Origin of the sequence: Umezawaea tangerina (genome assembly GCF_003002815.1) — a bacterium.
GTDB classification, from domain to species: Bacteria; Actinomycetota; Actinomycetes; order Mycobacteriales; family Pseudonocardiaceae; genus Umezawaea; species Umezawaea tangerina.
The window spans coordinates 56,729-97,880 of record NZ_PVTF01000026.1 but is presented as its reverse complement, the minus strand read 5'-3'; the positions used below and the strand labels follow the sequence as shown (position 1 = coordinate 97,880).

At 67.3% G+C, this 41,152-nt stretch carries 47 protein-coding genes and 1 pseudogene (1 of these 48 only partly in view); 8 read left to right on the top strand and 40 right to left on the bottom strand.

Annotated elements, in window-relative coordinates:
• Positions 1–91: 91 nt before the first annotated feature.
• The 3 genes from CLV43_RS46575 to CLV43_RS46565 form a co-directional block, all read right to left on the bottom strand.
• On the bottom strand, positions 92–775 hold the full coding sequence (locus CLV43_RS46575) for a toll/interleukin-1 receptor domain-containing protein (RefSeq protein ID WP_106196982.1): 684 nt from the start codon (positions 773–775) through the stop codon (positions 92–94).
• Between the two features lie 10 nt (positions 776–785).
• Positions 786–1,394 carry a hypothetical protein gene (locus CLV43_RS46570; protein WP_146175172.1) on the bottom strand — a complete coding sequence of 203 codons (609 nt, stop codon included), beginning with the start codon at positions 1,392–1,394 and terminating at the stop codon, positions 786–788.
• A gap of 164 nt (positions 1,395–1,558) precedes the next feature.
• Complete coding sequence (locus CLV43_RS46565) at positions 1,559–2,695, bottom strand: hypothetical protein (RefSeq protein ID WP_245887546.1); 1,137 nt, start codon at positions 2,693–2,695, stop codon at positions 1,559–1,561.
• A 427-nt stretch (positions 2,696–3,122) separates the two neighbouring features.
• Between CLV43_RS46565 and CLV43_RS46560 the strand changes: the two genes are divergently transcribed.
• A complete protein-coding gene (locus CLV43_RS46560) occupies positions 3,123–3,701 on the top strand; it encodes a MarR family transcriptional regulator (protein WP_106196979.1) in 579 nt (192 codons plus the stop codon).
• Between the two features lie 1,037 nt (positions 3,702–4,738).
• Here the strand turns inward: CLV43_RS46560 and CLV43_RS46550 are convergent.
• The 20 genes from CLV43_RS46550 to CLV43_RS46455 all read right to left on the bottom strand — a co-directional run bounded on the left by CLV43_RS46550 (position 4,739) and on the right by CLV43_RS46455 (position 23,023).
• Positions 4,739–5,131: a hypothetical protein gene (locus tag CLV43_RS46550; RefSeq protein ID WP_211304892.1), complete on the bottom strand. Its 393-nt coding sequence runs from the start codon at positions 5,129–5,131 to the stop codon at positions 4,739–4,741.
• The gene (locus CLV43_RS49920) at positions 5,128–5,448 is read right to left on the bottom strand and encodes a hypothetical protein (RefSeq protein WP_245887545.1); all 321 of its coding nucleotides are present in this window, start codon (positions 5,446–5,448) and stop codon (positions 5,128–5,130) included. The genes CLV43_RS46550 and CLV43_RS49920 overlap by 4 nt, the downstream gene beginning before the upstream one ends.
• Complete coding sequence (locus CLV43_RS49915) at positions 5,445–5,711, bottom strand: hypothetical protein (RefSeq protein WP_245887544.1); 267 nt, start codon at positions 5,709–5,711, stop codon at positions 5,445–5,447. The genes CLV43_RS49920 and CLV43_RS49915 overlap by 4 nt, the downstream gene beginning before the upstream one ends.
• A gap of 328 nt (positions 5,712–6,039) precedes the next feature.
• Positions 6,040–6,297, bottom strand: a complete 258-nt coding sequence (locus tag CLV43_RS46540) for a hypothetical protein (protein ID WP_106196978.1) — start codon at positions 6,295–6,297, stop codon at positions 6,040–6,042.
• A 368-nt stretch (positions 6,298–6,665) separates the two neighbouring features.
• A complete protein-coding gene (locus tag CLV43_RS46535) occupies positions 6,666–8,444 on the bottom strand; it encodes a vWA domain-containing protein (protein WP_106196977.1) in 1,779 nt (592 codons plus the stop codon).
• A 46-nt stretch (positions 8,445–8,490) separates the two neighbouring features.
• A complete protein-coding gene (locus CLV43_RS46530; protein WP_106196976.1) occupies positions 8,491–9,723 on the bottom strand; it encodes an AAA family ATPase in 1,233 nt (410 codons plus the stop codon).
• Between the two features lie 1,094 nt (positions 9,724–10,817).
• A complete protein-coding gene (locus CLV43_RS46520) occupies positions 10,818–13,703 on the bottom strand; it encodes an AfsR/SARP family transcriptional regulator (RefSeq protein WP_106196974.1) in 2,886 nt (961 codons plus the stop codon).
• 175 nt (positions 13,704–13,878) lie between these two features.
• Positions 13,879–14,289: a hypothetical protein gene (locus CLV43_RS46515; RefSeq protein WP_146175170.1), complete on the bottom strand. Its 411-nt coding sequence runs from the start codon at positions 14,287–14,289 to the stop codon at positions 13,879–13,881.
• Between the two features lie 38 nt (positions 14,290–14,327).
• Positions 14,328–14,747 carry a hypothetical protein gene (locus tag CLV43_RS46510; RefSeq protein WP_106197000.1) on the bottom strand — a complete coding sequence of 140 codons (420 nt, stop codon included), beginning with the start codon at positions 14,745–14,747 and terminating at the stop codon, positions 14,328–14,330.
• A 56-nt stretch (positions 14,748–14,803) separates the two neighbouring features.
• Positions 14,804–15,322, bottom strand: a complete 519-nt coding sequence (locus CLV43_RS46505; RefSeq protein ID WP_245887542.1) for a TadE/TadG family type IV pilus assembly protein — start codon at positions 15,320–15,322, stop codon at positions 14,804–14,806.
• Between the two features lie 5 nt (positions 15,323–15,327).
• On the bottom strand, positions 15,328–15,711 hold the full coding sequence (locus CLV43_RS46500) for a TadE/TadG family type IV pilus assembly protein (RefSeq protein WP_106196998.1): 384 nt from the start codon (positions 15,709–15,711) through the stop codon (positions 15,328–15,330).
• Between the two features lie 71 nt (positions 15,712–15,782).
• Positions 15,783–15,971 (bottom strand): hypothetical protein, encoded by a 189-nt coding sequence (locus CLV43_RS46495; RefSeq protein ID WP_106196972.1) that lies wholly within the window; start codon positions 15,969–15,971, stop codon positions 15,783–15,785.
• 50 nt (positions 15,972–16,021) lie between these two features.
• Entirely contained in the window at positions 16,022–16,915 is an 894-nt protein-coding gene (locus CLV43_RS46490; protein WP_106196997.1) for a type II secretion system F family protein, read from the bottom strand.
• A 5-nt stretch (positions 16,916–16,920) separates the two neighbouring features.
• On the bottom strand, positions 16,921–17,847 hold the full coding sequence (locus tag CLV43_RS46485) for a type II secretion system F family protein (RefSeq protein ID WP_106196971.1): 927 nt from the start codon (positions 17,845–17,847) through the stop codon (positions 16,921–16,923).
• On the bottom strand, positions 17,835–19,196 hold the full coding sequence (locus tag CLV43_RS46480) for a TadA family conjugal transfer-associated ATPase (protein ID WP_106196970.1): 1,362 nt from the start codon (positions 19,194–19,196) through the stop codon (positions 17,835–17,837). Before CLV43_RS46480 ends, CLV43_RS46485 begins: the two co-directional genes overlap by 13 nt.
• Complete coding sequence (locus CLV43_RS46475; RefSeq protein WP_106196969.1) at positions 19,193–20,101, bottom strand: CpaE/TadZ family protein; 909 nt, start codon at positions 20,099–20,101, stop codon at positions 19,193–19,195. Before CLV43_RS46475 ends, CLV43_RS46480 begins: the two co-directional genes overlap by 4 nt.
• On the bottom strand, positions 20,101–20,637 hold the full coding sequence (locus CLV43_RS46470) for a hypothetical protein (protein ID WP_245887541.1): 537 nt from the start codon (positions 20,635–20,637) through the stop codon (positions 20,101–20,103). Before CLV43_RS46470 ends, CLV43_RS46475 begins: the two co-directional genes overlap by 1 nt.
• A 288-nt stretch (positions 20,638–20,925) precedes the next feature.
• On the bottom strand, positions 20,926–21,762 hold the full coding sequence (locus CLV43_RS46465; RefSeq protein ID WP_106196967.1) for a hypothetical protein: 837 nt from the start codon (positions 21,760–21,762) through the stop codon (positions 20,926–20,928).
• Positions 21,756–22,325: a hypothetical protein gene (locus tag CLV43_RS46460; protein WP_245887540.1), complete on the bottom strand. Its 570-nt coding sequence runs from the start codon at positions 22,323–22,325 to the stop codon at positions 21,756–21,758. Before CLV43_RS46460 ends, CLV43_RS46465 begins: the two co-directional genes overlap by 7 nt.
• A 68-nt stretch (positions 22,326–22,393) precedes the next feature.
• Entirely contained in the window at positions 22,394–23,023 is a 630-nt protein-coding gene (locus CLV43_RS46455; RefSeq protein WP_146175169.1) for an A24 family peptidase, read from the bottom strand.
• A 240-nt stretch (positions 23,024–23,263) separates the two neighbouring features.
• Here CLV43_RS46455 and CLV43_RS50570 point away from each other — a divergent pair.
• The 4 genes and pseudogenes from CLV43_RS50570 to CLV43_RS46440 all read left to right on the top strand — a co-directional run.
• A pseudogene (locus CLV43_RS50570) lies at positions 23,264–23,470 on the top strand (helix-turn-helix domain-containing protein); the annotation flags it as partial.
• 18 nt (positions 23,471–23,488) lie between these two features.
• Positions 23,489–25,582, top strand: coding sequence for an ATP-binding protein (locus CLV43_RS46450; RefSeq protein WP_245887539.1), 2,094 nt, complete (start codon positions 23,489–23,491; stop codon positions 25,580–25,582).
• Positions 25,583–25,598: 16 nt separating this feature from the next.
• Positions 25,599–26,894 carry an FAD-binding protein gene (locus CLV43_RS46445; RefSeq protein WP_106196964.1) on the top strand — a complete coding sequence of 432 codons (1,296 nt, stop codon included), beginning with the start codon at positions 25,599–25,601 and terminating at the stop codon, positions 26,892–26,894.
• A 260-nt stretch (positions 26,895–27,154) separates the two neighbouring features.
• Positions 27,155–27,460 (top strand): DUF6355 family natural product biosynthesis protein, encoded by a 306-nt coding sequence (locus CLV43_RS46440; RefSeq protein WP_106196963.1) that lies wholly within the window; start codon positions 27,155–27,157, stop codon positions 27,458–27,460.
• Between the two features lie 121 nt (positions 27,461–27,581).
• Here the strand turns inward: CLV43_RS46440 and CLV43_RS46435 are convergent, their stop codons facing one another.
• The 4 genes from CLV43_RS46435 to CLV43_RS47515 form a co-directional block, all read right to left on the bottom strand.
• On the bottom strand, positions 27,582–28,439 hold the full coding sequence (locus CLV43_RS46435; RefSeq protein WP_106196962.1) for a DUF5753 domain-containing protein: 858 nt from the start codon (positions 28,437–28,439) through the stop codon (positions 27,582–27,584).
• A 138-nt stretch (positions 28,440–28,577) separates the two neighbouring features.
• The gene (locus tag CLV43_RS46430) at positions 28,578–28,919 is read right to left on the bottom strand and encodes a hypothetical protein (protein WP_106196961.1); all 342 of its coding nucleotides are present in this window, start codon (positions 28,917–28,919) and stop codon (positions 28,578–28,580) included.
• Positions 28,916–29,188: an HC3 family zinc finger protein gene (locus tag CLV43_RS46425; RefSeq protein WP_106196995.1), complete on the bottom strand. Its 273-nt coding sequence runs from the start codon at positions 29,186–29,188 to the stop codon at positions 28,916–28,918. Before CLV43_RS46425 ends, CLV43_RS46430 begins: the two co-directional genes overlap by 4 nt.
• A gap of 124 nt (positions 29,189–29,312) precedes the next feature.
• Positions 29,313–29,792, bottom strand: a complete 480-nt coding sequence (locus CLV43_RS47515; RefSeq protein WP_146175167.1) for a hypothetical protein — start codon at positions 29,790–29,792, stop codon at positions 29,313–29,315.
• A gap of 457 nt (positions 29,793–30,249) precedes the next feature.
• Here CLV43_RS47515 and CLV43_RS46420 point away from each other — a divergent pair, with 457 nt between their 5' ends.
• Complete coding sequence (locus tag CLV43_RS46420) at positions 30,250–31,113, top strand: helix-turn-helix domain-containing protein (RefSeq protein WP_245887538.1); 864 nt, start codon at positions 30,250–30,252, stop codon at positions 31,111–31,113.
• A 39-nt stretch (positions 31,114–31,152) separates the two neighbouring features.
• Entirely contained in the window at positions 31,153–31,383 is a 231-nt protein-coding gene (locus tag CLV43_RS46415; RefSeq protein ID WP_106196959.1) for a DUF397 domain-containing protein, read from the top strand.
• 312 nt (positions 31,384–31,695) lie between these two features.
• Here CLV43_RS46415 and CLV43_RS46410 read toward each other — a convergent pair whose 3' ends face one another.
• From CLV43_RS46410 to CLV43_RS48345, 12 genes are all read right to left on the bottom strand, one after another.
• Complete coding sequence (locus CLV43_RS46410; protein WP_106196958.1) at positions 31,696–31,950, bottom strand: transposase; 255 nt, start codon at positions 31,948–31,950, stop codon at positions 31,696–31,698.
• Between the two features lie 66 nt (positions 31,951–32,016).
• Positions 32,017–33,309, bottom strand: coding sequence for a methyltransferase, FxLD system (gene fxlM / locus CLV43_RS46405; protein WP_245887537.1), 1,293 nt, complete (start codon positions 33,307–33,309; stop codon positions 32,017–32,019).
• 42 nt (positions 33,310–33,351) lie between these two features.
• On the bottom strand, positions 33,352–33,705 hold the full coding sequence (locus CLV43_RS47510; protein WP_146175166.1) for a hypothetical protein: 354 nt from the start codon (positions 33,703–33,705) through the stop codon (positions 33,352–33,354).
• Positions 33,705–34,355 (bottom strand): dTMP kinase, encoded by a 651-nt coding sequence (tmk, locus tag CLV43_RS46400; RefSeq protein ID WP_245887536.1) that lies wholly within the window; start codon positions 34,353–34,355, stop codon positions 33,705–33,707. Before tmk ends, CLV43_RS47510 begins: the two co-directional genes overlap by 1 nt.
• Complete coding sequence (locus tag CLV43_RS46395) at positions 34,330–34,908, bottom strand: 3'-5' exonuclease (RefSeq protein WP_106196956.1); 579 nt, start codon at positions 34,906–34,908, stop codon at positions 34,330–34,332. Before CLV43_RS46395 ends, tmk begins: the two co-directional genes overlap by 26 nt.
• Positions 34,901–36,058: a radical SAM family protein gene (locus tag CLV43_RS46390; protein WP_245887535.1), complete on the bottom strand. Its 1,158-nt coding sequence runs from the start codon at positions 36,056–36,058 to the stop codon at positions 34,901–34,903. Before CLV43_RS46390 ends, CLV43_RS46395 begins: the two co-directional genes overlap by 8 nt.
• 121 nt (positions 36,059–36,179) lie before the next feature.
• Positions 36,180–37,028, bottom strand: a complete 849-nt coding sequence (locus CLV43_RS46385) for a helix-turn-helix domain-containing protein (protein ID WP_245887534.1) — start codon at positions 37,026–37,028, stop codon at positions 36,180–36,182.
• Between the two features lie 19 nt (positions 37,029–37,047).
• Complete coding sequence (locus CLV43_RS46380; protein ID WP_342749858.1) at positions 37,048–37,554, bottom strand: DUF6879 family protein; 507 nt, start codon at positions 37,552–37,554, stop codon at positions 37,048–37,050.
• A gap of 8 nt (positions 37,555–37,562) precedes the next feature.
• Positions 37,563–37,799 carry a hypothetical protein gene (locus CLV43_RS46375; RefSeq protein WP_106196954.1) on the bottom strand — a complete coding sequence of 79 codons (237 nt, stop codon included), beginning with the start codon at positions 37,797–37,799 and terminating at the stop codon, positions 37,563–37,565.
• 142 nt (positions 37,800–37,941) lie between these two features.
• Complete coding sequence (locus CLV43_RS46370; RefSeq protein WP_245887532.1) at positions 37,942–38,616, bottom strand: YdcF family protein; 675 nt, start codon at positions 38,614–38,616, stop codon at positions 37,942–37,944.
• A gap of 165 nt (positions 38,617–38,781) precedes the next feature.
• Positions 38,782–39,207: an NUDIX hydrolase gene (locus CLV43_RS46365; RefSeq protein WP_106196953.1), complete on the bottom strand. Its 426-nt coding sequence runs from the start codon at positions 39,205–39,207 to the stop codon at positions 38,782–38,784.
• Entirely contained in the window at positions 39,204–39,374 is a 171-nt protein-coding gene (locus CLV43_RS48345; RefSeq protein ID WP_170156315.1) for a hypothetical protein, read from the bottom strand. The genes CLV43_RS46365 and CLV43_RS48345 overlap by 4 nt, the downstream gene beginning before the upstream one ends.
• Before the next feature lie 150 nt (positions 39,375–39,524).
• Between CLV43_RS48345 and tcmP the strand changes: the two genes are divergently transcribed.
• The gene (gene tcmP / locus CLV43_RS46360; RefSeq protein WP_106196952.1) at positions 39,525–40,853 is read left to right on the top strand and encodes a three-Cys-motif partner protein TcmP; all 1,329 of its coding nucleotides are present in this window, start codon (positions 39,525–39,527) and stop codon (positions 40,851–40,853) included.
• Positions 40,854–40,891: 38 nt separating this feature from the next.
• On the opposite strand, the gene CLV43_RS46355 is transcribed toward tcmP, so the two are convergent.
• Positions 40,892–41,152 carry the 3' end of a DUF5131 family protein gene (locus CLV43_RS46355; RefSeq protein WP_106196951.1) on the bottom strand. 492 nt of this gene lie beyond the right edge of the window, so only the last 261 of its 753 coding nucleotides appear in the window; the start codon falls outside the window, past its right edge; it ends in the stop codon at positions 40,892–40,894.

Here is a 41,152-nt window from a genome sequence, read left to right as displayed (position 1 = left end):
ACCGGGCGAACCAACGCCATCTCCTCCGGCCTCACCACCACAGAAGATCACATCACCGACACACCCCAGCACTCGACCTAACGAAGCCCTACTAGACGGCGACAAGTTCGGCGATCTTCTTGGCGACGACTTCCAGCGAGTCGTCCTCAGTGCTGAAGCCGTTGCGGGAGCCGAGGAGCGGGCTGACCGCCCGGATTTCGTCGTAGGTCACCCCGTGCGCGACGGGGATCAGCTGGTCGCGAGCCAGCAGCTCGGAGAGCTCCTTCTCGGACACGCCACCGCCTTCGATGCGCTTGAGGAAGGCGGGCGTGATGAGGGCGAGGCCGATGCGCGTCTTGGCCAGACCCTTGTCGATCTCCCGCATGAACGGCGTGCCGAGGACGATGTCCTTCTCGCTGAACCAGACCGACACGTCCTGCGCTTCGAGCAGGCCGTGCAGCTCGGTCGCGGTCTCCCGCCGGTCGTCCCAGGCGTGGCAGAGGAACAGGTCGTAGGACTTGGCGCGCGGACCGACCGCTTCGACCTGCCGACGGTAGCGATCCAGCGCCGCGACCTCGTCAGCGCTGTAGGTGACGGAGGAATTGGTCGGCGACCACCGCGGACGAGTCGATCGGCCGCCGCCACCTCCACCGCTGGACCCGCCACCGCTCGAAGCGCGCGGGGTCGACGAGGTGTAGGAGGACCGGGAATAGGACGACCGAGATCGGCCTCCATGAACAGGGCAGTTTGCGCCACCGCCACCGGTGTGGCCCCGTACGGGCGCTGTGCATCGCATGGGTTTGAGTCTAGCCGACAGTTTCCCTCTCCGTATCCAAAACCGCAGTTCGGCGGCTTGTATGGATCACCCGATCGCGGCTTGTGGAACACACCATGCCGATCAGGCAACTCCGCCGCGAGGTCGAGCACGCGCCGCGAACCCTGGGCGTGCGGATGAGCAGCATCGGCGTGGACGAGATCCCAGTACTACATCTCGGCTGAGCGTCTCGGCGGCGTCGATGTAGAGGCGCACCGCTGCGGCGATTGTGGGCGCGAGGGTCCACGGCCACCGTTCGTCCACACCGGCCCAGAGGCCGAGGGGCATCCACCGGCCCCGGTAGGCCCAACAGCATCTCCACGTCGGCGAGGTGCTCGTGGCCCGGCACGGCGGGGTCCCGCTCGGGTGAGAGGGGGCGGACGACGAGGTCGCCGTCGTGAAGATCGGCGGGTGGCTGGTCTGCCAGCCAGGTACCGGCGAGCAAGGCCACCTGTCCGGCGGTGTCGGGATCGATGTCGTCCAGGATGTCTACGGCGAGCACGAGCATCGCCCAGGCGTTGTCCGGCACGCGCATCGGCGTCGGCCCCAACGACGGCACGAGCAGCGTCACGTCGGCGGGCAACCACTCCCGCAGCAACAACACCGTCTCCTCGTCGGGGCGTGGCGGCTCGGGATGCGGTGCGGTGTCGTCGGGTAGCAGGTCGGTGTTGGGCGCGGCAGCAGCGGGCTGGTGGGGGTGGGACGGCGTCGAATTCGGCGGTCATGGCAATGTCGGGTCGGCGGGCGACGGCGACGGGCGGGGTGTCATCGGCGCAGGACGTTCACGCGCTCGCCGCCGAGCAACGGCTTGTCCTCCGGACCGGCGAAGTGCGGGTCGATCCAGATCGGGCGGTGGTCGCTGCGGCTGGGGTAGTCCTGGTTGCGCCAGTGCCAGCGCACGATCCACCGGTGCCGGTACTCGCGCATGCCCTTCTCGACGTCGTCGTCGGGGCGGTCGGAGGGCTCGGTCCGGGCACGCCGCAGGTCGATGTAGCGCACGGTGGGGTCGAGAACCGGGTCGAGGCGTTCGATCCGACGCCGGGCGGCACGGGGCGCGGTCATCGGTTCCGACCGCACCAGGGTCTGGCCCATCAACAACCATGTCGCGAGGATGGTGCGCTGCAAGGCGATCCTGGCGTCGGTGTCGCCAGAGGACTTGCCTTCCGACACCCCGCCCGGCCAGCCCTCCATCTCGGCGAACTCCATCGGTGTGAGGGCGCACCACTCATAGCCGTGCGGTGGGGTGAACGACGGCGGCACCTGGGCGCGTTCAAGGTTCGACAGGAATGTCGCGAGAACGTGGTCGGCGGTTTGGTCGGCGATCTCTTCGCTGTCGGAAGGTTTGTTGTCCGGCGTCGGTTCGGGAAGATTCCGGGCGGCGGCCGACCTTGCCCGCGCCAACATCTCGTCATGGGGTAGCTGCGCGAGTGCGCGTCCGATGCGGACGAGTCCCTGCTGTGATGCGGATGTGGTCGCCCAGGTGTGTACCCACAGACCGCCTCGCCCCGGTCCCCACGAGACGACGGTGACGTCGTTGTGGCGTCCGGCGGCTGTTCCCTCGACAGGCGGGTGCTCGTAGACCATGACCCCGATCTGCGCGGGCAGGTCTTCGGGGTGCAGCCGGCAGTCGGTCAGCGGGTCGGCGGCGTGGCGGGCGAGGTCGGTCATGTCGGCGGAGACGTAGAACAACTTCGCCGCCGGAAGCTGGATCGCGAGCGTTCCGGCGATGGTGGCTCCCACGTCGTCGACACGGTCGAACACCCGTGATTCGGTGACACCGTCAGGGCTGGGTCCGAGGAAGAAGCGGAACCAGTTACCCGCGCCGTCCAGCTCGGGGTCACGCGCCCAGTCGGTCATGCGTGCGCGGATCTCGGGCACGTCCCGCGCTGTTGCGGCGATCACGACGCGCCTCGGCGTTCCGCGGCATCGCTGATGCGCGCGAGGTGCCGGTCCGAGCTGCGGGCACCGCGGGCTCGGCCCGGCCTGCGAGTGGGCCGGCCGCGCTCCTTTCGGTTGCGCATTCGTCAACCCCCTTTGTTCCAATGGTTTGTGGTCGGGTCGACGTGTATGGACGCTTCGTGTGTGTGGAGGTGTCAATGCCCGTGCACGGTATGGCCACGAACTGGACCGGTTTGCACTAACGACGCCACGCGAACCGGCGAACGTCCACACGAGACAAGTGGTTTTTGATGTACCGCTTGACTTCATGCGCCGAAGGAAGCGTCCATAGTTGTGCGGCCCGAACCACCCACCGGATGCGCACCGGGGGCCGCACCCGCTCCGGCCGGGGCATGACCCCACAAACCCACGCCAGCACTGCGAGGTAGTCATGTCCACCAACCGCACCCTGCAAGCCGTTCCCACCCCGGCGACCGACCCGGCGAAGCCGCGCACGGAGACCGAGGAGAAGCTGTGGCAGGCACTCCGAAACCACCCTGGCAGCACCGCCACCGCTCTGTCCGCCACCGCCGGGATCGGTAAGTCCACGGCACCCAAGATCCTCACCCGGTGGGAGAAGGACGGCCTCGTCGCACGCACCGCTGGGATCGCCGACGGCGGTTCCCGTCCCGCTGACCGCTGGTCCATCGTCACGGACGACCAGCCCACGGACGACCAGCCGATCGACCAGCCCGAGCCCGACGACCAGCCCACGGACGACCAGCCGACCGACCAGCCCGAGAAGTCTCAGCGGTTGGCACCGGGGGCGTTGCGCGGCATGGTCGAGGACTACTTGCGGGACAACTCAGGCGACTTCAGCCCGAACGCGATCGGCAAGGCACTGAACCGATCCTCTGGCGCGGTACACAACGCGCTGGAGAAGTTGGTGGAGAGCGGCTATGCCGTGCGCAAGAGTGACAAGCCGAAAAAGTACTCCCTCGCCGCGACGGCTGTTTCGTCAACGGAGTAGCCCGTCCCGGTTCCGAACGGTCGTATCGCCTTCGTGCCTCCAACGTTCATCGTTGGAGGCACGAAGGCGCCCAGGGTTCATTCAATCCTGCTGATGATTTCGCAGAAGTTATGTGTTCCCCAACAGCGGAAGGGCTGCAATTTCCCTTCAGGCGGTGACTTCTCCGGTCCTGTGGCGACCGTCGTGAGGTGGGGCGGGGGTTGGCGCGCTTCATAGTCAGCGACGGCCGACGTAGCAGACGGCACGTCAAGCGCGGGGCGATTGTTCGGCAACACCCCGGCAGGATCACGGGGTTGGCCCAGGTTCCAACCATCGCACAGTCCCCACGGTCGTGCCGCACTGGAGTATGGAGCCCCTCGGGGGGGCACCGTGTGAGTGTTCGATCCAGAGCACGAGTGTTCATCCCTGAATGCCTTCGGCTTCACTGCGTGGTTAACGGGACTTTCTTGCAGGCGTGGAAGGGCTCAAAGAGGGGAAAGCGAAGGCTCGGCCGGCGAGCCCCCGGAAGGAGAGAAAGCCCCAAAGTTGAACGGGGCTTCGGGCCTGCACCCAGGAAGGGCTACGACCCGTAGGTCGTGGGTGGGTCGAAGTCGGTGCGGCGGTGTTGTTCTGCCTTGAGCGTGAAGGCCGGCCAGCGACCCGTCGGGGTCGCTGGTGGGTGGGGCTTGGTCGCGCCTAGCCCGTTGCCGGGCTGGTGGTTCGGGGTAGTTAGGAGTGGTCGTCCCACTGTTGGTTGGTGGGGTTCCAGATGGCCTCGGTGATGAGCCGGTTGAGGTCGGGTAGGCCGGGGCCGATCATCCAGCCGAGGCGTTCACAGTCGGGTCTCGCCGGGCCAGCGGCCGAACCAGGTGTCCTTGCCGCAGTTGTGGTTGCGCTCGCAGCTCAGCCGTTGCAGCCCAGTGCGGCAGGCACCTGGCCACGTCGCAGCCTTCGATGTGCGGTTGGCTGATGGCGACCTCGCAGTCTGGGCAGCGTGGCCGAGGTGCGGTGAGGTCTGTTGGGTCGGGCATGTGTTGTCGCGCCTTTCGATTCCGGTCCTAGTCGGGTTTGGTTTCGGTGTGCACGGTCGCAGCGGATTGTTGTCGTGGCGGGTGGTCAACGAGCGGCATCGCGTAGCTCCAGATACGGCCGGTGATCACCCACGCTCGACCACGGTCGAAGATGTAGCCCCAGTCCGTGGTGCAGCTGTGCGGCCACGACCACGGCCAGCCGTCGCGGGGGTGATGGCTTCGTCCCAAGCCCCGTTCGGTGAACACGGCGAGCAGGTCGAGTACGGCGTCGGCGAACGTCGCCGGGTCCGTGGCTTCCAGCAGGAGTCGGCCGGAGGCGAGGGCGCGCAGGGTTTCGGGGTCGGCGTTGCCGTGGAGGGCTCCGAGCCAGCGAGCCCGGCGTCCGGTTTCGTCGTAGAGGTCGGCGGTCGTCGGGATCATCGGCCGGGTGTGCGTTCGACGTTGGCGGGGTGCGGGAAGTAACAGTCCTGTGCGCCTCGGCTGGTGATGAACGGGCAGTCCTCGCGGTGGGCTTTGGTGAAGGTGAGGCTGTCGTCGGGGTGCTCGATGATGTGCAGTGCCCCGCCCCAGGTGCAGGCCCGGTCGATGTCGTCGGGATCGATGCGTGCCTCGGCGTTGAAGCCGGCGCTGGTGGCGAGCAGTGCGCTGATCGCTCCGTGCACGTGCGGCAAGATGGTGCGCGTGGTCGGCGGGGCGGCAAGGATCTTGGCGGCGCGGCGCAGGAGGGTGTCGGTCAAAGGTCCGAGAACGGTGGTCGCGTGGACTGTGAGGCTGGGGCCTGGGGTGTCGTGCCACCAGTTGGCGGGTGCGTTGACGGCGAGGCTCGTCCAGGCATCTGGTCGTTGAGTACTTCGGCGACCGCGCAGCTCTGGTTGACGTAGTAGTCGCGTTCAACGCGGGCTCGGACGGTGCGTCCGGCGAGTTCGACGACGCGGGTGTAGTGGTAGCGGTTCGAGCTGGCTCCGGCGGCCTCGTCTCGTTCGGTCATGGCGATGGTCATCACGGTTCTCCTTGTGGCGGTGAGGGTTCAGCGGGTCGCGAGTTCGGTGCGCAGGTCGGCCAGGAGGCGGTTGTCGCGAGCGCGTCGCCACAGGTGCCAGCCGTTGACGGTGCAGCCGGACAGGTGGGTGGCGAGCGCGTTGACGGCGAGGTCGTGCGGTACGTGGTGCAGGCTCCGCCCGCGCCGACGGTGTGCCCGTCGAACACGACCTGCTCACCCGACTCGACCAGTTCCGGCGTTGAGCAGCTCGGCGAGACCTGTCGGCGGCGACCTCACGCCGCGGCCTCGCCGACCGAGGGCAACTCGGCGGGCACGGTCGAGGTCGTGGTCATGCCGACCACCCGAGGACGTCGGCGGCGATCGCAGGCAGGTGGCCGACCTGTTCGCCGGTGCCGAGCCACACCACGGGCGGGTCGGTGGGTGGTGTGCCGTCGCCTTCGGCGTCGTCGGGCGTGCACACCACTCGCGCGAGAGGGTGTTCCATCGGGTAGCCGGGTTGGGCGGCGATCCGTAGGGGTGTGGTCGGGTCGTAGCCGGACAGGGCGGCGATCACATCGCCCACGGTCGCGAGTGGGGTGTCGGTCATCGTGTGCTCCTGGACATGGATCGGTTGCGGACGGGGCGGTTGGGTCACCAGTCCCAGGTGTCCTTGACGCTGCCGGGCAGGTAGCCGGTTTCGTCGCCTTCGCACAGCCACACGATTTCCCTGGGGGGGTCTCGTCGTCACGTGTGACGTGTGCGGTCGCGACTCGCACCTCGTCGACTGTGTAGGTCGTGTATTCGAGGGTGGTGGAGATCCAGCGGACCGGGCTGTCGGGGTTGCAGTTCTGCAAGGCGGCGATCAGGTCGCTTACGGTCGCGAGTCGGGTGTCGGTCATCGTGATCACCTCAGGTGTTGCGGTCGGTTGGTGGCGGCGGGGTCCGGGGCGGGTGCACCGCCCCGGACCGGGCGGGCTAGCGGGTGGCGCGCAGGGCGGCGGTGGCGGCGTGTCCGATGGCGCGGGCGGTGGTGGCGGGGTCGGTCAGCACATGCACGGTGGCCCCGGCGAGGGGGCTGTCGTGTGTGCTGGTGGTCAGCCACAGCACGGCGCACCCGGACGCGCGCAACCGGTCGAGTGTGCGTTGCCCGTCGGTGCGGGGCTGGTAGCGGAAGTCGCCGTCGGACACGATGACCACCAGCCGTGCCGCGCCGGGGCGGGAGAGCCCGAGGGCGCCGTCGAGGGCGTCCAGCGCGACTGGGATGTCCTCCCAGTTGTCGTTGGAGCAGAACTCGGTGACCTCGGCCGGTGGCTTGCCGGGGCGGGTCAGTGGGCGCACGTGGTGGCCGAAGATCACGCTCGCGGTCTGCGCGGGCACCGTGGTGTGGCGGGCGGCGTTGGCCAGGATCCACGCCGCCGAGGCCACGTGTGCGCGTGCCCATCCCATTGAGCCGGACACGTCGCAGGCCACCCCGACCCGCAACGGCGGGACGGTGACCGGGGTGCGGGTGGTGCGGGTGAACGGTTCGGCGGTGACCACCGCCCCGGCGGCGCGTTGGGCTTCGGCGGCACGCACCCCGCGCATCCGCAACCGTCCCGGTGGAACTTCCGAGGTGGACTTGACCGCGACCCGTTCCCGGATTCCGGCGGTGTCCAACGCCCGCGCCAACACCCGCGCGGCAATGCGCTCCTCCGATGTGGGCGGGCGAGTGCCCGCTATCCGGGTGCGGACGGGGCGGGGACCACCGGCGGCGAACACCCGCCGCGCCGTCTTCTGCGCCTTCTGGTCGGCGGCGTCCTCGTCCGCCTTCTCGGCGGCGGCGACGGCGGCGGGGTCTTCGGGTGCCTTCTCGCGCGCCACCGTCGCCGCGACCCCGTTGAGCACGGAGGCGATCGCGTCGGCCAACGGCGACGGGTCAGGGGCGTTGGGGGTGCCGGTGCCGGGGGTGCCGGACGGGTCGGGGGTGCCGGACGGGTCAGGTGCGGCGCCGGGGTCGGCGGGGGTTTTCGGGTCGGTGCCGAGGATCTCGCACCACTGCCGGCCGAGGTCGAGCATGGTCTCGCCGTCGTCGTCGGCCGTGCGCAACGCCGTACGCCACACCGCCCGCAACCTGCCCAACACCTCGGCCCCGAGCACGTCCTCGACGACACGGGCGACCGGGGCGACCTCGGCGGGAGTGAGCACTCCCCCGTCGGCCCGTCCCAACAGCAGGGCGGCGGTGTGTGCGGCGTGCGCGGGGGTCATTCGTGGTGCGGTGGCGGGGTCGGCGAACAGGTGCAGGTCGGCGGCGACGATGCCCTTCACGCACGCCCGCAACCAGTGCCGGTCATCCGGGCGGCGGCGGACCTGCGCGGCTTCCATGCGCGGCTCTTCCAGCAGCATGGCGGCGGCGACCACGCCGGGCGGGGCGCCGTCCGGCGGTTCCCACACGGTGTGTTTGGCGTGCCCGCACTCGTGGGTCAGGGCACCCCACGCCGGGGCGTAACGGGTCCGGTCGGACAGGTTCGCGGGGTCCACGGTGGCGGGGTCCACGCCGAGGCGGTCGCCGTCGACCTCGATCAGCGCGCGGGCGGGGTAGAAACACGCCGGGGCACCCCCGCCCGCGCCGGGGGCGACGGTGACCAGGAGGTCGTCGCGGTCGGCGATGATCGGGACCTCGTCGGCGAAGGCGGCGGACAGGGTCAGCCATTCCGGGCGGGCGGGGAACACGGCGGCACCGGTGGCGGTCGGGTCGGTGGCGAAGTGGGTGCTCACGGTTGCGGTCCTTTCACGACGGTCGCGGGCGGGTCGGTGCGGGGTGTCAGGGTGTCGTGGTGATGCGGGCCCCGAGGGCGAGCGGGGCGACGGTGCGCCCGAAGGCGTCGCGCACCACCGCGGCGACGGTGGCGCGGTCCTCCTCCGGGGCGATGCCCACGAGGTTCCCGGCGGCGGCCTCGGTACCCAACACGGCGGCGATCTTCTTGAACGCCAACAACTCCCGCAGTTGCGGTGCCCACCCAACCTCGCCCTTCTCCTGCCGGGTCGCCAGGTTGCGCGCCACCCGCACCGCCTTCTTGTCCACACCCAACTGGTCGGCAAGTTCGTAGTCGCTGGACACCTGGACCTGCACCGAGAACCGGGACGACAAGGCATCGGACAACACCGCGCCGTGTACGCCGGGGTTGTGTCCGGCGATCACGTAGAACCCCGGCGCGGCGTCGACGACCTCGCCGCCGTTGGCCTTGATCACGATCTGCCGGCGGCCGTCCATCGCGGGGTAGACCACGGCGAGCACGGTGGGCGGGATCAGGGTGGCGTCGTCGATGAACAGCGGCACACCCTCGCGCATGGCGCGGACCAGCGGACCGTGCACGAACACGAACTCGCCGTCCGGGGTTTTGGTGTAGTCGCCCACGAAGTCGACGACCACGGTGTCCCCGTCGCCCTGGACCGTGAGGCAGTCCGGGAACGCAGCCTCGATCACGCTGGTCTTGCCCGTGCCGGGTGGCCCGTACATCAGCGCGGCGACCCCGGCCTCGCGCAACCGCCGAAGTGCGGTCACGTCCGGCATCCCGGACAACAACCGGGGGTGGTACTCCGTCCCGTTGGGACGCATCACCGGACCCGTCACCGCCGCCTCCAGGCCGGTGGTGGTCCCGGCCGTCCCGGATGGGGCCGGGGCGGCCGCCGGGGCCGGCGCGGGAGTCCTAGGGCGTAGCGGGCGCAACCTGGGTGCCAACACCGGCACGGCAACTGTGGCGGGTGCGGCGGCGGATGCCGTGGTCGCGGTCGCCCTGTAGGTCAACGGCGTGGTCGCCCCGGCCTGGGCCTGTCCCCTATCGGCCAACACCTTGCAGGCGTTGCCCACCGCTCCGGAGGAACGGTTCAGGGTGTGGGCGATGGTGCGCGGGGTGAGGTCGGTGCCCGCGTTGTCGACGAGGACTTTGGCGACCATCGCGCGCAGTTCGCCATTGCGCAGTCGGGACGGCGACGCACCCGGCGGGGCGATCGGTGGGGCGGCAGGTGCTGAGGCGGGCGTGGCGGGCGTGATCATCGCGGGCGTTCCTTTCGGGTGCGGGGCGGTGTGGTCAGGCGGACGCGAACGGGGACTCGGCGGGGTCGGTGGCGGTTCCGTCGTCATTCGTCGCGGTGTCGACATAACACATGACGGGCTCCCCGTTTTCGACATGGCTCGCGCCGGGTGTGGCATTCGGTTTGATTTGCAGCCCCTGACTACAATTCAATTATGACTCTGCACCGCACGTCATGCAATAGATTTGGCAGCTCATTTCAAGACTCTTTTCGAATGTTCACCCCACTATCGCTTCCGTAATCACCAACCGGCACGCCGTGCATTGCAATTGCCACAGGTCAACATTTCCGCAGGTCAGGAGACATGAAAGGCCAAGCAAATCGCGACCGCAGCCGAAAGCAAGCGATATATGAATAGGCCGATAAAAGGAGCTTGAAATACAAAAGAACAACAGAGAGGGTCAGGACAAGCAAGAACAATGCAGAACACGACAGCAGCCCCGACAGGGCAAGCAGCCAGCCACCAGCCCGCCCCGATGTGTTCACCGGCTTGTGGACAAGCGAGTCTGGGATACCAGCGGATCCCCTTGCAGCCCTCCGACCGGCATCTTCACTGCCCAGAGGGGGTGGCGTTCTAATAGGATCCCCAACCTGATCCCCAAGGTGATCCCCCACATGAACCCCCAACGGATGCGGCCTCGTGCGTAGTCGATCTTCAGGCCAACCACTGGAACCGATACCCACCGGAGACGAACCGCGCAGGCATGGTCACGTCAGTGTCGGCCACGGGGAAGGCTCTGCCGAAGGTGGCGACGAGTGAGTGAGCCGTAACCCGAAGAGCCTTTCCGAGGGCCAGCGGGCACCCACCATCCTGGTGATACTCCGAGACGCCCACCGCGTCGGATAAAGACTCTTTCCACGGTCAACTCGCACTCTCAACGAGAATTTGGCGGCAAACACACTATGCTGCACGGTAGCATTCTGATACGGACGTCTGAAATCGCACATTAACAAGGTTTCACCTCGCTTCGGAGTTGCGGCAAGTCTTTCCGCCGGAAGTCCTGCACTCGCCGACTCCAACGGTTGTCGAGGTATCGACGCTGGCGGAGCTTCTGCTCAAGCGGACTCCTGTCCCGACTCGCCGGGCGCGTCGTGACGACGGCGTAGCCGGTCAGCCAGGGCGACGGCCTGCTGTGTGGGTCGGTCGTCGACTTCGGCCAGTCGGGTGGTCAGCAGGGTCAGGGTGCGCGTGATGGCGTCGAACTGCCCGAGACGTTCCTGTAGTCGCATGATGTCGCGGTAGATCAGCTCGTTGTGCGGGTCGAACGCCCGCGCGATCTCCAGCAAGTCCAGGGTTTGCTGCGGGTCGTGCCCGATCAGAGCGCGGGCGAGGGCTGCGACGGCGTCGATGGCGTCGATGGCGTCGCGGCGGATGGCTTCGCGGGCGGTCTCGATCCAGTCGGTGCTCATCCCGTCGGCCAAGGGTCCGGTGTAGCTGTCGACGACGCGCCGGTACGCCTCAGTCCGGTCGGCGTCGGTGGTGGCGACACGGCGGGCGACCACGGCGGCGGCAAAACGGTGGTAGTCGACCTCCACCAGGCCGGGGTTCAAGCGGTAGCGGCCCTCACCGACCAGCACGACATCCGACAACGCGTTCTCTGTGGCCTGCGCCACCGCGCGGCGTACGCGGCTGAGGCTGGTGTTCATCGCGTTGGTCGTGCGCTCTGGCGGGTTCGTGGCCCACAAGGCGGCGATGAGCGCCTCGCGGCTGGCGCCGTCGGGGTGCAAGGCCAGAAACACCAGCAGTTCTCGCAGGCGCGGCTGGAACGCCGAGGTGATCTCGCGCTCGGTGGCCTCGCCGCCAGGGAAAGCTGTCGCGCGACGCCACCACACCCTTGGTGGCCCCAGCACGCTGATGCGCAATGGCATCGACTGGTCATGGCTGTGGCTTTCGCCGTCGGATTGGACGGACAGTTCTGCTTGCGGGCGAACAGGATGGAGAGGACGCAGCCGAAATGCCGGTGACCTCACAAGCGCGGACCCAAGGATCTCCAACTCGCCATCGCTTTGCCGGTTGTCGTTGCCTTCGGCTGCCGGAAGTTCCAAGTCCGTGTCAGCAACCGATCCGTTGATTGCGGCCTCGGCGAACGTGTACTCGTGATCGTCCGCTGTCGTGCTACGACCTGTGACCATGCCTGCGGGGTCGGCATGGCGCAGCAGGGTCAACAGGTCGGCGGCGTGGTCGTCGCCAAGCCGGAAAACGCGCGTGCCGCGCAACGGCTCGCCGAGGCCGGGGCTGGTGGTGGAGATGGTGCCGTCACCGCGGACGTAGGCGGTCACACCCGCGTTCCACTGGCCCAGCAGCAGCCCGGTCACGCCCACGGCCGAACCGTTGTCCAGCACCGCTTGCACCCTCCTGACCTGGCGACCAGGAGCACGGGCAAGCAGCACGACAGGCCCCCACACTCGATCGGCGGGCGGAGCTTGACCGACACGCACCAGGGTCTCGGACTCGAGCATGTCCAAAGCGGCGTCGAGGTCAGTCGTCACGTGCAACCCCGCTGGGAGCGGCGCATGGGCGGCGCGCCTGCCGAGCATCGCCACGAGGTCTTCGGCCGGCACGATCACCGCGGCCGTTTTGTCCGTAGTGGTGGGTGCCGTGCTCAGGATGGTGATAACCAGCGCACGGACCGCATCGGGAGCACCTGCGCCGAGCAGACCCAAGCCCCGCACAGCGGCCAGGTCCGCGGCGACCTCGCGACCGTCCCGCACGCCGACCGGCACCTGGTCCTCAATGCCGTTGCCATGGGCGCCGAGCACGATCGGCGGCCCCCAGGCGCGTGGCGTTCGCGCACCCGGCCGGTCGACGTCAACCTCGTTGTTGTCGTCGTGGTCGGCGCGCAGGTGTGCCAGCCGCAGTTGGTAGACCACCGGGGCGACGGGCAGGTCGCTGCGGTCGCCGCTGCCAGGCCGGTAGCGGCGGCGCTGGTGACGGCGGGCTACGGCGAAGGCGGCGCTGACCGCCGCGGCAACGCCGAGACCGACGAACAGCTCCTCGCCCCACCTGAACCCCGGCTCGCCGGATGCATCCGTGCTCGGCGACGTCCGGGTTGCCGGTGACGCCTGCGTGGTAGTAGCTGGAGGCTGCGTCGTAGAGGGCGCAGGGCTCGTCGTGGTGGGTGCTGCTGGGGTCTCGGTAGGAGTGGGCGATGAACCGGGTGGCGCGGGGCCGATGGCTGCGTCTTCGGGCAGAGCCATCTCCTCGCCGGGAAAGATCACGCCAGGGCGGGTGAAGTTGCCGCCGTCAGGTTGGGGTTTGCCTTGGTTGAGCGCGTAGATTTCCGGCCAGCGGTGGCCGTCGCCGAGGGTGCGTTCGGACATCCGCCACAGCGAGTCGTGCACCCCGGTCTCCGGGGTGTACGGGAGCACCACGGCGGACTTCGCGCGGCTGGTCCGCTCGACTGAAGGCGTGGACGCCTCTTGGCGGTGCTGCACGCCGTGGGTGGTCTGCTGCGCTCCGGCCAATGCTGTCCAGTCGGACGGTGTGCCCCGTGGAGGAGCTGTGGCCACCACCTCGTTCATGGCAGCTCCAGTGGCGGACGAGGTCGCGGACAGGCCGGCTCGTTGACCGAGGATCGAGATCAGGACCGCTCCGACGAGCACGGCCGCGACCCGGCGCGTCGGCCCGGTCGCCAACAGCTCCGGCATCCGCGCGTCGCGGATGATCCCGACCGCGTAGCGGGCGACGTCGAGGGTGAAGAAGGCCCAGACGAGCCAGGTCAGGCAGGCCAGGAAGTCCAGCAGGAACACGGTGGTCATCGGGCCGAGCAGCACGCCCTGGATCTCCGCCCAGGTGGGCAGGTGATCCGGCAGGGGCCAGCCAAGGAAGTGCGTCAACGCCCACGGCAGTCCGGCCAGCAGCGCGACCAGGACCGCGGCAGCAAAGAGTCCGCGCACCAGTCTCGCGAACCATCCGAGCGCCTGCCCGGTGCCCTGCCACATTCGACCTCGGGCTCGTAGTCTCCGGCGGGAGGTGCTCGGTGATGCGGCCATGAGGTGCTCGTTTCCTCAGCAGAACTGGACTTGTTCGCTCACCGCCGCCGTCACGTGACGGCGGCGGGTCAGCGGCGTTGGCGAATCCCGCATGGGAGGCGCGCGTGCGGTTAACTCGCCTTGGCTACAAGCCGCTCCGAGACGCCTGCACAGGCGGCGGCCAGACCCCCAGGCGAGTCGGGCATCCGCTCAGAGGTCTGAGTCCTCGGTCCCGAGGAACCGCGCGTGTCCCCTCGGTCATGGACGCTGTCGTGGTCTTCTTTCGCCTGCCGCGGGTGGCTTTGCGGCCTTCAAGCCATCCGGTGAGGTCGGATGGCTTGAGGTCGGTGAACGCCGCCAACTCGTCAACGTCGATGACGTCCTGGGCATCGGCCACCACCTCGCCGAGCTCGCGCTCCACCACGGCGAGCTGGGCGACGATCGAGGCCCGGTGCCCCGCGAGTTCTCCGACCTGCTGCGCGGCAGCTGCCCTGCGGGCGCTGCGGGCAATGTCGATCTCCTGAACGCGTTGGCGGATCTCCTCGGGCGTTGCCATGCTGCTTTCCCTTCTGCGAGCGGTGAACTGCTGTGTTGTCATGGGTCGATCGCGGTCACCCCGCGCTGCGGGTGTGCGCTGCCTTGGCCGTGCACTTGGAGCGAGCCGATGCCGATCAGTCCGAGCAGTTGAGTGGTTTGCGAGGCGGTCACGGTGACCGTGACGGTGTCGCCGGAGATGGTCACCGTGCCGGTGGCGCCCTCGGCGGCCAAGTGCGCCTGGGCGTTGGCGGCCGCTTGGGCGGGTACGAGCCGGAGAGTGCCGTCGCCTCGGTAGGTGGTGAGGTCGATGGCCTGGGCTCCGGCGCGGGCAGCGGCCTCGGCCTGGCCGTTGGCCCGCACTTTTGCGGCTAGCGTGAGGCCGCCGTCGAGGGTGAGCCCGGCCAAAGCCAGGATGCCGACGGTGAGCACGACGACGAACGCCGTAGCCCGGCCGTCGTCGGCGCGCCACCAGAGCAGGCGCGTGCGCCACCATGTCGACCACCGGCTGCGCCGGGTGTGGCGGGCTCGCCTGTTCACGGCCGGCTCCAGGTGTTCGGGGTCGAACGCCAGAGATCCACAGGCTCGATCGAGGTGGCCGACAGGGTCTTGCTTCCGGGCACGCCGAGGACCAGGGCGTCGCCGGAGTCGACAGTGCAGGCCACGGTCACGCTGACCGTGCCACCGGGGCGCAGGTCACCGGTCGCGGTGCTCACGGACAGGGACGTGCACATCACTCCCGCCGAGGACAACGCGTCCGCCGCGGTGGACTGGGCAGCGGTGGACGCGGTGGCGGGGGCGCGTTCGACGCTGGCGGCGCGGGCGGCCTGGTGGGCGGCGTCGTCGATGCGGATCCGCGCGTCCACCCCTCGGTGGACGACCACCCCGATGAACACCAGGAACATGACCAGGAACGGGGCGGCGATGGTGATTTCGGCGGCTACCGAGCCGTCGTCGGCGCGCCACCACGCTGCCCAGCCCCGCCGGTCGGGGCGTGTATGGCCATGCCGCCGTTCCGGCGGTGCGCCCGGTGTGCGGGTCGTCTGCGCGGTCATCGTGGTCACCCACCTTCCAGGTCGGGAACGAAGCGTTCGACGGGACCGGCGGCCTCGGCGTGTACAGGCAGGCTCAGGAACGGCAGCACCGACGTCGCGGTCCCGCTGACCCGTACCGACGCCGAGTCCGCTGTCCGTTCCGAGGCGACAACGGAGCCGGTGAGCGGACCGCTCGCGAGCTGATCCAGTAGCTGCTGTGCGGTGGACGTACCGGCCGCGGTAGTCCCGTTCTGGGCTCGTGCGGTGGCGAGTCCTTGTGAGGCGGCGGCTTGGGCGATGTGGGTGGCGTGGCTCCATAATGCGAATTGCACGAGGGCCAGCACCATCAGCAGGAGCAGTGGTGTCGCGATGACCAGTTCCGCGCTGACCGAGCCACGATCACCGTGCAGCGCTCGGCGGACTCGTCGCCAGCCGCGGCCAGGCTTTGCCGGGCTCGTGCTTTGCTTGTGCCCCGACGGGGTTACATGGTGATGCCGTTGGCCTTCTCGGTGACCTTGGCGATGACGATCGCGATCACCGCGAGCGCCGCGACGACGAGCAGCGCGGTCACCAGGACGGTTTCGGTCGAGTACCCGGCCTCCGGCTCGCGGCGCAGTTCCTCCCAGCGTGCTCGTACCACCGTCCACAATGCCTCCACTTGTGTGCGCATGATTTCGTCCTCTCTTGTCGTTCACGTACGGTCGATGGCCGCGTGGGGTGTCAAAGTCCATTGAGGACCTGTGTCAGCGCGGGGTAGGCGATGAAGGCAAGGAATCCGATGAATAGAGCCATCACCGGCAGTGACATGCGTTCGGTCGCGGCCTGGGCATCGCCTTCGGCACCGGTGATCTGGTGGGTGCGCAACGCTCCGGCCTTGGCAGCCAGGGAAGCGCGGACTTTGGCGCCTTCGGTGCCGGCCAGGCTGACTGAGGCGGCGAGCTCGGCCAACTCGGTGACGTCCAGTTCTTCGCCGAGCTGGCGCAGAGTGGCCCACGGGGTTGTGCGGGTCAGCCGTGCCGTGTCCAGGGCTCGGCGGATCTGCTCGAACGCCCACCCGCGGCCGATGTTCACCGAGTCGCCCAGGGCGCTGTCGACCCCGGCTCCCCCGGCCAGGGTGATCCACACCAGGTCCAGGTAGGCCGAGAGGGCGTGGCGGAACCCGGCACGCAACTTCGCGGCTTCGGCACGAGCTTGCAGGTCCGGCAGCATGAACCCGGCGGCGGCCAGGATGAGCCCGGCGATGATCGGGAACTCCCAGCCTGGCCCGAGTCCAGCCACGGCGAGGACCATGGTCAGGAGGATGGGCAGCAACAGCCCGGCAACGGCGAGGGCGGCTTTCTCGGCCAGGTGGGTCGAGGTCGAGCGGCCGATGACTGCCAGGTCCTTGGTCAGGCGCGGGCCGGGGAGCCCGAGCGCCCGTAGTGGGGCGACGGCGGGGCGGCCCAGCCGTGCGGCCCAGCCGGTGTCGTCGGTGGTGAGAATCGGTGTCGGAGCGGGCGAGGCGGTGGCGTGGGCCAGGACGGCGCCGAGTGCTGGTCGTGGCGGGAACAGGTAGACCGCCAAGGCCCACAGGCCGATGCCGGACCCGACTCCCAGGCCGATGCAAGTGATCATGGTGTTCACTCCTGTCTCGCGGCCATGACGACCTGGGCCGGGCTGGTCGTCGGGTCGTGGTCGGCGGTGGTGGAGAGGAACCGGTCGGGTCGGGTCACGCGGGCGATGCGGCTCAGCCACGCGAACCCGGCCGCGAACAGCGCCCCGATGCCCAGCAGCACGATCTGCCCGGTGGCGCTGTCGTAGGTGGCCATGTAGGCGCGGTTGAGCAGCACCACCGCTCCGGCGAAGGTCAGGGTGGTGCCGACGATGACGCGTACCGAGGTGCGGGTGCGGGTGCGTCCGGCTTCCACGCGCATCCGCATCGAGGCCTGTCCGCGGGCGGCGTCGGCCAGCGAGCCGAGCAGCTCGGCGAGCTGGCGGGTCTGCTGTTCGGCGGCCAGGAGCAGGGCGGCGATGACCAGGTCGCCGACCGGGTCGTCTAGGCGTTCACCGAGGCGGCGCAGGGCGGGTGCCAGGCGGTCGCCGTTCTCGATCCCGGTGGCAAGTTCGCCGACCTCGCCGCGGATCGCCGTGGGCGCCAGCGGCGCGGTGGCGAGGATGGCCTGTTCGAGTCCGGCGGCGGCCGAGAGGGTGTCGCGCAGCATCTCCGTCCAAGTGGCGACGGCCTCGATCCTCGCGACCCGGCGGGTGTGCTCGGGGTCGCGGCCCAACACTCGGGGCAGAGCCCAAGCCGCGAGCCCGGCGAGGACGGCGCCGACGACCCAGCCGGTGAGCAGGCCGATCAGTACCGCGGCGGCCACGGCGAGCGCGATGCGCAGGCTGAGGTGCTGGTCGGCCGTCCCAGGGGTGCGGGTTGTGGTGCGGCTAGGACGACGCGGGTCGGTACCTCGCCAGCCGAGCACCACCAGCAGCAGACCAAGCCCGGTGCCGAGGCCGAGCAGCGCGGCCGCGGCTGTGGTGGGGCCGGGGGTGATGGTCATGGCGTCCACCAGCCCTCGGGGTTCTCCAGCACGCCGGGGTCGAGGCCGACATCGACTAGGTCGTCGAGGGTGTCGCCGCGCAGTGCTCCGGCCACGGGGCGGGCGCGGCGGTCAGGGCCGGGACGGTAGACCTCGTTGGAGATCACCTGCGGGCCGTCGGCGCCCACGACCTCGCGGATCGAGGACACGACACGGGTACGGCGGTCCTGGGCTCGGGCCAGGTGCACCACGAAGTGCACAGCGGAGGCGACCAACAGGTTCGTCGCCTCCAACGGCAACCGCTCGGCCCCCTGGGCGGCGTAGGACGCGAGCCGGGTGAACGCGATGCGTGAACTGCTGGCGTGCAGGGTGGCCATCGAGCCGTCGTTGCCCTGCGACATCGCGTTGCACATCGGGATGACCTCGGGGCCGCGGATCTCCCCGACGATCACCCGGTCCGGGCTCATCCGCAGGCCCCACCGCACGAGTTCGGCCTGGCTGATCGCGCCGGCGCCTTCGACGTTGGCTTCGCGGGCCTGGAAGGCCGTCACGTCGGCGTGGATGTCCGGGTCGTGGTCCAGTCCGAGTTCGAAGGCGTCCTCGATGGTGACGATGCGCTCCAGCGGGTCCATCTCGCTGGCCAACGCCCGCAGCATCGTGGTCTTGCCCGCGCCGGTGCCGCCGGTGATCAGCACGTTCTTGCGGGCTTTGACCAGGGCGCGCACGAACTGCTCCAGGCCAGGGTCCAGGGTGCCGCGGCGGCGCAGTTCCGGGAGGGTGACGGTGAGGTAGCCGTGGCGGCGGACCGACAGCGCCGTCACGCCCTCGGCGGTCAACCCCATCACGGCGAACAAGCGTTCCCCGCCGGGGAGCTGGAGGTTGACCGCCGGGGAGCCCTGGTCGAACCGGCGCTCCTGGCTGCTGGCGCGGGCGGCGAGCAGCCTGACCAGATCGGTCAGCTCCTCGTTGGAGCCCGCGATCGGCGCGACCTGGGCACGGCGGCCATCGTCGTACTGGACGAACACCCGGTCGAACCGGTTGGCGTTGACCGTCTCCACGGTCGGGTCGTCCAGCAGCGGCTGGAGCCCGGCCATCCCGAACATCTCGTTGACGACCTCGCCCACGACCCGCTGCTCGACCTCGCGGGGCAGCAGTTGCCGGCCCGCGGCCAGTTCGTTCTCGGTGTGCGCCCGCAGCGCCTCGTCGAGGATTTCGCGGACCAGCTCATGACGTGCCTCGCGGCCGGCGGCCGTTCCGGTGCGGGCCTGCTGGTCGGCCGCGCGTTGCGGTAGTTCGGCGTTCATCCGGTCACGCAGGTACCGGTGCAGCCGGGTAGTCGCGGTGTCCGTGACCTCGAAGGTGTCTGTCGGGTAGGTCATGACGCTTGTCCACCTTCCCCGCGGTCGTTAGGTCGCGAACCGGGACGCGACATCACGTGAGAGCCAGAAGGCATGACCGCAATGGGCTGGCTGGCAGAAGGCAGTCGAGGTACAGACGCATGTGGTGCTGTCGGGCCGCCGACCGGTGGGTCGGAGAGGGGCTGAGTTGGTGGTTGGCGCAGGGCGAGTGCGGTGGCGATCGTGTGGGCGTACTTGCCCAGCGCCGAGTGGGTCGGGTCGTAGCGCCGGCGGCGCGGTGTGATCGGTCGCCCGGCCAGGACGGCGGCGCCGTAGGGGTCATCGGGCACCCGGCCCAGTGGTGGCACGCCGAGTTCGCGGGTGACGTCGGCCGCGGCGTAGCCATCGCCAACCAGCAGCAGCACCGGATACGCACTCCAGGCGCCGATCGCGGGCATCCGGCGCGGCAGGTGTGCGAGGTCGTCGGCGTGAGCACGGGTGAGCAGGACGAGGGCGTCCGAGGCACACACGATCGGTAGCGCTGGCGAGTCTGGATCGACGCGACCGCAGTCGGCGATCACCACCACACCGGGCTGGTACGCCGCCGCCCGCAGAATCCCGACGCCGCCGTCATTGTCGGATGCGAGAGCGGACAGGGCGGCGCAGGCTTGGTTGGCGTCGGGCGGAGCGGTGATAACCGCGAGACCGTCGGGCAACTGCTGGGTATGCAGCCAGATCACCTCCGGGTCACCACCTCGGCGAGCTGCGGCGGCCAGGCTCACCAGGTTGGGAGTGGTGGAGAGGCCGAACCGCAGAGCGAGGTCGCCGCCTGACGGATCGGCTTCGACCAGTAGCGGTCGAGCGGGTGCGGGCCAGCGGGCCGTCAACGCCACCGCGAAGGTGGTCACGCCGGGCGAGCCCTTCACCGACAGCAACGAGATGAGCATCAGCGTCCTCCTGCCGTGGGGAGCAGCACGATCGAGAGCCGACCGGCAGGAATCGCAGCGACCTGGCGGGCCTCGGGTTCGGTCAGCTGCACCGACACCACGGTGATCTGTTCGCTGGCCGGTGCGGTCACGCTGGTGACCACCGCGGGCCACACCGCTCCCCCGCCGTCGGCGGGTGCGCTGGTCGCGGTGCTTGTCGGGCCGGCCACAGCCACCACGAAGACGCGTGCACCGGCGCCGATCTCGGGCGGGAACTGGCCGGTCTTGAGCGCGAGAGCGGCGATCGCCTGCCCGCCTGGCGGGATCGCCGCGCTGCCAACCGCATCCGGCGTGAGCAGCGTGCCGGCCGACAAGCTCGTCGCCATCGGCCTGCCGACCACAGTGGACGTCTGCTCGGCGTCCACCACGGCCACGCCCTGATCCACTGCGACGGCGACCTGGCGGAGGTCTTGCAGGGTCACCACGTGACCGACCTGGACGGCACGGGCCAGGGCAAGGACCGGCACGCGGTCGCCGGAGTGCAGCGAGATCACCACGAACCCGCCGACGCAGGCGAGGACCAACAGGATGCCCAGCAACAGGTACGGAAGGCTGCGCCGTCGCCCTGTCGCCCGCCACCGCGGCGGTCGCTGTTTCTTCCCGCCCGCGTTCCACGGACCGTCGACGGCGCCGGAAAGCCGTCCAGTGGGCGGTCGTGTCGTGAGGTGCGTGGTCACGTCGATACCTCCTGAAGGCATGGGAGTAGTACGCCGCATCACCGACGGTGGGCGGCGACCATGAAATGGATGCTTGGGCGGATACGGTTGGTGAGCGCTTCGGGCGGGTCAGCCGCCGTTATTGAGCGCCTGCGACTCCGCGACGCGGAAGCTCGCGGTACCCGTGGTCGTCAGGTCGGGAAAGGTGCCGCTTTGACCGGCGCCCGACCACGTGACCGTCCACCTGACTGTGGCAGTCACAGCAAACGCTTGCCCCGCTTGATCTGCCGAGGATCGACGGTAGGTGTGGCCGCAGTCCGGGGAAGGAGCTGCCGGGTCCGTGCTCGCGCTGTAGGGGGTACCGGCGACGGCGCAGGTCACCGTGGTGCCGTCACCGAGAGACCAAGCCGCCGCCGTCGGCGTCGCCGTGGCCGTGGCCGAAACGCCGGGGACCGCGGCGGTGGCGTTCACCGCTTCCCACCCGCTGGCCAACCACAGCCAGGTCGGCAGATTCACCAACTGGTCACCGACGGGACTTGAGAAGATCGCGAGTTGGGGCAAGCGCAACTTCTCGTACGCGACTCGTGCGACTTGCTCCGGAGAAGGCGGGGGTGGAGTGCCGCCTTCGGCGATCCACACAGGACCGTGGGACAGCGGGTCTTTGCCATCGGGCGAGCACAGCACCATGAACCACCCTCCGCTCTCCTCGGGTTGATCAGGCGGGTTGGGGCGGTCGACCGGTTTATAGCGGCAGTCCGAGTACTCGTCGGCAGCATCGCCAGTCGAGTCAACCGGTTCTGCGGGCCTACCGGGCTGCTGGCCGTTCGTCGGAACGGTGCCCGCGGCCAGATCGCACACCGGAGTCGGATGTTGTCCGCAGTTGACGTTGCCCCACGGTTCCGCGACCGCTGAAGTGGTAGTCGAACACAGGAGCAGTGCGACGGCGAGAACCGTCTTGATCAGCATGATCCGACCTCGTGCACTCCGAAGTCGGTGACCATCCACGACCCGTCGGCTTGCTTCTCCACCACGGCATTGATGCGTCGACGTCCGCCCGGTTCGTCGGCGGGAGCGCCGTTGTCAGCCCGTTGGCTCGTCCAGTTCGTCGAGTCGCCGCAGTCGAAGACGATCGCCTTCGTCGGGTTCCCCACCGGTTCGACCGATGACACACTCGGGCGCAGGACAGGTTCTCCTCGTGCGATGAGTCCTTTGTCGTAGGCGGTGTGCAGCCCTTGGGTCAACGTCGACAACGCGGTACCGGTGGCGAACCGCGCCAGGTGCGGCGACTGCCAGTCCGAGGTGGCCGATGCATCGACGTAGGCGTCCCACATCCCCAGGTAGGCCTCGGTGGACTTCTGCTCGGCGATGTCGACGGGATCGGGTGCCGGTGTGGATGCCTCCTGTGACCGTGAAGCGTCCATACCGCCCGACGTACCCGATGATTCGGATGAAGTCGAATTCGACGGAGTGCAGGCGGCAACGACCAGCAGTACCACCAAAGACACCGCGAAGCGGTGAAAGATGTGCATGTCATTCCTCAGCACTCGATCATCGATACGAAATGGGAGACACATCGCAACCTCCTACCGAATTGCGGTCAGGGAAAGGCGGCCACGAGAAGCGCGCCGCCGATGATCGCCGGGCCGAGAGCGATCGGATCGCCCGGTCCGACTCGGCGGACCAGCACCAGCAGCGCGGCCGCGGCAGCGGCCAACACGAGCGAGAGCACCAACCCGAGCGCGACGGCGGACCATCCGTTCAGCCCCAAGTAGAAGCTCGTGGTCCCCACCAACAACACGTCCCCAGCGCCCACCCTTGGCGCGACGATGAGTGCGAACAGCAGAGCACTGGTGAACACGATCGCAGCGGCTGACAGCGCCTCCAGCAGGGTGCGCGGATCGTCGCGCAGAAGTGCGTCGTTCCCCGCCAGCAGAAGTCCACCTGCGAACATCGCTCCCACAACGAAGCGGGGAAGGCGATGGCAGACGAGGTCGATCTGGGTGAGCAGGATGCCGGTGACAGCGAACCAGGACCACACCGGCCCGACTGTCGCACCGTCGAACCGGCAGTCCACCAAAGCCAGAGTCGTGGTCGTCACCGCCGTGGACACGGCCGCTCCCTCCCCGACCTTCGGCAACCACCAGCGTCCGGCGAACAGCGGTTCGCCATGAGCCGCTCGTGATGTGGTGGACGCGATCACCGGGCCGGCCAGCAGGCCAACGGTCACCCACACGATGCTTCCAACCACGTTCCCTCCATCCTGCAATGTGCGAACGCGACGAGTAGTCACGTCCGGCGATTGGCGAATACATCACCCGATCGGGGAATGATTGAGTCTTCTCGTCGGTCGCCTGCGTCTTCTTGGACATACGCTCAACCTCTTGCACCCGCAGATTGGACAGTGGTTGATCTCAACTTCGAGTGTCGGGATCGACTGGGGCCTTGAACAGGGGGGCGGTGTATTCGGTTGAGCCGAATAACGAATAAGGACGAGGCTCCGACGACTTCCGCGGTCGGTACCGAAGTACGTGTGCTGCGCACCGGTGCGGGCTTGTCGCTGGCCGACTTGGCCAGGCTCTGCCACTTCAGCGTCGGACACATCTCCAACGTCGAGAACGGCACGAAGCCCGCTTCGATGGACTTCGCGCGAGCATGCGACGAGGCGTTGCAGACCGGCGGCACGTTGGTCGGCATGCTCGCCGCGGAGGTGCACCGCGCCCACCCCCACAACGTGAAGCCCGCGCAGTTGCCGCCGCTTCCGCAGATGGTGGGGCGGGCCCCGCTGATGCGGGCGCTGAAAGACGTGCTGGATCTCGACCGGCTGATCCCGACCACGGCGACCACGGCGCAGCTGATCGCCCTGGACGGACAAGCCGGAGTCGGGAAGACCACGGTCGCCGTGGGGCTGGCCCACCTGGTCAAGCACCGCTTCCCCGACGGGATCCTGTTCGTGGACCTGCACGGTTACGCGGCCGGTGATCGACCGGTCGACACCAACGACGTCCTGGAGGACTTCCTGCGGGTGCTCGGCGTCCGAACGTCGGACATCCCCACGTCGATGGATCGACGGGCGGCCATGCTGCGTTCGGTGCTCGACGGGTCAAGATTGCTGCTGGTCCTGGACAACGCGGCGACCGTCGAACAGGTCCGTCCGCTCATCCCCGCCGCGGCGGGTTGCGCGGTAGTCGTGACCAGCCGTCGCAGGCTGTCCGGCCTGGCCGTCTACCACGGCGCCCAGTACGTGACGGTGGAGCCGTTCGAGGACAACGAGTCGCTTGCCCTCCTCCGTGATGTGGTCGGCCCTGATCGCATGAACGCGGAACCCGATGCCGCGGAGAGGATCGCCGCCTTCTGCAGCGGCTTGCCCCTCGCGATCCGGGTCGCCGCAGAACGGGTCGCCAGCCACCGGCACCTGACCTTGACGGCCTTGGCCGACGAACTGGCCGACATCGACCGACGCTTGGACGCCCTTTCACCTCACGACGCGCACGGAGCCGTCCGCGCGGTGTTCTCCTGGTCGGTCCGCGCGCTGGAACCGGAAGCCGCTCGCCTGTTCAGGCTGCTGAGCATGCACCCCGGCAGGCACTTCGGCATCGAAGCGGCCGCGGCGTTGACCGGTGGCGGCCTCGCGGAGACGAGCCGTCTTCTGGATGTTCTATGCGGTGGCCATCTCCTGGAGGAGGACGCCCTGGGGCGCTACCGCTTCCACGACCTCCTGCGGGCTTACGCCTCCGAACGCGCCGCAGCCGACGAGCCCGCGGCCGCCGTGGCGGAATCCGTGCAGCGCATGCTGCGCTGGTACCTGCTCGCCGCTCACACGGCCAACCAGGTCACGTCGCCGCATCGCCCGCAGCAGAAGCTCGTCGTGCACGAGGACATCGGTCACCTGCGCCCGGTGTTCGGTTCGGCGTGCGATGCCCGGCAGTGGAGCGAGGTCGAGCTGCGGAACGTGGCCAGCGCGGCCAGGCGCGCCGCCGAACTGGACTTCCACGAGGTCGCTCTCGGATTGCCCGTGGTGCTGGCCGACTACCTGTACTGGCGGAAGCCCTGGACGGTCTGGATGCCCGCGTTGTCCGCCTGCCTCGCGGTCGCGCGGGAGGCCGGGAAACAGGATGCTCTGGCGTGGATCCTGAACAACCTCGGCAACGCCCATCTCGATCAACGCACCCTCGACGACGCGTCGACCTGCTATGCCGAGGCTCTTGAGATCCGACGGCGGCTCGACGACCTCATCGGCCAGCTGTGGAGCCACATCGGGCTCGGCAGGACCCTCCAGGCCGGAGGGCAGCATGAAGCCGCAGCGCTGCATTACCTGCAAGCGCAGGGCATCAGCGCCGAACGGGACGACCGCTGGGCCTGGGCGATCACCACTTCCTACCTCGGTGACACCTACCGGGCGCGAGGCCAGTACGACAACGCGTTGCACGAGCTCGAACAAGGTGTGGCGGTGCTGCAGGACCTCGGCGACCAACTGGCCGAGAGCTGCGCGCTGGACAAGATCGCAGACGTGCACCGCGATCGAGGTGACTGGCAAGCGGCGCTGGAGTACCTCAACCGCGCCTTGACGTTCAGCGCGAACACCGCCGATCTGTGGAGCCGGGCCACGGTCCTGCGGAAGCTGGGATTCGTGCACCTGGAGCTCGGCGACCCGGCGTCGGCTCGGTCGGCATGGGAGGAAGCGCTCGTGCACTTCGAGGAACTCGGGGATAGGCGCGCGCTCGACATCCAGGCTGAAATCGACGCTTTGGGGCGCCCCGACGCCAGCACCCCTCGGCGCACAGGATGATCGACGAGAGGAATCCATGGCTGACCCCACCAGCTCGCCTGCCCAGGCCGCCGAGTTCTTCGACCCCGAGAGCAGGCAGTTCACGGCGGAGGCACGGCCGGACCGCGTCCCGGTGCCGACGCTGGATGGGCAGCTCGTCATCGACGACGCCTCGCTGACGGCGGCTGGCGACGACTTCGGCCATCTCGTCCACCGCAGGCCCTCAGCGGTGCTCCTGCCAGGTTCGGCAGCGGACGTCGCGGTCTTCTCCCGGTTCGCTTCGGACCGCGCGATCCCGTTGGTACCTCGTGGTCAGGGGCACTCGACGGCCGGTCAGGCGCAAACCGGCGGGGTCGTGGTGGACATGAGCCCGTTGAACGAGGTCCACCACATCAACTCCGACAGCGTCGTCGTGGACGCTGGTGCGCGGTGGAGCCAGGTGCTCGCCGCAACGATCCCGCACGGCCTCACCCCGCCCGTGCTCACCGATTACCTCGAACTCTCCGTGGGCGGCACCCTGTCGGTCGGCGGGATCGGCGGAGCCAGCCACCACCACGGCGCGCAGACCGACAACGTCCTGGCCCTCGACGTCATCACCCCCGACGGCACCACGCACGCCTGCTCCCCCGGCTCGGACCTGTACTCCGCCGTGCTGGCAGGTCGGGGGAGGCAGGGAATCATCGTCGGCGCGACACTGCGCCTGATTCCCGCTCCCCGTCGAGCCCGCACCTACCGGCTCCACTACGCCGCGCTGGGCTCCTTCCTCACGGACCAGCGGCAGGTCATGTCGCAGCGTCGGTTCGACCACCTCGTGGGCCAGGCAAAACTCGACCCCGAGGGCGACTGGAGCTACGTCATCAACGCCACGACCTACTCCACTCCCCCGTCCGAGCCCGACACCGACATCCTGCTGACCGGCCTCAGCGGTGACCTCGGAGAGCAAGTCGACCGCGACTACCCGGCCTTCCTCGACCAGATGGCCGACGACGTCTCGACGCTGCAACGGCTTCGTCTTTGGAGCCACAGCCATCCGTGGCTGAACCTGCTCATCCCCGACGACTCCGTCGAGGAGTTCGTGGCCACAGCGTTGGGAGCGATCACCCGGCAGGACCTCGGTGACGCTGGTGTCGTCCTGCTCTACCCCGTTCCCACAAGCGCGTTCACAACACCGCGGTTGCGGATGCCGAACTCACCGACTGCGTTCCTGTTCGCCCTGCTCCGCGCCGTCGCCCAGGACGAGCACGACACGCTGCGCCGCATGACCGACCACAACGATGCCCTGACTCGGATGGTCACCCGCGCAGGTGGTACGAGCTACCTGTCCCCGCTGTAGGTGCGGTGCGCGTACGCGACGGGGAACTGGAGGAACCGTCGGAACGCGTTGGGTTGCAGGGCGGTTCGAACGCCTGATTCCTTCTTTTTCGAATAGGAAGAAAACCTACCGCTTCGCAAACACCGAGGGGATTCTTCGAATACATCTCGGACGCATCGCGCGCCCGGACGACACGAAGAGAGAATCCCATGGGAAAAACCGCGCACTTGACTCGACGGCGTGCACTCACGTGCCTGGCGGTGATCATCGCCGGTATTCCGATGACCATCGCCGAGTCTGCCTCGGCGCAGGTGGCCAAGGACGGGACGTGCGGGTTCTACTTCACCAACCCCGACCACAACTCGGCCACCGCGCGGTACCTCCACTGCGGGAACTCGTTCATCCTCATCCAGGTCGACTGGAGCAACGGCTGGCACCAGCGGGAGTGCGTGCCACCGTGGTACTCGGTGCCGTTCTACCCCGACGGACCGCATCGGGTCGTCAACGCCTACTACGTACCGGTCGCCCCGGACCTGATCGACGACGGCCAACACCGGATCTGCCGGACAGGGCAGCCTCAGGAATAACAGCCGCTCGACATTGGCTGCCCCGTCGCACCAACGCCGGGGCAGCCAACCCGCATTCTCATCACGCCTGGCGACATAAGCGAAAGATAATCCACACAGGCGGTCGTCGAACCCGAAATCATCAAGGAGCATCCACATGCCGCCGCGGACCAGCACTCCTGGACGGGGCCCGTCGGTCGTAGGCGTCCGTGTAGTCGACCAGCACCCCGATCGATGCCTCAGGCGACAACGCCAGCTCGTCGACCTGCCGCAGCTTGCGGTTCCAACGCTCAACGAGGCTCGCGTCGTCGTACACGACGGTCATGAGATCTGTTTCGGCGTAGACCAACTGGGGAACATTCGGCAGGTCAAGGCGGGTACCTCCGTGTCGCAGGCTCGCGTGCGACACACCTGAGGGAATGACGCGAATGGTGGCAGCGCCGCTCCGCACCATCATCACCAGCCCGTAGAGCTGGTCTTGCATCACCACGTCGCTGCCCAGGGACTTGCTCAACGCCGTCTCGGACAGGTAGATCAGGATCTCAGGACCGTCAGCGCCGTACACGATCTCATCGCGTCGCCTCATCCTGTTCTCCACCATGGCTTCCAGTTGTTCGGCGTCGGCGGCGGAGGCGCGCAGTAGCTCTCGCGCGTAGTCCGCGCTCTGCACCAGGCTCGGGATGACGACGGGATCGAAGGAGACGATGGTGGCGGCCAACCGTTCGTGCATCGACACAGCGGTGAGCGACTCAGGAAGGTCGAGTCCGTGGCAGCGCAGGAAGTAGCCGATGTCGGGCTCGGAAGTCAGCAACCGCAGCCGATCACGGGTGGAGCGGTCACTGACGTAGCGGCCGAGCAAAGTAGCGACATCCCATTCGATCGCACCACGGGCACCGCTCTCGAGCTTGCTCAGCTTCGCCGACGACCATCCGAGGTCTTCGCAGGCCTTCACCCCTTTGACGGTGGACTGACTCCTCGCGAGCCGGAGTTCGTAGCCCACTTCTCGAGCATGGGCTGTGGTCGTGCGAGCTTCAGGGCTATTGACTGCCATGGGAGTTCACCTTCGCGTATCAGGTCGGTAGACGATGCAATGAGGGTCAAGAACTGTCCATTGCGGACTGCGGGCCGGTACGTTGGCTCATCCGCTTCGCTTTGGACACAACCGATGGCGTGCCGGACGTAGCGGCTGCTGGTCGTAGTTCACGACGGCCAGCTGGAATTCGGTTAGCACACGGCAGAGCCGGGGACCTCGTCTCCAGCGGCGGCCGGTGACGCACACGACGCAATGCCCGTACTCATCGGGGACGTGCCGGGCCAACACCGCTTTCAGTCCGGCGATCAGTCGCGGCAGGTGACGACGAGCAACCTCAGCGGCGTCGTCCCGGTTGCCGTTGACAGCGACGTCGGCGATCGCGAGCAACTCCCGCAGCATGTCCTCGCGCACGACTCTGAAGACCATCTTGTCGTCCGCGCCGGTCACGCCCGGACCACCACTCTCAACGACGAACGCGCGGTATGACCACGTGTCATCGACGGTCGGGGAAAGGGAAGGATGCCTTCGTGCAGGCGCCACGCCGAATCGCAGGCCGCGCAGGTGGGCCAGCACCACTCCGCTTTCGACGGAGCATCATGGGGAACAGTCACGGGCCTCTCGCACAACGTCTCACCGATGTCGCCAACGGCGAGGCTGTCCGCGACGGCGTGCCGTTGACCGTCGTGCGGAAACCAGCGGAATGGTCGAGTCCCCATCACAACGCACCGATGAAAGGGCGCTCAACCTGATCAACCTCGTTGCACAGCATGCGATGTCCTTATCGTTCTCGGTTCGCTCGGGGCGCCCGGACTACAAGGTCGGATGTGACTTCGGGCGAACTCATGGCGCAGGGATGGCCATCGCCCGTGTCGTTGCGATGACCGCCGACTGAGGGGGAAGGTCTTTGAGGCTCCGTGGAATCCGCTCCCACCGGAGAACATCGAGACGCTCATCCTCAGGTGAGGGGAACTTGATGAAGTCGCCGGTGGAAGCGATCGCAACACCTAGGTCGAAGAAATCCGCCATCGTGGATTCGTCGAGCGGCCCACCTGGGCCGGTGAGGAAGATCCATCGCCCAATGCGCGACTGGCTGATCACAGGACCGGCAAGCATCCGAACACCCAGACCCGCGTCTACTCGAAGTCCAAGGGCTCGGGGCATCGTGACGGCTCCGACAAGGTCCCCGACTTCCAGGACGATCTTGCCTAGTGAAGGATCGATCACTGCGGAAATTCCGCACTCGCGGGAGTAGAACGCATGGCGGGCCTCAATGGTGGAGCCTGGGAGTGCAGCCTGGCTGGTGACGGTTCGAGTGGTCACGATGATCCACCTACCTTCGATCGGGTTCGTCTGAAGCCGCAACCGGCAGAAGCTTTCGGCTGACCGACGACTTCGGGTGCGTGCTGTCAAGCGAGGGCTGCGCGGCCGGACAACAGGTCCTCGGTAACCCCTGGGGGCAGGGCCGAGCCTGTCGTCGGCGATGTCGCGGGGCGCGGGCGTGGCGGCATCGACTCCGGCCACGCAGCCCTCCATGAGGAAGGACGCGGCAATGGTCTCCAGTGCACCCCGTAGTGTCCGTTTCAAGATCACCCGGACACAGAGGCAGCGATGACCAGCCATGAGCGCAATGCTAACTTGTGTACTCAAAGCCCTCACTTCCCTCTTGGTCTCAAGTTCGTCTGCGATTTTGGTACAAACGTAACCTGAGTACACAAATTAACAAGGGGGCCGATCGGGTGAACCGCAGATACGCTGCGCTACCGGCCACCCTGTTGACGTGGAGAAACCCGTGACTCGACAGCTTCAACTGCCACCCGCCGTGATGAAGGTCGTCCTGGGCAACGAATTGGCCCGCCTCCGGAACATCGCGGGCGCACCCCAGGACGAGGCCGCTGGCGTGCTGGGCTGCACTCAGCAGAAGATCGCCCACATCGAAGCCGGCAGCGGGATCAAGCTGATCGAACTCAACGCCCTTCTGGACTTCTACAGGGCTGGCGATACCGACCAGGCTTACGGACGCAACCTGCAAGCCGAGAGCAATCGGCGCACGAAGCGCCACGCGTTCAGCACGAGGTTCCCGCAGTACCTCCGGCTCCTGGTCGACATGGAACCCAGTTGCAACAGGTACTTCTCCTACCAGGCACTGATCGTTCCCGGCCTGCTGCAGACCGAGACGTACATGCGGACCAACGCCAGGGGTTGGCGCCCCTCCCTAGCGGCCGAGCAGATCGAGAAGGACACTGAGAACAGGTTGGGCCGCCAACAGGTGCTGGACAACCCGAGCCAGCAGTTCTGGTTCGTCATCGACGAAGCCGCGCTGCGCCGTACCGACGGAAGTCCGGATATGAAGGCTCAGATCATGCACTTGGTCGAGACCATCGATCGACCGAACGTGGAGCTGCAGGTCGTGCCGTTCAACGTGGGCTTCTACATGGGTCAAGGTCACGACTACACGATCTTCGGCTATGACACGAAGCCCGCGGTTGACATCATCTACCTTGAGCAGCACGACGGTGGCGGGTACGTCGACAACAGCGAGCGTGCGGCGCGCTACCTGAAGCTCTGGGAGTACCAGAAGGCAGCAGCCAACGGCCCGGAGCAGACCCGCCGCGTCTTGCTCGACATCGCCGCATCGATGTAGCTGTGCGCTGACTTGAGACCGGAGATTGCGAGGCACCACATGAACGTCGACGCGGCGCGACACCCCGCCCTCGACACGACCTTCGCCGAGTGGCGGAAGTCGTCGCGGAGCAACCCCAACGGCAACCAGTGCGTCGAGGTGTCCTTCAGCACCGACGCGGTCGGAGTGCGCGATAGCAAGAGCCCCCGCACCGAGATGGTCGTCTTCGACCACCGTGGGTGGGGAAGATTTCTCGCCCGTCTGACTGCCGGTAGCTTCCGTATCCGCTGAGAAGGCCAAGCCCGAACAGCGGTGTTTTGCGCTAGTTACGAAGGATCCTCGACGCGGTCGCGCAGTTCGGCAAGAACGTCGACCAGCCGGGCTTCACCTATGACCGCCAACCAGTGCAGGATGCCGATGTCCTTCAGCGAGGCAGCCTTATCGAGCCTCGGTCTCGCGAAGTGCCGCACGTCGAGTGCACGGGGCAACGGGGACCTGATCCAACTATCGGGGTCCCGTCAGCCGTCAACGAACCGGGGAACGGTTCACCAGCGCGCCTTTCCAGCGAAATACTTCGCCCCTTCGAGAAGCGATGTCGCTTTCCTACTCCAGTTTGCGGATCCGCTTGTGCAGCGCGGTGTTCTTGCTCTCCGGTGATGCCGGCATCGATAGCGGCAACCCAAGTTGTTCCGGTCGTGGCAGGTGAGCCAGTGCGTCGTCGGTCCGGATCCAGTTGCGCAGCGTCTCGTGGTTGATGCCTAGGTCCTCGGCCACCGCTCTGATCGTCGCGTCTGCTCGGGACCGGTAGAGCGTGACCGCTTCGGTTTTGGACTCTGGCGGGTAGTGCTTCATCGCCATCTGTTCGGAACTTCTGTCCACCCGGATCGTCTGGATCCAAGTGTGTCTGGTGTCTAGCCTCCAGGGTCAGGGCCCGTTTCCCCCGCCGTGCCGTGACCACGAGATCACCACTTGGACGTGCTGCTTGTCGATCAGGCGCCCAGCCGGAAAGTCGCGGGGCGATGCGCTTACGGGGATCGCCGTGAGCTGAGAGCCAGGGCCATGACGGTGCTCGCGATCCCATGCCTTGATCAGATCGATGAAGTACTTGGCAAGGCGGTCGGCATCGGGACCATGGGCCAGAACGCCGAACTCGAACCGGGTACGCTTCACGTCAAGCGCACGTGGTTTGACCCGGTAGGCCAGCGTAGTGCCCGACACGATGGCTTTTGTACCCGCGACAGCCACTGGGCCGACCAGTCCGTCGTCAATGGCGTCACTGGTCGCCGTGAGCAGTGCGAAGCTGTCGGCGGCCGACATCAACCACATGTCCAGCCCATCGAACGATTCCATCGGACCTACGGTCACGCCCGACCACCGCTCAACGCGTGCGCCCTTCAGCGCCTCTCGCAAGCCGTCAGTATCGAGTGCTTGGGCCTCGTCGACCCGCAGGTGCACGTCCTCGCCGTGGAGTTCGACCACCTGCTCGGCTCGGGCTCCGATGCCTTGCATGGGCACGAACCCGCACATCTCGTGATCCGAACTCACCAGGCGGATGCCGTCTCGGATGAAGGCCACTGATCGGGTCAAGCCGCGCATCCGCAGCGGCACGACGATCATCCCATCGTCAGTGAGTTGGTCAATCCACGCCGGCGGGATGTCCCATGCGCCGACAGTCACGATGATCCGATCGTACGGCGCGAACTCGGGCACACCGTGCTCGGCATCGGCGAGCACCACTCGGACCCGCTCATACCCAGCCGCGGTCAGGCACTCACGGGCTCGGCCGACCACTTCGGCGTCGATGTCGACCGTGGTCACTTCTCCACCTGGGCCCACGAGTTCGGCGATCAGGGCGGCGTTGTAGCCGCCGGAGCCGATCTCCAACACCTTCATGCCGGGGTACAGGTGTGCCTGTTGCAGCATCAAGGCCTGGATACGGGGTGCCGACACCGAACTCATCGGCGCTCCATGCTCATCGCGTTTGGTGATCACGACCGTTTCGGCGGCGTACACGGTCTCCAGTGGCGTGCCCGGCGTGAACATCTCGCGAGGGACCCGCGTCAACGCCGCCGCCACCTCATCCGACCGAAGCCAGCCCTGCTCTTTCATGTGCTCGACCATCGCCGAGCGGAGTGACGTGCCGAGGTCAGCGTCAGGAGCTTCGTCCGACTCTCGCGATGTGCTCACCGAACCACCTTTCCAGGTCTCGATCTTCACGATCGAGTGGGCTGAACACGGTGCCGTCGGTCGGCGTTCTCGTCATGGCGTCCACAACAGGCTTGACCGTCTGATCAACGTGGGTGCTCCGCGCCTGCCGGGCTCCGGTAGGCCGAGCAGGTCGGTGACGACCTCCTCAAGATCGGCGCGTTCCCGCGACCAGACGCATCCGCCACCGTACGAATCGTCGAGCACACGAGCTGCGGCAACGTTGTGCCGGTCGAAGATGAAAATCGCGTCCGAGTATTGCCTGCGGTTGAAACTTCCGGCTATGCCAACGGTTTCTTCGCCTTCACGGAGTTCTCGGAAAATCCACCCGGCTCGTCGTACGGCGAGGAGCACGCGCAGCTCCGGGTAGAGGTGGAGCGCTTGCTGTTCGGTGACGGGCTCGTTCATCAACTCGCCACCCTGTTCTGCACCGACAACGTCGTGAGGCGTCCGGCGATGAGGGCCGCGGATTGCGCCGCTGATCGATCGCTGCAGTACACCCGCAGCACGGTGAAGCCCGCCGCGGCCATGGCATCGGCGGCGTGGCGGTAGAACTCGACCTCGGTGAGGCTGCTGCCGGGTGTGTGCTGGAACCGGTTGTGCGGTCCGCGGTCGCTCAGCCGTTCGGCGATCACGTCGGAGTCGGCGTCGAGGATCACGGCCAGGTCCGGTCGGTGAACGTGCTCGTTGAGGTTCCAGAGGAACACCGGGTCCACCCCGTCGAAGCGCTGGACGACCAAGCCGGAGGCCAGGTAGCGATCGGAGACGACCGTTCGGCCAGCGTCGAGGGCTGGCAGAATCTCCGTCTCGACGTGGTAGTAGCGATCGGCGGTGTACAGGCAGGCCAACGCGTGACCGGTGACCGTCTCGGTCAACTCGGCCGCCAAGACGCCGATCGGCCCGGAAGACGGCTCAGCGGTGACGTGAACGTCCTGACCTTCCGCTGCCAGCAGCTGAGCCAAGTGGCGGACGATCGTGGTCTTGCCCGCGCCACCAGGTCCGTCCACGCTGACGAACACGCCGCGAGCACCGTCAGAAGAGTGCTGGTTCGTCATCATCGGCACCTCCTGGTGACAAATTGCGCAGCTCGTCCAAGGTGCGTTCAGTGGCGATGTGCACGAAGAGTCGAGCCGTGACCAGCGCGTCATAGGTGGCGCGATGCGGTGTCAGGGCACTGTCCAGGCCGTTGGCGAGTTCGAAAGCGCCGACCAGGGAGCCGAGCTTGTAGCTTCCGAGGCCGGGTAGTAAGCGTCGGGCGAGCTTGAGGGTGTCGAACACCTCCGGGCACTGCCAGTCGCCGAGCTTGCCGCGGAGCACTCCGACGTCGACGTGGGCGTTGTGGGCGATCAACACCGAGGCATCGAGAGCTGTGCGGATGTCGGCCTCGACGTAGCCGAACACCGGAGCGTCCCTGACCTGGTCGTTGGTGATGCCGTGGATCTTGCGGGCGAAGTGGGTGATGGACCGGTCCGGGCGTACCAGCCAGCTCGTCGGCTCGCCGATGATCCCGTTGACGATCGGGACCGCGGCCAGTTCCACGAGATCGGGTGGCTGTTGGCCGTTGCCTTCGACATCAACGACGACGTAGTCCAGGCTCGTCCAGTCACTCATCGCGAGGTGTGTCCTTCCATCCGATGTCGGCCCGGCCATGCCGGTATTCGTGATGCGGGTGCCGGTCGTCGTGGATCTGGAAGCCGAGTGCGTGTTGCAGGAAGTAGCGCGGCTGCTCGACGTCGAGGCCCGTCACGACGGCGGCGCGCCTCGTGATGCCGACGACTTCCAATGCGGCCGCCTCGGGCAGCACGCGCGCGATGTGGTGCACCTGCGTCGCGGTCGGAACGCGGTGAGCGCCGGCGCAGAGGTCGAGTTGGCGGACCGGGCAAATGTCGCACAGCTCTCGGATGCCGTAGTGGCCGTTGTAGTCGGGCAGGCCATGGGCGTAGGACACGGCGCAGGAGGTCTTGCGGAACAAGCTCGGTGAGCCAGCGAAGGTGTCGAGCACACGTTGTTCCAGCGTCTCGGGGACGATCTTGCGGCGGGCGGTGTCGTCGTAGGGTTCGGGGATGCCGTTGGCCCTGTAGTAGTCGGCGATCTGGTCCCGGTAGAACAGGCCCGTGAACACGGTCGCGTCGGCGTGCAGGCTCAACTCGCGCGCGGCGGCCAAGTGCTCGGCGGTGTCGTTGAGGCCGGGAACGAGGGGACGCCAATACAGGACGGTCCGGTAGCGGCGTTGCCTTGGAGCGCTCGTGAGCTTGAGCGAGTCGGCCGCGACGTGCGACGGGTAGGGCTCGACCCTCTGGTCGGTGATGCCGGAGTAGGTGAACAGCAGCGTCACCTTCAGGTGGCGCATGCGGTTGAGCCGGTCGATGTCGTCGTCATTGAGTTGGTGCCGGGTGATGATCAGGATGTGGTTGGTCAGCCCGCGGCCGTCCAGGTCGTCGAGCACGGCCAGGGTATGGGGGCGCACCGTGGGCAGGAACGGCTCGGTGGCGCGGTTGAGCAGTTGGATCGGGGTGAGGTGCGGTTGGAAGTAACGGTGGCCGACCAGGTGCTCGACGGCGTCGGCATCGGTCATCAGCGCTCGTGGCAGGTTCTGGTCCCACAGGCCGTAGGTGTGGCGGATGCAGTAGGCGCAGCCCAGCGGGCACCCCTGGATGTGGTTGAGGCTCAGGCCGCTCTTGCGGTACTCGACCACCTCACGGGCGCGGATCGGTAGCCGGTCGATCTGGTCTTGGCTCAGGAGCGGAACGGGTCTGATCACGTGGCTGGCCTCCGAGGTCGCGGGATGGACGAACTCGCAGGCTAAGTAGATCTTTACGGCGGAAACCAACAAGTTGCTCGGTATTGCTCGCAATCGTGAAACTAGTAGACGGCCGGAGCAATCACGCGGAATTGTCGGCGGTCTTGCGGGCGAGGTGATCGATGACATTGGTGATGGTGGAGCGGGCCGAGCGACCGTAGCTGGCGATGGCGGCCAGCGAGTCGAAGATGGTGCCGTAAAGGTCGATCTCATGGGGCTGGGCCAGGTTCAACTCGGCGGAGAAGGTCTCAACCATCACGCGGTCCTCGTCGAGCATCCAGAACCCATGGGCCGGGGCCACGACGTAGGTGGTGTCGAACTCGATGACGCCGAGTTTGACGTTGGGCATCGAGGTCATCGAGACGAGACGGTCGAGTTGGCCGAGCATGACCTCGGGTGGGCAGAGCCGGTAGCGCAGTGCGGCTTCTGTAAGCACGAAGTGGAAGCGCTTCTCCGGTCGGTAGAGCACATCCTGGCGGCGCATCCGCGCCTGCACCGCGTCGTCGATGTCGTTGCGCACGCCGAGCACGGTGACGCTCTGGGCGAATCGGGCTCGCGCGTACTCGGCGGTTTGCAGCAGGCCCGGCACGTTCGTGGGTTCAAAGACGCGGAAGAAGCGGGTTCGGGCGTTGATCTCGGCGATCTCGTTCTGGTGGGGCTTGAGCCCGCCACGCAACTGGCGCTGCCACTCGGCGTACTGGATCTCCAGGGTGCGCAGCGAGGCGAGCAGCCCCTCGGCCTCAGGCTCGGCACCAGCCGCGGACGTCCACGCCGTGATGTCCTCGGCGGTCGGGGTCTGCTTGCCATTCTCGATCTTGGAGACCTTGGACGCCTGCCAGGCCAACGACTCCGCGAACTGCTTGCCGTTCAAACCAGCTTGGTGGCGCAGTTCGCGGAGCCGTGTGCCCAACGCTTGGCGTGCGTCGTGCACGGTGGCGATCCCGGTGGCCTTACTGTGCGGCAAAGTCGTCCCGTCGTACCGCCCGGTGCCAGGCGGTGTCGCGCCAGTAGTTGTGGTTCACGATCGCGGCCGGATCCTCGACGACCTCGCCGCCGAGGAAGTTCTCCTGCTCGTCGAAGAGCATCCGCACCAGCGTGCGCGAGTCGAACAGCCAGTAATCGTAGTCAGGCAGGCCCATGGCGTCGTGGCGTGCGAGGTAGCGGATGTCCTCGCCCGCGGCGTTGGTGTACTCCGAGCAGAACAGCCCGAAGCGGCTATAGTCCGACAGCGGCGTCGACACCACCCTGACCCGGCTGAAACGGCGTCCTTCCCCGGCCGCGTCTTCAATCATGGTCAGCCAGTTCCGGAACCAGCTCATGTCGACCAAATCACCCGAGCTGAACTGGCGCAACGCGTCCGTCTCGTTGGCGGACTTGTAGACCTCACGCGTCTCCAACCGGAAGGCGGTGTGCTCGAAGGTCCGAAAGAGCGCTCCGAACTCGGGACCGGGCTCGATGATCCTGTTCAGCGCGCCTCCCCCTCCTCCAGGTAGCGGCGAGCGTAGAACGCGAGCACCTCTTCCGGAATCTCGATCAAGGTCTCGTGCGCAGGAACCGGCCCGACATCCGCCAGCGCCTGGGGGTCGGTCACCTTCCAGCCCTGAGCGATGTACGTGACGCGGTCTATCCGATCGGTGGCGAACAGCGTCGGCGACTGACCTTCTTGAGACTCCGGGTCCTTACCGAGGAACTGGGCACGCATCCGGCCTCCTTGCGAGCAATTTCTCACGATTTCTCGCCAAGCCTGCCCGGCGCCAGTCTCCCAGTCAATACATTGGGACGTGGATTCATCAAGATGCGCAGCGCTTGCGCCACGGCCCCCGGCATGGCGGCCAGACCGCGAGTCAAACGTTTTTGATCAGCGACCGGCTGTCGAAGCCGTCCCGCAGCAGTCGTTCGTAGGCCTCGATCACTTCGGCAGAGACGTGCTGCTCGGTGACGAAGCCGAGGGCGGGATATTCGACGAAGCGCTGCAGGTCACCGACGAGCATGTCGATGACGAGCTTCTCGTCGCCGATACTGCGCACGTAATCGCCCAGCGCGAGTTCCTCGGACGAGCACACGACGTTGACCTCTGGCCATACCGCGCCGCAGGTGGCGAACGCGCGTCGCTGCATATACGGCTTGCTCACGAGAAGCACCGTGGTGGGCATGATGCCGTGCTTGTCCAGCAGCAGGTGGGACAAGCGGATGTTGTCGCCGGTGTTGGCCGCGTCCGGTTCGACCAGGATGGCTTCGTCGGGGACGCCGAGTTCGAGTGCGCGTTCCCGGTAGTGCCCGGCCTCGCCGCGGGGGAAGCGGGCGGCGCTGGTGGGACTGGTCGCGCCGGTGAACACCAGCAGCGGGAACAGGCCGTGGTGGTAGAGCTTGGCCGCGTGCTCGGCGACGCCGAGGTCGTGGCTGCCCAGTCCGATACCAACGTCGCACGGGGTGAGTTCGTGACCCATCTGGTGGTAGTTCCAGATCAGGTGGGCGTCGGCGCGGTTCTGGTCGGTGATCGCGGTGTTCGCGGTCGTCACTAGCGGGTTGCTCCTGTGCTCATCGGCCTTAGCGCTGGAAGGCGCCCTGGATGCTGGCGAGTGGGTGGAGCAGACCGTATCGAGTGGCTCTCGGCGTGACACGTCGACTTCGCGACCCGCCTCGGCGTCGAGCAGGCAAGGGGCGGACTCGCTGCTCCCGCCGGGCTACCACGCTTGTTTCGAGGCGTCGGCACGAAGTTGCGCGAACCAGGCCTTGATCGAGCGCTTATAGCCCGCCGGCATCACCAAGCCTTCGACATCGGACTCACCGAAGAGTCCGATCTCCTTGTGCTCGTGTGAGAGCACGGGCTCGTCGGCCTGAACGGGGTAGCAGCCGTAGGTCACGATGAACACGTTCTTGTCCGCCGCGTCGATGTAGTACATCCAGCTGTCGAGGATGGCTGTCGCGATGACCCTCCAACGCGCTTCCTCGGCGATCTCGCGGACCACACACTGCTCGGGCGACTCGCCGGGCTCGATCCGCCCGCCCGGCAACTCCCATTCCTCCCGCTCGTTCCTCAACAGCAGGACCTTGTCCTCGCGCACCACGACACCCTTGATCGAGACGGGGTAGGCGATCTGGCTCGTCACTGTGTTCCTCCGAGGTCGTCGCGGTGGTTCCTACCCGTGGGCAGCTCATACGCCTTGATCACCCCGTCCAGAAACGTGAGTTCCTGAGGCTGCGCCGACGTGCCCGATGAGCCTTCGAGCAAGGCCAGCAGGCGAATCCCGACGTCGTAGGTCAGGTGCGTGAACAAGCGAGCGAGGTCAGGAGCCCACGATCCTTCGAATCGAAGCACACGGCGGGATCGCCTCGCTCGACTGGTCCATTCAGGGGTGTATGTGCGGCGTTCGAATTGCCCCGCGGTGGGCACGTGGTAGTCCTGATTGGTTGATCAGGAGGTGCGATGACCGCCCATGACAAGTTCTTCCAGGAGAAGCAGGCTGCGGCCGTGCTCAAGCACGGGATCTTGAAGCGGTACCCGGACGTGTTCACGGCGAAGACCGGGTCGGCGGCGCTCGCGGGGAAGGTGGTCTATCTCGATGGATTCGCCGGCCCAGGGCGGTACAAGCCTGAGGAGGGGCAGGCAGAGGGTGCTGAGGGGTCACCGCTGCTGGCAGTGCGTACAGCGACCAAGGCTGGGGCGTTTCATCGGACCTTGCACTGTGTGTTTGTCGAGCGTGATCCTGAGTACTTCGAGAATCTGAGCGAGACCTTGGCGCGGGAGGCACCGCAGGACATGGTCTACGAGGTTCTTCAGGGGGATGTCAATCAACACTTGGACGCCGTATTGGACTTGGCGCGCGACTCACCGCTCCTGGCCTTCCTGGATCCGTTCGGCACCGGCCTTCCCTACACCGAGATGACCGACCGCCTACTCAGGCAGCCAAAGTGGCCAGCGACCGAAGTGCTGCTCAATTTCAACCTGCAGTCGGTCTGGCGAATCGGTGGCCTCTTGGACGCAGATAAGGCCAATGCCACATCCCCGGCCTTGGCCGACGCGTTCCTGGACGAGGAGTGGCTTCCCGTAGGAACGGGGTGCGGCGGCAGGGCTAGCGGGGCTGGCTTTCAGAGCGCGGATGCCTCACTGGCACGGATCGACGCGTTCTTGGGTGACGACTGGTGGCGGGAGGTGTTCCGTACCGCCCGTAGACAAGCAGAGGGCCAGGGCGAACGTGCCGCGGCGGCAAGCGCGGCCTGGAAGGTGGCGCAGGTCTACTGCCAGAGGATCGAGAAGGACACCGGATACCGGGCTTTTCCCGTGCCTATCCGTCGCGAACCAGGTCAAGCTCCCTTGTTCATGATGATCCTGTTCTACCGGTACGCGGGCGCGCCGTACGTGTTCAACGAAGCCGCGTCCAAGGCCAACGAAGACTGGCGGAAGTTCACCAACGAGCGGTCGCTGCGCCAGCCGCCGGCCACTGCGGAACCGGAGGATCTGTTCGGCGGAACCCTAGTTTCGGAGATGGTGGCAGAGCAGAACGCCCGCACCGAGGCGAAGCTCAACCAGTCCTGGATCGACGTCATCGCCACCAACATCACCGAGTTTGTCCTCACACGCGGCTCTGCCGGTGTCCAGGACCATACCGAGGCTCTGTACGGCGCCACGCTGGGCCTGGCTCGTGAGATGCATCTACGAGAAGCGTGGGACCAACTCGCTGGCCGCGGTGTCGTGCGTCCACGCCTCAAGGGCAAAGGCAACAAGATCGAGAACCAGACCATCGTTCCGACGTGATGTCGGCCGCTTCGGCCAAGCCTGTGGCGGCGGTGATGTCAGAGGGCTGTTGCGGCGGGTTGGGGCATCTCGTCCCACGTCTGCCCGTCGAGTTCGCGACCGCCGGCCTTAGGAGTGCGGCCTCCCCACTGCTTGTGGAAGAACGCGACATCAGCTTCTTGGCACGCGTCGCGGATCTGACGTACCCAAGCAGGGTCGACCGGGCGGGCGTTGGGTCCGGACTCCCCACCGGTGATCACCCAGCCGATGCCGTCGAGGTCAAGTCCGGTCAACGGCCCCAACAGCGGTTCGCAAGACAG

Bases quoted from the DNA above. Each gene is read 5' to 3' on its own strand.
- CLV43_RS46575 (WP_106196982.1), bottom strand. From the start codon at position 775: ATGCGATGCACAGCGCCCGTACGGGGCCACACCGGTGGCGGTGGCGCA.
- CLV43_RS46560 (WP_106196979.1), top strand. From the start codon at position 3,123: ATGTCCACCAACCGCACCCTGCAAGCCGTTCCCACCCCGGCGACCGAC.
- CLV43_RS46550 (WP_211304892.1), bottom strand. From the start codon at position 5,131: ATGATCCCGACGACCGCCGACCTCTACGACGAAACCGGACGCCGGGCT.
- CLV43_RS49915 (WP_245887544.1), bottom strand. From the start codon at position 5,711: ATGACCATCGCCATGACCGAACGAGACGAGGCCGCCGGAGCCAGCTCG.
- CLV43_RS46540 (WP_106196978.1), bottom strand. From the start codon at position 6,297: ATGACCGACACCCCACTCGCGACCGTGGGCGATGTGATCGCCGCCCTG.
- CLV43_RS46530 (WP_106196976.1), bottom strand. From the start codon at position 9,723: ATGATCACGCCCGCCACGCCCGCCTCAGCACCTGCCGCCCCACCGATC.
- CLV43_RS46520 (WP_106196974.1), bottom strand. From the start codon at position 13,703: ATGTGGCAGGGCACCGGGCAGGCGCTCGGATGGTTCGCGAGACTGGTG.
- CLV43_RS46515 (WP_146175170.1), bottom strand. From the start codon at position 14,289: ATGGCAACGCCCGAGGAGATCCGCCAACGCGTTCAGGAGATCGACATT.
- CLV43_RS46505 (WP_245887542.1), bottom strand. From the start codon at position 15,322: ATGACCGCGCAGACGACCCGCACACCGGGCGCACCGCCGGAACGGCGG.
- CLV43_RS46495 (WP_106196972.1), bottom strand. From the start codon at position 15,971: ATGCGCACACAAGTGGAGGCATTGTGGACGGTGGTACGAGCACGCTGG.
- CLV43_RS46490 (WP_106196997.1), bottom strand. From the start codon at position 16,915: ATGATCACTTGCATCGGCCTGGGAGTCGGGTCCGGCATCGGCCTGTGG.
- CLV43_RS46480 (WP_106196970.1), bottom strand. From the start codon at position 19,196: ATGACCTACCCGACAGACACCTTCGAGGTCACGGACACCGCGACTACC.
- CLV43_RS46475 (WP_106196969.1), bottom strand. From the start codon at position 20,101: ATGCTCATCTCGTTGCTGTCGGTGAAGGGCTCGCCCGGCGTGACCACC.
- CLV43_RS46465 (WP_106196967.1), bottom strand. From the start codon at position 21,762: ATGCTGATCAAGACGGTTCTCGCCGTCGCACTGCTCCTGTGTTCGACT.
- CLV43_RS46460 (WP_245887540.1), bottom strand. From the start codon at position 22,325: ATGCACATCTTTCACCGCTTCGCGGTGTCTTTGGTGGTACTGCTGGTC.
- CLV43_RS46450 (WP_245887539.1), top strand. From the start codon at position 23,489: ATGCTCGCCGCGGAGGTGCACCGCGCCCACCCCCACAACGTGAAGCCC.
- CLV43_RS46445 (WP_106196964.1), top strand. From the start codon at position 25,599: ATGGCTGACCCCACCAGCTCGCCTGCCCAGGCCGCCGAGTTCTTCGAC.
- CLV43_RS46440 (WP_106196963.1), top strand. From the start codon at position 27,155: ATGACCATCGCCGAGTCTGCCTCGGCGCAGGTGGCCAAGGACGGGACG.
- CLV43_RS46425 (WP_106196995.1), bottom strand. From the start codon at position 29,188: ATGGGGACTCGACCATTCCGCTGGTTTCCGCACGACGGTCAACGGCAC.
- CLV43_RS46415 (WP_106196959.1), top strand. From the start codon at position 31,153: ATGAACGTCGACGCGGCGCGACACCCCGCCCTCGACACGACCTTCGCC.
- CLV43_RS46410 (WP_106196958.1), bottom strand. From the start codon at position 31,950: ATGGCGATGAAGCACTACCCGCCAGAGTCCAAAACCGAAGCGGTCACG.
- CLV43_RS47510 (WP_146175166.1), bottom strand. From the start codon at position 33,705: ATGAACGAGCCCGTCACCGAACAGCAAGCGCTCCACCTCTACCCGGAG.
- tmk (WP_245887536.1), bottom strand. From the start codon at position 34,355: ATGATGACGAACCAGCACTCTTCTGACGGTGCTCGCGGCGTGTTCGTC.
- CLV43_RS46395 (WP_106196956.1), bottom strand. From the start codon at position 34,908: ATGAGTGACTGGACGAGCCTGGACTACGTCGTCGTTGATGTCGAAGGC.
- CLV43_RS46375 (WP_106196954.1), bottom strand. From the start codon at position 37,799: ATGCGTGCCCAGTTCCTCGGTAAGGACCCGGAGTCTCAAGAAGGTCAG.
- tcmP (WP_106196952.1), top strand. From the start codon at position 39,525: ATGACCGCCCATGACAAGTTCTTCCAGGAGAAGCAGGCTGCGGCCGTG.